Source organism: Micromonospora sp. DT44 (assembly GCF_049841635.1).
Lineage (GTDB): Bacteria > Actinomycetota > Actinomycetes > Mycobacteriales > Micromonosporaceae > Micromonospora.
This window is the reverse complement of record NZ_JBNCKS010000047.1, coordinates 1-56,325: the sequence shown is the minus strand read 5'-3', so window position 1 is coordinate 56,325 and position 56,325 is coordinate 1. Positions and strand designations below refer to the sequence as shown.

41 protein-coding genes are annotated in these 56,325 nt (G+C 72.9%); 20 read left to right on the top strand and 21 right to left on the bottom strand.

What is annotated here, in order from left to right; all coding sequences use genetic code 11:
- Positions 1–363 precede the first annotated feature (363 nt).
- On the top strand, positions 364–978 hold the full coding sequence (locus tag ACLQ25_RS24670) for a dihydrofolate reductase family protein (RefSeq protein WP_425733168.1): 615 nt from the start codon (positions 364–366) through the stop codon (positions 976–978).
- A gap of 67 nt (positions 979–1,045) precedes the next feature.
- On the opposite strand, the gene ACLQ25_RS24665 is transcribed toward ACLQ25_RS24670, so the two are convergent.
- Positions 1,046–2,455 (bottom strand): extracellular catalytic domain type 1 short-chain-length polyhydroxyalkanoate depolymerase, encoded by a 1,410-nt coding sequence (locus tag ACLQ25_RS24665; RefSeq protein ID WP_425733167.1) that lies wholly within the window; start codon positions 2,453–2,455, stop codon positions 1,046–1,048.
- Positions 2,456–2,731: 276 nt separating this feature from the next.
- Here ACLQ25_RS24665 and ACLQ25_RS24660 point away from each other — a divergent pair, with 276 nt between their 5' ends.
- Both ACLQ25_RS24660 and ACLQ25_RS24655 read left to right on the top strand, forming a co-directional pair.
- On the top strand, positions 2,732–3,724 hold the full coding sequence (locus tag ACLQ25_RS24660) for a PaaX family transcriptional regulator C-terminal domain-containing protein (protein ID WP_425733166.1): 993 nt from the start codon (positions 2,732–2,734) through the stop codon (positions 3,722–3,724).
- Between the two features lie 77 nt (positions 3,725–3,801).
- Positions 3,802–4,620: an SAM-dependent methyltransferase gene (locus tag ACLQ25_RS24655; RefSeq protein WP_425733165.1), complete on the top strand. Its 819-nt coding sequence runs from the start codon at positions 3,802–3,804 to the stop codon at positions 4,618–4,620.
- Between the two features lie 34 nt (positions 4,621–4,654).
- Here ACLQ25_RS24655 and ACLQ25_RS24650 read toward each other — a convergent pair whose 3' ends face one another.
- From ACLQ25_RS24650 to ACLQ25_RS24640, 3 genes are all read right to left on the bottom strand, one after another.
- Positions 4,655–5,026 carry an ArsR/SmtB family transcription factor gene (locus ACLQ25_RS24650; RefSeq protein WP_393220682.1) on the bottom strand — a complete coding sequence of 124 codons (372 nt, stop codon included), beginning with the start codon at positions 5,024–5,026 and terminating at the stop codon, positions 4,655–4,657.
- A gap of 96 nt (positions 5,027–5,122) precedes the next feature.
- Positions 5,123–6,580: a PepSY-associated TM helix domain-containing protein gene (locus ACLQ25_RS24645; protein WP_425733164.1), complete on the bottom strand. Its 1,458-nt coding sequence runs from the start codon at positions 6,578–6,580 to the stop codon at positions 5,123–5,125.
- Positions 6,581–6,719: 139 nt separating this feature from the next.
- On the bottom strand, positions 6,720–7,763 hold the full coding sequence (locus ACLQ25_RS24640; protein ID WP_425733163.1) for a polysaccharide deacetylase family protein: 1,044 nt from the start codon (positions 7,761–7,763) through the stop codon (positions 6,720–6,722).
- Positions 7,764–8,835: 1,072 nt separating this feature from the next.
- Between ACLQ25_RS24640 and ACLQ25_RS24635 the strand changes: the two genes are divergently transcribed.
- Both ACLQ25_RS24635 and ACLQ25_RS24630 read left to right on the top strand, forming a co-directional pair.
- Complete coding sequence (locus tag ACLQ25_RS24635; RefSeq protein WP_425733162.1) at positions 8,836–10,902, top strand: PQQ-dependent sugar dehydrogenase; 2,067 nt, start codon at positions 8,836–8,838, stop codon at positions 10,900–10,902.
- 174 nt (positions 10,903–11,076) lie between these two features.
- Positions 11,077–12,150, top strand: a complete 1,074-nt coding sequence (locus ACLQ25_RS24630; RefSeq protein ID WP_425733161.1) for a glycerophosphodiester phosphodiesterase family protein — start codon at positions 11,077–11,079, stop codon at positions 12,148–12,150.
- Between the two features lie 64 nt (positions 12,151–12,214).
- Here the strand turns inward: ACLQ25_RS24630 and ACLQ25_RS24625 are convergent, their stop codons facing one another.
- Positions 12,215–14,512 carry a BTAD domain-containing putative transcriptional regulator gene (locus tag ACLQ25_RS24625; RefSeq protein ID WP_425733160.1) on the bottom strand — a complete coding sequence of 766 codons (2,298 nt, stop codon included), beginning with the start codon at positions 14,510–14,512 and terminating at the stop codon, positions 12,215–12,217.
- 299 nt (positions 14,513–14,811) lie between these two features.
- Between ACLQ25_RS24625 and ACLQ25_RS24620 the strand changes: the two genes are divergently transcribed.
- From ACLQ25_RS24620 to ACLQ25_RS24590, 7 genes are all read left to right on the top strand, one after another.
- Positions 14,812–17,313, top strand: a complete 2,502-nt coding sequence (locus ACLQ25_RS24620; RefSeq protein ID WP_425733159.1) for a non-ribosomal peptide synthetase — start codon at positions 14,812–14,814, stop codon at positions 17,311–17,313.
- Entirely contained in the window at positions 17,310–20,618 is a 3,309-nt protein-coding gene (locus ACLQ25_RS24615; protein ID WP_425733158.1) for an amino acid adenylation domain-containing protein, read from the top strand. Before ACLQ25_RS24620 ends, ACLQ25_RS24615 begins: the two co-directional genes overlap by 4 nt.
- On the top strand, positions 20,615–23,707 hold the full coding sequence (locus tag ACLQ25_RS24610) for a type I polyketide synthase (RefSeq protein ID WP_425733157.1): 3,093 nt from the start codon (positions 20,615–20,617) through the stop codon (positions 23,705–23,707). The genes ACLQ25_RS24615 and ACLQ25_RS24610 overlap by 4 nt, the downstream gene beginning before the upstream one ends.
- Complete coding sequence (locus tag ACLQ25_RS24605) at positions 23,700–23,891, top strand: MbtH family protein (RefSeq protein WP_425733156.1); 192 nt, start codon at positions 23,700–23,702, stop codon at positions 23,889–23,891. The genes ACLQ25_RS24610 and ACLQ25_RS24605 overlap by 8 nt, the downstream gene beginning before the upstream one ends.
- 532 nt (positions 23,892–24,423) lie before the next feature.
- A complete protein-coding gene (locus tag ACLQ25_RS24600) occupies positions 24,424–24,903 on the top strand; it encodes a hypothetical protein (RefSeq protein ID WP_425733155.1) in 480 nt (159 codons plus the stop codon).
- 79 nt (positions 24,904–24,982) lie between these two features.
- The gene (locus ACLQ25_RS24595) at positions 24,983–26,209 is read left to right on the top strand and encodes an MFS transporter (protein ID WP_425733154.1); all 1,227 of its coding nucleotides are present in this window, start codon (positions 24,983–24,985) and stop codon (positions 26,207–26,209) included.
- 81 nt (positions 26,210–26,290) lie between these two features.
- Positions 26,291–26,761, top strand: coding sequence for a hypothetical protein (locus tag ACLQ25_RS24590; RefSeq protein WP_425733153.1), 471 nt, complete (start codon positions 26,291–26,293; stop codon positions 26,759–26,761).
- An 8-nt stretch (positions 26,762–26,769) separates the two neighbouring features.
- Here ACLQ25_RS24590 and ACLQ25_RS24585 read toward each other — a convergent pair whose 3' ends face one another.
- Genes ACLQ25_RS24585 through ACLQ25_RS24535 form a run of 11 tightly spaced genes read right to left on the bottom strand, consistent with a single transcriptional unit; the run spans position 26,770 to position 43,823 of the window.
- On the bottom strand, positions 26,770–27,972 hold the full coding sequence (locus ACLQ25_RS24585; RefSeq protein WP_425733152.1) for a 2-oxo acid dehydrogenase subunit E2: 1,203 nt from the start codon (positions 27,970–27,972) through the stop codon (positions 26,770–26,772).
- Positions 27,965–28,978: an alpha-ketoacid dehydrogenase subunit beta gene (locus ACLQ25_RS24580; RefSeq protein ID WP_425733151.1), complete on the bottom strand. Its 1,014-nt coding sequence runs from the start codon at positions 28,976–28,978 to the stop codon at positions 27,965–27,967. Before ACLQ25_RS24580 ends, ACLQ25_RS24585 begins: the two co-directional genes overlap by 8 nt.
- Positions 28,971–29,909, bottom strand: a complete 939-nt coding sequence (locus tag ACLQ25_RS24575; protein ID WP_425733150.1) for a thiamine pyrophosphate-dependent dehydrogenase E1 component subunit alpha — start codon at positions 29,907–29,909, stop codon at positions 28,971–28,973. Before ACLQ25_RS24575 ends, ACLQ25_RS24580 begins: the two co-directional genes overlap by 8 nt.
- On the bottom strand, positions 29,906–30,154 hold the full coding sequence (locus ACLQ25_RS24570; protein ID WP_357125631.1) for an acyl carrier protein: 249 nt from the start codon (positions 30,152–30,154) through the stop codon (positions 29,906–29,908). The genes ACLQ25_RS24575 and ACLQ25_RS24570 overlap by 4 nt, the downstream gene beginning before the upstream one ends.
- Positions 30,147–32,030, bottom strand: a complete 1,884-nt coding sequence (locus tag ACLQ25_RS24565) for an HAD-IIIC family phosphatase (RefSeq protein WP_425733149.1) — start codon at positions 32,028–32,030, stop codon at positions 30,147–30,149. The genes ACLQ25_RS24570 and ACLQ25_RS24565 overlap by 8 nt, the downstream gene beginning before the upstream one ends.
- Before the next feature lie 37 nt (positions 32,031–32,067).
- Complete coding sequence (locus ACLQ25_RS24560) at positions 32,068–33,096, bottom strand: 3-oxoacyl-ACP synthase III family protein (protein ID WP_425733148.1); 1,029 nt, start codon at positions 33,094–33,096, stop codon at positions 32,068–32,070.
- Complete coding sequence (locus ACLQ25_RS24555) at positions 33,093–34,760, bottom strand: hypothetical protein (RefSeq protein WP_425733147.1); 1,668 nt, start codon at positions 34,758–34,760, stop codon at positions 33,093–33,095. The genes ACLQ25_RS24560 and ACLQ25_RS24555 overlap by 4 nt, the downstream gene beginning before the upstream one ends.
- Entirely contained in the window at positions 34,757–34,987 is a 231-nt protein-coding gene (locus ACLQ25_RS24550) for an acyl carrier protein (protein ID WP_355048096.1), read from the bottom strand. Before ACLQ25_RS24550 ends, ACLQ25_RS24555 begins: the two co-directional genes overlap by 4 nt.
- Positions 34,984–36,372: an MFS transporter gene (locus ACLQ25_RS24545; protein ID WP_425733146.1), complete on the bottom strand. Its 1,389-nt coding sequence runs from the start codon at positions 36,370–36,372 to the stop codon at positions 34,984–34,986. Before ACLQ25_RS24545 ends, ACLQ25_RS24550 begins: the two co-directional genes overlap by 4 nt.
- Before the next feature lie 12 nt (positions 36,373–36,384).
- Positions 36,385–43,023, bottom strand: coding sequence for a condensation domain-containing protein (locus ACLQ25_RS24540; RefSeq protein WP_425733145.1), 6,639 nt, complete (start codon positions 43,021–43,023; stop codon positions 36,385–36,387).
- Positions 43,020–43,823 carry a thioesterase II family protein gene (locus ACLQ25_RS24535; RefSeq protein WP_425733144.1) on the bottom strand — a complete coding sequence of 268 codons (804 nt, stop codon included), beginning with the start codon at positions 43,821–43,823 and terminating at the stop codon, positions 43,020–43,022. Before ACLQ25_RS24535 ends, ACLQ25_RS24540 begins: the two co-directional genes overlap by 4 nt.
- Positions 43,824–43,970: 147 nt before the next feature.
- On the opposite strand from ACLQ25_RS24535, the gene ACLQ25_RS24530 reads away from it, so the two are divergent.
- On the top strand, positions 43,971–44,519 hold the full coding sequence (locus tag ACLQ25_RS24530) for a hypothetical protein (protein WP_425733143.1): 549 nt from the start codon (positions 43,971–43,973) through the stop codon (positions 44,517–44,519).
- Between the two features lie 42 nt (positions 44,520–44,561).
- On the opposite strand, the gene ACLQ25_RS24525 is transcribed toward ACLQ25_RS24530, so the two are convergent.
- On the bottom strand, positions 44,562–45,167 hold the full coding sequence (locus tag ACLQ25_RS24525) for a class I SAM-dependent methyltransferase (protein ID WP_425733142.1): 606 nt from the start codon (positions 45,165–45,167) through the stop codon (positions 44,562–44,564).
- A 125-nt stretch (positions 45,168–45,292) separates the two neighbouring features.
- Here ACLQ25_RS24525 and ACLQ25_RS24520 point away from each other — a divergent pair, with 125 nt between their 5' ends.
- The gene (locus tag ACLQ25_RS24520) at positions 45,293–45,886 is read left to right on the top strand and encodes a hypothetical protein (RefSeq protein WP_425733141.1); all 594 of its coding nucleotides are present in this window, start codon (positions 45,293–45,295) and stop codon (positions 45,884–45,886) included.
- 150 nt (positions 45,887–46,036) lie between these two features.
- Positions 46,037–49,972, top strand: coding sequence for a ThuA domain-containing protein (locus ACLQ25_RS24515; protein WP_425733140.1), 3,936 nt, complete (start codon positions 46,037–46,039; stop codon positions 49,970–49,972).
- Positions 49,973–50,028: 56 nt separating this feature from the next.
- Here the strand turns inward: ACLQ25_RS24515 and ACLQ25_RS24510 are convergent, their stop codons facing one another.
- From ACLQ25_RS24510 to ACLQ25_RS24500, 3 genes are all read right to left on the bottom strand, one after another.
- Positions 50,029–50,442: a hypothetical protein gene (locus ACLQ25_RS24510; RefSeq protein WP_425733139.1), complete on the bottom strand. Its 414-nt coding sequence runs from the start codon at positions 50,440–50,442 to the stop codon at positions 50,029–50,031.
- A gap of 9 nt (positions 50,443–50,451) precedes the next feature.
- Positions 50,452–50,856 carry a hypothetical protein gene (locus ACLQ25_RS24505; RefSeq protein ID WP_425733138.1) on the bottom strand — a complete coding sequence of 135 codons (405 nt, stop codon included), beginning with the start codon at positions 50,854–50,856 and terminating at the stop codon, positions 50,452–50,454.
- A 113-nt stretch (positions 50,857–50,969) separates the two neighbouring features.
- Positions 50,970–51,434 (bottom strand): septum formation initiator, encoded by a 465-nt coding sequence (locus ACLQ25_RS24500; RefSeq protein ID WP_425733137.1) that lies wholly within the window; start codon positions 51,432–51,434, stop codon positions 50,970–50,972.
- Between the two features lie 103 nt (positions 51,435–51,537).
- Here ACLQ25_RS24500 and ACLQ25_RS24495 point away from each other — a divergent pair, with 103 nt between their 5' ends.
- From ACLQ25_RS24495 to ACLQ25_RS24485, 3 genes are read left to right on the top strand one after another with little or no spacing between them, the layout of a single operon-like run.
- Complete coding sequence (locus ACLQ25_RS24495) at positions 51,538–52,233, top strand: response regulator transcription factor (RefSeq protein WP_425733136.1); 696 nt, start codon at positions 51,538–51,540, stop codon at positions 52,231–52,233.
- Positions 52,230–53,516 carry a HAMP domain-containing sensor histidine kinase gene (locus tag ACLQ25_RS24490; RefSeq protein WP_425733135.1) on the top strand — a complete coding sequence of 429 codons (1,287 nt, stop codon included), beginning with the start codon at positions 52,230–52,232 and terminating at the stop codon, positions 53,514–53,516. Before ACLQ25_RS24495 ends, ACLQ25_RS24490 begins: the two co-directional genes overlap by 4 nt.
- A gap of 28 nt (positions 53,517–53,544) precedes the next feature.
- Complete coding sequence (locus ACLQ25_RS24485) at positions 53,545–54,099, top strand: DUF5872 domain-containing protein (protein WP_425733134.1); 555 nt, start codon at positions 53,545–53,547, stop codon at positions 54,097–54,099.
- On the opposite strand, the gene ACLQ25_RS24480 is transcribed toward ACLQ25_RS24485, so the two are convergent.
- The gene (locus ACLQ25_RS24480) at positions 54,096–54,992 is read right to left on the bottom strand and encodes a LysR substrate-binding domain-containing protein (RefSeq protein WP_425733133.1); all 897 of its coding nucleotides are present in this window, start codon (positions 54,990–54,992) and stop codon (positions 54,096–54,098) included. The two genes, ACLQ25_RS24485 and ACLQ25_RS24480, sit on opposite strands and share 4 nt — an antisense overlap.
- Before the next feature lie 71 nt (positions 54,993–55,063).
- On the opposite strand from ACLQ25_RS24480, the gene ACLQ25_RS24475 reads away from it, so the two are divergent.
- Together ACLQ25_RS24475 and ACLQ25_RS24470 are read left to right on the top strand one after the other, a co-directional pair.
- The gene (locus tag ACLQ25_RS24475; protein WP_425733132.1) at positions 55,064–55,543 is read left to right on the top strand and encodes a GNAT family N-acetyltransferase; all 480 of its coding nucleotides are present in this window, start codon (positions 55,064–55,066) and stop codon (positions 55,541–55,543) included.
- Positions 55,544–55,640: 97 nt separating this feature from the next.
- Entirely contained in the window at positions 55,641–56,162 is a 522-nt protein-coding gene (locus tag ACLQ25_RS24470) for a PepSY domain-containing protein (RefSeq protein WP_425733131.1), read from the top strand.
- Positions 56,163–56,325 lie beyond the last annotated feature (163 nt).

Sequence of the window (56,325 nt, the reverse complement as noted above, 5' to 3'; positions counted from 1 at the left end):
CCGAGCCTGTCGATCTACCTGGCCGGGCTGCTGTACGAGGCGATGCGCGACCTGTACCACCTGAACCCGCACGACGGGCCGAGCCCGCGAGCCCTGTACGACCGGTTCGTGGGCTGGGGCCCGTTCCGTAAGCCCATCGTCGAGGCTCCCTGATAGCCGGACCGCCCGCCCTGGGATCTGCGTATCCCGTGGAGGATGTGACCCGGGGCGGGCCTTCTCTTGCCCTGACGGCCGGTGAACCCTGGGACCGATGTCCGGGGCTCGTCCGCGTTTCCGGCCGCAGCGGGCGGTAACCGTCGTACGAGTTTGCGATGCTGTGCCCGTCTATGAGCCCGACAGCACCTCACGTGAAGGAGCACCGCGATGGCGAAGGTCATCTCCACGCTGTTCATCTCGGCCGACGGCGTGGCCGAGATCGACCCGGACTGGCACTTCCCGTACTTCGACGAGAACATGGGCCGCGCCGTCACCGAGGACTACGACACGTCCGACGTGCTGCTGATCGGCCGGGTGACCTACGACAGCTTCGCCGGTGCCTGGCCCGACCGGGAGGCCGCCGGTGGCGAGGACGCCGGGTTCGCCAAGCAGCTCGGTGACATCCGTAAGGTCGTCGTCTCCCGCCAGCCCCTGGACTTCTCGTGGCGCAACTCGGAGCTCGTCGCCGGCGATCTCCCCGAGGCCGTCGCCGCGCTCAAGGCCGACCCCGGGATCAAGGGCATCCTCATCCCCGGGTCGATCTCGGTCGTCCAGCAGCTCCTCGCCGCCGGGCTGGTCGACGAGCTGCGTCTGCTGGTACACCCGGTGGCGGCCCGCAAGGGGCGCCGGCTCTTCGACGATGGCGACACGCCGTACCACCTGCGGGTCACCGCGACCGAGGTGTTCCCGACGGGCGTGCTCCGCGTGATCTACGCGCCGACGGCGGCGCCCGGCGCGGTCGGCTACGACGAGGTCGTCGACCAGGTGCCGGCCGGGAACTGAGTCGGACCGGCCCCGCCGCCGTGGGCGACGGGGCCGGCTCGATCTGGTCGGAACGGCTCGCTGTCGGTCAGGCGATCGCGCAGGTCGCGCCGTTGAGGGTGAACGCACCTGGCCGGGCGGTGTTGCCGGTGTGCGTGGCCTGGAAGCCGATGGTCACCGATCCGTTCGGCGGGATGCTGGCGTTGTAGGCGGCGTTGCGGGCGGTCACCTGGCCGGACGTGGGCGAGTAGGTTGCGTTCCAGCCCGAGGTGATGCTCTGGCCGCCGGGCAGGGTGAAGACGAGCGACCAGCCGTTGACGGCGCTGGTTCCGGTGTTGGTGATGGTGATGTTCTCGGTCAGCCCGTTGTTCCAGGCGTTGATCGCGACGCCCACCCGGCACGCGCCCGAACTCGGTGGCGGCGTGGTCGGGTTCGGCGGCGGGGTCGTCGGGTTGGGCGGCGGCGTGGTCGGGTTGGGCGGCGGGGTCGTCGGGTTCGGCGGCGGCGTCGTGGGGTTCGGCGGTGGGGTCGTCGGGTTCGGCGGTGGGGTCGTCGGGTTCGGCGGGGCGGTCAGGCCGAAGAACGCGACGGCGGCGGCGGCCATGCCACCGGCCGGCAGGCTGTGCCCCGCGCCCTGGATGCTGTACGCCTCGACCTGGACGGTCCCGCTGGAGTCGGCGTACCGGCGGCGGTTCCAGTTGGTCTGCGGCGTGTCGGTGGAGGTGGGTGTCTGGCTGAGCCCGAACACGTTGGTCCACTGCTCGATCGTCTCCTGCAACAGCGAGAACGGGACGAGCGTGTCGCTGGTGCCGTGCCACAACTGCACCCGTGGGCGGGGGCCGGTGTAGCCGGGGTACGCCCCGCGCACCGCGTCACCCCACTGCTGCGGGGTCCGGTTCATATTGCCGCCGGTGCACTGGCTGCTGCCCGGCGGGTAGTCGGCCGCGTTGGCGAAGCAGTTGTAGGGGACACCCATGAACGCCGCGCCGGCCTTGAAGACGTCGGGGTAGAGAGCCAGCATGTGGTTGGTCATCATGCCGCCGGACGAGCTGCCGGTGGCGTACACCCGGTCGGGGTCGCCGCCGTACTGCTGCTGCGCGTAGCGGATCATCGAGATGATCGACACGGGGTCGCTGCCACCGCCACGGCGCTTGGCGGCGTCCGACCAGGTGTCGAAGCAGTTGCCGAAGCCGGCCTGCTGGGTCGCCGACGGGTAGATCACGATGAACCCGTACCGGTCGGCCTGCGCGGCGAATTCGCTCCCGGAGTAGAAGCCGGGGCCCGACCCGCCGCAGCCGTGCATGGCCACAACGATCGCCGGCCTGGTCGGGCGGGTGTCCGGAACATAGACGTGCATGCGCATCCGGCCCGGGTTGTCGCCGAACGTGGTCACCTCGGTGAGGGAGGCGGCGTACGCGGGTTGGAGCGCGGGGGCCACCAGGCCGGCCGCCACCAGTGACGTGACCAGGCCGAGCAGCAGTTTCCTTCGGATTTTCACGGGGATGGCTCCTTCGATCACCTGTGCGGGGTGGGTGTGGGGTCGCGCGCTGTGCGGTCACGGGTGCGCCCGACTCCCGTGGTTATCGCGCCTCGCCCACTACGTGTGCTCGCCCTGTGCCCGGCTGCGTACGGCGTCGCGTAGCAGATAGTGTTCCTCGCGGTCGCTGAAGTGTCAATCGATGCATCTCGATCGGAAGCCGTTGGTGCCGACGCCGCCGCCCGGGCGGTCCGTCTACAGTCGGTGCACCGTCCCTGAGCCGAGCCGGGAGCGCCTGTGGCAAACCCCTTCCCGATCGAGGAGATCTATCCCGACGACGGGGACGAGCCGCCGCGACTGCCCCGGCGGCAGGCCGGCAGTTCCCCGCAGGACCTCGCGGTGACCCTGCTGGCCGACTACACGCTGCGAACCCGTGCGCGGGTCCCGTCCGCGGCCCTCGTCGCGCTGCTCGCCGAGTCCGGCGTGAGTACGGCCGGCGCGCGTGCCGCGATCAGCCGGTTGGCCCGGCGCGGTGTGCTGGAGGGCAGCCGGGAGGGTCGACGCAGCTTCTACCGGCTCAGCCGCGCCGCCGCCGCGAACCTGTCCAGCGGCGGGAGTTGGATCCTGGCCGCGACCACCGAGGTGGTCGCGTGGGACGGCTGCTGGACCATCGTCGCCTTCTCCCTGCCCCAGGACCGTGGCGCGCAGCGGCGGGCCCTGCGCGGCCAACTCCGCTGGCTCGGGTACGCGCCCCTGTACGACGGGCTGTGGATCTCGCCGTACGAGCTGAGCCCACCGGGCAGAGCCCAGATCGCCCGGTTCACCCGGGGCGCCGTCACGGTGTTCCGTGGACGGCAGGCCGACCTCGACGCCATCGCCCAGCGCTCTCCGATCGACGCCTGGGACATCGAGGCGATCGGCCGGCACTACGAGGAGTTCCTTCGGCGGTGGACGCCCCTGGTGCCGCAGGCGCGGTCGGAGCGCGTCGACGGCGCGGCAGCCGTCCGAACGCGTACCGAGGTCATGGACACCTTCCGCCGCTTTCCCACCCTCGACCCGCGGCTGCCCCTGGACCTCCTGCCCGTCGGATGGCTCCGGCGGCCGGCGCGGGAACTCTTCGAGGCCATCTACGACGGCCTCGCCGCGCCGGCCGAGCGGCACGTCCGAGCGGTCGTCGCCCAGTTCGCCGAGGAGGCGCAGTCCGGCATCCGGGCGCACACCGCCGCCGACATCCTCGCCGGGGTACGCGGCGTCGAGGCGGCCGAGGCGGGCGAGGGCTGCGCCTCCTGAGCGCGGCGTCGGCGGGCACCCGCCTCGCCGCCGAGGTGTGTACCTTGTGGAGGACGCGCAGCGATGGGGGAGGCCGGATGACGTCGTACGGCGGACACCCTGCGACCACCGACCGGATCGACACCTCGGTCGCGCACCCGGCGCGCAGGTACAACTACCTGCTGGGCGGCAAGGACAACTTCGCCGCCGACCGGGCGTCCGGTGACGCCCTCGCGGCGGCGATGCCCACCATCCGGCTCGCCGCGATCGAGAATCGGATGTTCCTGCAACGCGCGGTGCGCTTCCTGGCCCAGCGCGGGGTCCGGCAGTTCCTGGACATCGGGACCGGCATCCCGACCGCCGACAACACCCACGAGGTCGCGCAGGCCGTCGACCCGTCGGCCCGTGTCGTCTACGTCGACAACGACCCGATCGTCCTCGCCCACGCCCGCGCGCTGTTGTCCAGCACGCCCGAGGGGCGGACGACGTACCTCGACGCCGACCTGCGCGCGCCGGCCGAGATCCTCGCCCATCCCGACCTGCGCGCGACGTTGGACCTGACCCAGCCCGTCGCGTTGATGCTGGTGGCCATCCTGCACTTCGTCCGGGACGACGAGGACCCCAAGGGCATCCTCGATCGGCTCGTCGGCGCGCTGCCGTCCGGCAGCTACGTGGTCGCCTCGCACGTGACCTGGGAACATCTGCCGCCTGCGGTCACCGCCGGGTTGGCCGCCAACAACCGTGACGGCCGCTTCCAGGCGCGCAGCACCGAGCAGTTCGCGGCCCTGTTGGACGGGCTGGAACTCGTCGAGCCGGGCATCGTCTCGGTGGCGCGGTGGCACGCCGACGACGCGCCGCAGCCGCGTCCGTCCGTGCAGGACGTGTCGTTCAACGGCGCGGTCGCCCGCGTCCGCTGACGACCAGCGTCACCGTCGCCGAAGAGGCGACCGCTCAGCGGGTCTTTTTCGTCGGCCTCTTGCGGGGCGGGGTCAGCAGGTCGGCGATCGCCGCGATCGCCGAGGGCACGATGCGGTAGTAGGCCCAGACCCCACGCTTCTCCCGCTCGATCAGGCCAGCCTCGGTGAGGATCCGCAGGTGATGGCTCACGGTCGGCTGAGAGAGATTGAGCGGCGCGGTGAGGTCAGTGACCGAGGCTTCGCCCTCCGGGGCGGCCTGGATCAGGCTGAGCAGGCGCAGTCGGGCCGGATCGGCGAACGCCTTCAGCACCCCCGCAAGCCGTTCGGCGTCGGCGCGCTTGATCGGCTCACCGGCGAGGGGCGAGATGGCAGGCATGGCGGTATTGGCAGTTCCCACGACAGTCATCGTTCCACCAATTTGTCGATTCGAGCGGTTGAACCGGACAAATCGCCGAACCGATGATGTGCTTCGCGCGACATCGACCCACTCGGGTCCGACGGGTCAGCTCCCGGCCGGCGCCGGGGAGACGGGCATGGCGCCGGGACGCCGACGCCGGGACACCACGCCCGCGACGACGTCGACGGCCAGGAAGGCGAGCAGGCTGAGGCCGAACAGGGGTAGGGCCCAACCCACCGCCACGGTCACCGCCGCGCCGAGCAGCACCGCCCACCGGGGCAGCCGACGTACGCCTCCACGGGCCGGCGGTACGCCGACGAGCGCGCGACGGTCGACGCGGGTCGGCCGGCGCTGCCACCACATGCGGTAACCCCAGACGACGACGCAGAGCAGCCCGAGCGCGAGCGCGGCGAGCAGGATCTGGTTGACCGGACCGAAGAGCACCCCCATGTGGGCCTGGGTGCCGAGGCCGCTCAGTTTCGCCAGGAGGGGCCAGTCGCCGAAGTCGCTGCGGGCGGTGATCGTCGCGCTGGTGGGGTCGACGGCGACCCGGTCCTTCGCGACCGGCCAGGTGTTGTCGATCTGCGTGACGGTCCACGCGGTGCCCGGCTCCTGTGCCGGGGTCATCTCGACCGGACCGGAGAGGCCGGCCGTACGAGCAGCCGCCAGGACCCGGTCGAAGGCCGCCGGGTCGACGACCCCTTCCGCCGGGGCGTCCCCGTGGTGGTGGCCGCCGCCGCTCTCGGCGGGGACGGCGGTGAGGCTGGTGGAGATCTCGGGGGAGCGCGCGTCGAGGGCGTCGAGGCCGGCGCCGAAGTTGGCTCCGGCGTAGCGGGACCAGGTCAGGCCGGTCACCGAGAGGAACAGCAGACCGACGACCAGCCAGACGCCGGTCGTGGCGTGCCATCCCCGGGTACGGCGGACACCCCTGCCGGTGGACAGGTTCGGCACGAACAGGTGCCGGGCGGCGGACCGGGAGGCCCTGCATCGTCGCCACCACAGGAGCAGGCCGCCGAGGGCCAGCACCCAGAGCCAACTCGCCGCCAGCTCCGAGTAGTGCCGGCCCACCACGCCGAGGTGCAGGTTGCGGTGCAGGTCGTCCAGCCAGGTGGTGGCCGGCGTGGACCCGAACCAGGTGGTGAGCTGACCTCGGACCTCGGCGGTGTCCGGGTCGACGTAGACGGTGTGCACCTTCTCGCCGAGCTCGGGCAGGGAGAACGCCACCCGGGTGGTCCGGTCGCCGTCCCCGGGCTGGACGGTGGCGATGGCGCCGGTGGGGTGCGCGGCGCGGGCGGCGGCGATCTGGTCGGCGAGGGGGAGTGGACGGTCACCGCGCGCGGCCACGGTCAACTGGTCGCCGTAGAGCGCGCCGTCCAGTTGCGGCGCGACCGTGTAGGCGAGCCCGGTCAGCGCGGCGACCACGAGGAACGGCGCGACGAGGATGCCGGCGTAGAAGTGCAGCCGGACCAGCAGCGCGCCGAGCGGCGAGGTGCGCCGGGTCGGGAGTTCCGCCGGGGTGGACTCCTCCGGCGTCGGCGTGTCGGACAGCTCGGTCAGTGACATGTCTGGTAGTCGCGACATCGGCCGGTGTGGTTCCCGGCACTTCCGAATCGGATCGGGGGCGCGGCGGCGGCGTGGGCCGTGGTCAGGGGGTGTCCCGCGTGGCGTTGCCGTGGTCGCCACGCGGGACTCGTCCGAGGTGTCAGCCGGCGCTACAGGAGCGGATCTGTGGCCGGGCGCTGCTGTTGCCGTTGAACATCGTGGTGAAGCCGAAGGTGTTGCCACTGCCGTTGGACCGTACGGTCATCACCGTGCCGCTGCTGTCCCAGCTGGCGTTGCCGTTCCAGACGCTGGAGACCCGCTGCGGCGAGGTGAGGGCCACGACCACGGTCCAGGTGTTGCTGCCGCTGACCGTCACCGAGGTGTTGTACCGGTCGCCCCACACGTTGGGGGTCGACGCGGTGGCGGTGCAGGATCCGCCGCTGGGCGGTGGGGTCGTCGCGCTGGGGGGCGGCGTGGTGCCGCTCGGCGGCGGGGTGGCCCCGTCGGGCGCGACCGCCCGGCCGGTGGACGGCGAGATCATGCCCGGGCAGAGGTTGCGGCTGGTCAGGTTGGCCATGATCTGCCCGATGGCGTCCCGGGTGTTCTGGATGCCGTCGTGCATGAGGATGACCTGACCGGCCTGGAGGCGACTGGCGTTCGACACGATCTGGCTGACGCTGGCGCCGTTCCAGTCCTGGGAGTCGACGTCCCAGATCACCTGCCGCATCCCGAGTGAGGAGGCGACCGACTGGAGGGTGGAGTTGGTCTCCCCGTACGGAGGCCGGAACAGCTGGGGTCGGACGCCGGTCGCCGACTGGATGGCCGAACTCGTCTGGGACAGGTCGGACTGCATCTGGGACTGACTCATCGACGTCATGTGGGAGTGGTTCCAGCTGTGGTTACCGACCCACATGCCGGCGGACACCTGCGCCTGCGCCGCCGACCGGTTGTTCTGCACGTTCTGCCCGACGTTGAACATGGTGGCCCGTACGCCGTTGGTGCGCAGCACGTTCAACAGAGCGCTGGTGCTGCCGGTCGGGCCGTCGTCGAAGGTGAGGCCGACGTAGCCGTTGCAGGTGGCGGCGTTCGACGGGGTGGCGGTGGCCGCGACGACGGCGCACGCCGCGGCGGCGGTGACGAGGATGGACAGCGCCGCCCGTAGTGGCCTGGACCGTACGAGCGTGCCAGCGGAGACAGTGTTCATCTGTGCCCCTTCTACCGGCCCGGTCCCGTCCCGGTGTGGAAGGAGAGCACGGTCCGGACGTGGTGGGTGGTGGGTGGGGAGATCGACGCGACCTCGCGGACACCGGGTGCATCGATCACGGTAGATCGGAGTATTGCAGCGTAAATTCGAGGCAGTCAATAAGTTCCGGAAGTCCTCCGGGAGTGCTGCGGGGTCGTCGCAGCGCGGTCATCCGGGTGCGGAGCAGTGGCGATCCACCTGCGACGACGCACGGACCGCAGGCACGTCGGCCGCCGAAGGCCCAGCGTCGATCGCGGTGATCCGGAAATTCATCGGAACTATCGGCGTCAATCCGGTCGCCTGGCGAGGTTCTTCAACGCCGGTTGCGCGTTCAATCTCCTGGCCAGTGTCAGGGCCAGCGAAGACGACTATTGGTTGGCGCGCCTGTGCCGTCTGACCTTTCGCAAAGTTCCCGAGAAACGTTGACATCGCAGTTCCGCCGTACCAATACTTTCGCCACCGACGGACCTCGATGAGCGTCGATCAGGGTCGTCCACGGCGACCCGAACGCCGGCCGCCGATGGCGGGGCTGGCCGGCCGACGCCATCGCGGTGCACGACGTCGGTGCGCGCAGGGATCCATCCGCCGGGAGGCCCGCCCGGCCGGGTGGAGACTGCGCTGCGGGGCCGCCCGGAGCGGCGGACCGGGCGGTCCGGCTCGGCGCCGACAGGCGCTGGTGGCGCGGCGGTTGCTGGGCCGCCGCGCCACACCGCGCCGCCGGGCAGGCCCACCACGCCGCGCCGCCGCGAGCAGGCCCCGCCACGCCACGTCGCCGCCCCGCCGGCCCCACCACGCCGCGCCGCCGCGAGCAGGCCCCGCCGCCACACTGTGTCGCCACACCATTACGCCGCATCAAGGCCGATCCGTGGAGAGCCGGCTTTGTTGACGTGGTTTGTCCTCGATCGAACGAGATCGTTGACATGTGCCCGGAATCCATCTTTGATGGTCGATGTTGCCTTCTCGTCGGTCTGGTCGGGCGCTGGGTCGCCCGGCGTCGGGTCGGGCCGGTCGATGCCCCGACCTTGGAGGACGGATGAGCATTTTCGCGCGGCTCAGACCACGACGGCTCCTGCCGCCGGTGACCGTGGCAGTGCTGGTGGCCGTGACGCTCGGAGTGCCGGCGTCGGCGGCCGGTCCGTCGACGATCGTCGGCGCGGCGTCCGGCCGGTGCCTGGACGTGGTGGGCGGCGGCCCGACCGCCGGCACCGGGGTCAATATCTATGACTGCGGCGGACAGGCCAACCAGGCGTGGACCCTCACCGCGGCCGGCGAGTTGCGGGTTTACGACGCGACGATGTGCCTGGACGTCGTCGGGCAGGACACCACGGCGCCGGCCGCCGTCCAGATCTACGGCTGCACCGGCGGGTCGAACCAGCGCTGGCAGATCAACACCAACGGGACCATCGTTGGCGTCCAGTCGGGACTCTGCCTCGACGTGACCGGTGGCGGCACCGCCAACAGCACGACGGTCGGTCTCTGGACCTGCAACGGGCAGGCCAACCAGCGCTGGACGTCGTCGTTCGGCAGCGCCGACAGCCAGCCACCCACGCCGCCCGGCAACGCCCGGGTGAGCGGACTGACCTGCAACTCGGTGACGTTCGCCTGGAACGCCTCGACGGACAACGTGGCGGTGGCGTACTACGACATCTACCACGACGGCCAGCTGATGACGTCGGTGAGCGGAAGCACCCTGTCCGCCAACCTCACCGTCGTGCCCGGTGCGACCTGGGGCCTCTACGTCAACGCGCGGGACGCCGCCGGCAACGTGTCGCAGGCCAGCTCCACTGTGACGATCACCCCGCCGCAGTGCCAGGCCGACACGGTGCCGCCGAGCACGCCGACGCAGCTCACGGGCAGCGTCTCGGGCACCACCGTCACACTGCGCTGGACCGCGTCCAGCGACAACGTCGGGGTCCGGGCGTACGACGTCTACCGCGGTGGCGTGAAGATCGGCGCCGTCACGGGCGCACCGCCGGTGACCACCTTCACCGACAGCGGCCTGGTGGCGAGCACCACCTACCAGTACCAGGTGGCGGCCCGCGACGGGCAGGACAACGTCTCGGCGCGCAGCGCCTCGGTCGCGGTGAGCACCGGCGCCACCTGCGCCAATCCGGTGTGCACGGTGCGGCAGGTCACCACCGACACCGACGTCCCGTGGGGGCTGGTGACGCTGCCGGACGGGACCGTCCTGTACAACCGTCGCGACGCGCACGACATCATCCAGCTCAACCCCGCCACGGGGGCGAAGACCAATGTCGGCACCGTGCCGAACGTGCAGAGCACCGACGGCGAGGGTGGCCTGATGGGCCTCGCGATCTCGTCGAGCTTCGCCAGCGACCGGTGGCTCTACATCATGCACACCTCGCCGACTGACAACCGGATCGTGCGGATCAAGCTGGAGAACGGCAGGCTCACCACCGCCAGTGAACAGGTCCTGCTCACCGGGATCCGGCGCAACAAGTACCACAACGGCGGCCGGCTGCGCTTCGGTCCGGACGGCAAGCTCTACGCCAGCACCGGCGACGCGCAGAACGGCGCGTACGCCCAGGACCGTGCCGCTCTGGAGGGCAAGATCCTGCGACTCAACCCGGACGGCAGCGTGCCGAGCGACAACCCGTTCGGCAACTACGTGTGGAGCTACGGGCACCGCAATCCGCAGGGGCTCGCGTTCGACTCGCAGGGCCGCCTGTGGGAGCAGGAGTTCGGCAACTCGATCATGGACGAGACGAACCTGATCACCAAGGGTGGGAACTACGGCTGGCCGGCCTGCGAGGGCACCAGCGGCACCTGCGGCACCGCCGGTTACATCGCTCCGGCGCGCACCTACCCGACCGCCGAGGGCTCCTGCTCCGGCATCACGATCGTGCGCGACGCCCTCTACGTCGCCTGCGCTCGCGGCGCGCGGATGTACCGGGCCGTGATCAGCGGCAGCAGCCTGACGAACGTGCAGACGTACTTCAGCGGCACGTACGGTCGGCTGCGTACGGTCGAGCCGGCGCCCGACGGCGGGCTGTGGCTGACCACCACGACCACCGGTGACAAGGACAGCATCCCGAACAACAGCAACGAGCGCGTCCTGCACGTCACCCTCGGCGGCTAGCCGGGGCGTTCGCCGACGGTCACCGCATCGACCGGGTGACCGTCGGCGGACGGCAGGTGCTTCTGAGGTTCGGCGAGCGTTCACGTTCCGCTCGCGGCGAGGTCATCGGGGCCGACCGACTCCCACCTAGCGTGGCCAGGGCATCTGCACCTGAAGAGCGGAGGTTCTCGCACCATGTCCCTGCGTCACATTCTGGCGGGCCTCGTCGTCCTGCCCGCGCTCGCCGTTCCGGTGGCCGCGCACGCGTCGACCGTCGACAGTGCCCAATCGCTGCTCCCGCAGAAGACCCACTTCGACCTCCAGGCGCACCGCGGTGGCATCGGCATGACCACCGAGGAGTCGCTGGAGGGCTTCGCCAAGGCCCTGCGCCTCGGTGTCACCACCTTGGAGATGGATACCCAGATCACCAAGGACCAGAAGGTCGTCGTCAACCACGACCGTCAGGTCAGCGCGCAGAAGTGCGCCGACACCGCGCCGGTCACGCCCGGCGACCCGATGTACCCGTACGTCGGCAAGTACCTCAAGGACCTCACCCTCGCGCAGGTCAAGACCATGGACTGCGGCTACCAGCAGCTCCCGGGCTTTCCCGAGCAGGAGCAGGTCAAGGGCTTCCGCATGGTCGAGTTGAAGGACGTCCTCGACCTCGTCAAGAGCTACCAGGCGAAGCAGGTCACCCTCAACATCGAGACGAAGGTCGAGGCGGGAGCGCCCGAGCAGACCGCGCCCCGCGAGCTGTTCGTCCGGCGCGTCTTCGAGGAGATCCACGCCTCCGGCATCGAGAAGCAGGTCACCATCCAGTCGTTCGACTGGGGGGCGCTCAGCCAGATGCACCGGCTCGCGCCGAAGTGGCCGCTGGTGGCCCTGACGAACTACGACTTCCTCCAGGTCGGCAAGCCCGGCGCGTCCCCCTGGCTCGGTGGGATCGACGCGGACGACTACGACGGTGACTTCGTCAAGGCGGCCGCCGCCATCCCCGGCGTCACCGCTCTGTCGCCGAACTACGGTTTTCCGCAGAACGGCACCGTCGCCGACCCGAACTTCCGCTTCTACCCGGACGCCACCATGATCGCGGAGGCGCACGCCCGCGGCCTGAAGGTCATCCCGTGGACCTGCGACGACCCGGCCACCGTGTCCGCGTTGATGGACATGGGTGTCGACGGAATCATCACCAACTATCCCAACCGGGTACGGGCGATCATGGCCGAGCGCGGCATGCGGTTGCCGAAGAGCTACCAGCCCCGCCACTGATCTCGGGTCGCCCCAATCCGTGTTGGGGGAGCGGTGAGCCCGCCGGGTCACCCACGAGCGCCGGTCAGGCTGGATGCTCGATCAGCCTCCTCGACGTCCGCTGGGCCGGGACACCGGCCGGACGGCCCGCGTCCACCTCCGCCGTCCACGGGGGCTGCGCGTCCGGAGTCCGCCACCGGGCGACCCGCGCCTCCGGCGCAGCCGCCGAATCCGCGTGCTGCCCGGTGTCGGCGCCGGTCGTCGGGCCGCCCGCCGGGGCGATGCCCAGCTCCCGCATCCGCTCGACGTACGTGCGGTAGCGGCGTTGCGCCTCGCCGTGCCGCCCGGCCGAGCGCAGCACCTGCACCAACTCCAGATGGGCGTCCTCGTCGTACGGGTCGCGGTGCACCAGCCGCATCAGGTAGACGAGCTTCTGGTCGGTGTCCAGGGTGTGCTGGGCCAGGGCCCGCAGCACGCTGGTGTGGGCAGCCTGCGCCTCTTCCCGCAGCGGCTGGGCCCAGTCCTCGTACGGGTCGTCGGAGAGGAAGTCCCCGCCGTACAACTCGTCGGCGCGGACCAGCGCGCGGGACGTGTCGGGGTGCCCGGCCCGCAGGGCGACCTGTGCCTCCTCGGCCGCGGTGAGGAACGTCTCGACGTCCACGTCGATCACGTCGAGGTCGATCGCCACCGAGCCCCGGTCGGCCAGCACCGCCCCCCGACCGCTGCTGCGGTGCCCGGTGCTGAGCACCCGACGCAGCGTGGACAGCAGCACCGACAGTCGGTTCGCGGTGCGCGACGGTGACTCGTCCGGCCAGAGCAGCTCCATCAGCCGGGCCCGGGGCACGGCGCGACCCCGGTGCGCGACGAGGATCTTCAGCAGGTCCCGGGCCTTCTTGGACTGCCACTCGCCGTACGGGACGACGGCGCCGGCCCGGAACACCCGGAAGTCCCCGAGGGTGTGGATGACCACCGCCGGTACGCGCAGTGTGATCGCGCTGAGCCCGTCGGCGACGCCCGGGTCGAGGCGTACCCCGCAGCGGCGCAGTTTCTGCTCGGCGCCCTCGGCGCCGCGACGGGCCTGCCGACCCTGCAGGCGTGCGGCGATCAGCCGGACGGTGGCCTCCTCGGCCGGGTCGCCCAACTCCCGGCAGAGCGCCGCCGCGTCGTCGAGCAGCCCGGCGGACGCGCGTGGATCGTCCGCCGCGAGCACGGTGAGCTGAAGCGCCTCGATGAGGGTGGCGCGTCGCCGTCCGACGGTGGCCCCGGTGCGGGCCTCGGCGGCGTCGAAGTGGGCGGCGGCGGTGTCGCCGCGCAGCAGCGCCACCCAGCCGCGCGCCAGCAGGGCGTACGGCCGTTCGAGCTCCCGGGCCACGGAGACCGCCCGGTCGGCGAGCTCCTGCGCGGCGGCCAGGTCGTCGGCGGCGCGGATCCGCGCCAGCTCGGCAAGCACCCAGGCCGGCGAGGTGGGGCGTGATGGAGACGTGGCCAGGGCGCTCAGGGCGCCCTCCAAGGCCTGCCGGGCCTGGCGTGGCTCGCGCCGCCGGCGGTGCACCATCCCGAGGGCGGCCAGCGAGAACGCCTCGTCGGCGGTGACGCCCGCCAGCTCCCGCAGGCGAAGCCCTGCGGCGCCGTCGGCGAGCGCCTCCTCCAACCGCCCGAGCTGGCACTTCGCCACAGCGGCCAGGGTCAGCGCGTACGGCTCGTGGCCGGAGTCACCCGCCACCTCGGTCAGTCGTACGGCCGCCTCGGCCTGCCGCAGCGCGTCGGCGGCGTCGCCGGCCCGCAGCAGGTGGCCGGCCAGGTCCAGGTGGATCATCAGCCGGAACAGATTGGCGTCGGCACGGCGCAGCCCGTCGGTCGCCTCCGCCCGCCCGAGGGTCGCCGTCGGGTCGCCGGTGGCGGCGGCGAGCAGCACGACCACCCGGGCGTACGCCTGGTGGGCGGTCGGTACGCCGCACGCGTAGGCGGCGCGGGCCGCCTCCTCGACGTCGGCGCTGGCCCGCTCGATGTCGTCGTCGAGCAGGTGGTGCACCGCGGCGTGGCAGTACATCTGCACGGCGTGCGGCCCGGTCGCGCCGATCGGCGCGGTCGCCAGGAGAGCTGTCGCCAGGTGTGGTTCCCCGGCGAGGTGGTGCCGCAGCGCCGTGCGCCAGATCTGGGCGACCGGGCCGTCGGCCTCGTCGGGGCGCGCGGCGAGCAGGTCGGTCTGGGTGGCGAGCCACAGGTGCGCCGCCCGGCGGTCACCGGCGGCGGCGAGGTGGCGCAGCGCCCGCCCCGGATCACCGCTCGGGGGTTGTCGTTCTGCTCTCGACGCGTCGCCTCCACCTTCGCTGCGAGCCGGCGGCGACGCGCGCCAGGCATGGTTGACAAGGTCTCCGGACATGCACCGCTCCTGTGTTCTCTCGTGGAGGCTCAGGCGAGCGAAGAGACAACCGGGCCCCTGCGAGTCGTCACCCGGCGTGGCTTCCCCCCGGCACGATCATTGCCTTCATCGAGCGGCATCGCCATAACCAAAAGAGTCGGTGTACTTACTGACTGCAATGCGCTATCGGCATAAAGCCGCGCTCAGGTTTCCCTCAGGTCGCCGCAACGGCACGCGAACTGTCCGTACAAGCAACTGGCACGGGCGCGGGCCAGACTCTCGGGCATTGCGTGTCACCCGCCGATCGGAGCTGAGATCCGATGACCGAACAGACAATTCTTCCTGTCCTTTCCGCCTTCTGGGAGCGGCAGCTCGCCGCCCTCCCGGACCCGCCGGACCTGCCCTTCGCGCCGACGGCAGACCCGCCCGGCGACGCCCGAGTTGACCTGAGCGAGGAGGTCGAGCCGCAGGTCAGCGTGTTGGCTGGCTTGTTCGCGCTGCTGCACCGCTGGGTCGGTGGTCGCGATCTGCTCGCCGCGACGCCGGCCGCCCCGGCCGGCGCTGGACGTTGGCTGCCGGTCCGGGTTCGGCTGCCCGAGGATCCCACCTGGACCGAGCTGCGGGACCTGGTCCGAACGGCGGTACGTGAAGCCCGGGCGCATGACAGGGAATTGCCCGAAACTCCTCTCGGCTATCGGCCGGTGGTATCGATCGGCTCCGATCAACTGCCGCCCGGTAATCGTGGTGTGTTTCGGCTGCTGATCGACGACGCCGACGAACGGCCGACGGCCACGGTGGCCGGGCATCCGCACGTCGCGTCGATCGCGGCGGCCCTTGCCGTCCTGCTCGACGGGGCGCGGGAACGCCCCGGGGCGCGGCTGTCCGACCTGCCGCTGCTGGACCCGGCGACGGAACGGCGGGTGGTGCGGGACTGGAACGCCACCGACACCGCCTATCCGCGCGAGTCGTCGGTGCCCGCACTGTTCGCCGAGTGGGCCCGGCGGGCCCCGGACGCGCCCGCGCTGCGCGACGACGACCAGACCCTGGACTACCGCGAGGTGGACCGGCGCGCCAACCACCTGGCCGGGCGTCTGCTCCGGCTCGGCATCGGCGCCGAGACGATCGTCGGGATCTGCCTCGCCGACACCACGACCTGGGTGGTCGCCGCACTGGCGACACTCAAGGTGGGCGCCGCGTACCTGCCGCTGGACCCGGGCTACCCGCCGGAGCGGCTCGCGCTGATGTGCCAGGACGCCGCGCCGGGCGTCATCCTGCACGTCGCCGCGCTGGCCGACCGGCTTCCCGACGACGGCACGCCGCGGATCGCCGTGGACCGGCTGCCCGCCGACGACGGCCCGGCGTGGCCCCCGGCGGTGACGGTCCACCCCGACCAACTCGCGTACGTCATGTACACGTCCGGGTCGACCGGCCGTCCCAAGGGCACCGGTGTCAGCCACCGCAACCTCGTCCGGCTGGTCCGCGACACCACCTTCATCGACGTACGTCCCGACGACGTGATGGGGCAGGCCGCCACGATGTCGTTCGACGCGGCCACGCTGGAGGTGTGGGGCGCGCTGCTCAACGGCGCCTGCCTCGCGGACCTGGACATCAACGACGTGATCGTGCCGGACCGGCTCCGCGCCCGGCTGCGCGACACCGGCGTGACGATGATGTTCCTGGCCACCTCCGTGGCCCGGCAGGTGGCGACCGAGGCGCCGGACGCCCTGGCCGCGCTTCGCTACCTGACCTTCGGTGGCGAACAGGCCGACCGGACCGCCGTGCAGCGGCTGCGGGCGGCGTGCCCGGACACGACGCTCGTCAACGGGTACGGTCCGACCGAGGCGACCACCTACAGCACCACGTACGACTGCGCCCGGCTCACCGCCGCGGACCCGGTCGTGCCGATCGGCGGTCCGATCGCCAACACCCAGGTGTACGTGCTGGACCGTCTCCTGCGCCCGGTACCGCCCGGCGTGCTGGGCGAGCTGTTCATCGGCGGGGACGGCGTGGCCCGTGGCTACCTCGGCCGCCCCGACGCGACGGCCGAGGCGTTCGTGCCCGATCCGTTCGGGCCCCGCGCCGGGAGCCGGCTCTACCGCACCGGGGACGTGGTCCGGCAGCGCCCGGACGGGTTGATCGAGTTCGTCGGCCGGTCCGACCACCAGGTGAAGATCCGCGGGTACCGGGTCGAGCCGGGGGAGGTGACCGAGGCGCTGCGCCGTGGCGGGCTGGTTCGCGACGCGATCGTGCGCGCCGACCGCGACGCCGCCGGTGACGCCCGGCTGGTCGCGTACGTCGTGCCGGACGAGGGGGTGGGCGTCGAGGCGATCCGGGAGCGGGCCCGCGAGCAACTGCCCGACCACCTGGTGCCGGCCGTGTTCGTGGTGCTGCCCCGGCTGCCGCTCAACCGCAACGGCAAGGTGGACGTCGCGGCGCTGCCCGCCCCCGACGCCACTCCGACAGCCGACGATGACGCTCCCCGTACGCCCACCGAGCGGGCGGTGACCGAGATCTGGCAGGACGTCCTCGGCGTGCCGGTGCGTCGCCGCGCCGACGACTTCTTCGACCTGGGTGGACGGTCCCTCAAGGCGACCCGGGTCCGCTCCCGGCTCGCCGCCGCGATCGGCGCGGAGGTGCCGTTGCGGCTGATCTTCGACCACCCGACGGTTGCCGGGCTGGCCGCCGCGCTGGACGAGATCGGTGGCACGCCCGCCGAGTCCGCCGAACCGGTCGCGCCGGTCGCGCCGGTCGTGCTGGACGGGGCGCCCCCCGCCGATCTCGCGGGCCTGCTCGACCAGCTCGAACAGGGCGTAGCCCGATGATCGGCGCGCTCACCCCCGCGCAGTTGCGCCAGCGCGTGGAGGCCCTGCCACCCGAGCGGCGGCGGACGTTCCTCGCGGCGATCCGCGCGGACGGCGACCGGTACGGCGTCCACCCGCTCACCGCCGCCCAGGAGTGGATGCTCCTGCTGGCCCAGCTCCGACCGGACAGCCCCGCCTACCACGTGCCGTACCGGGTGGACCTGCGCGGTGACCTGGACGTGGCCGCGTTGCGCGGCGCGCTCGACGAGATCGTGGCGCGGCACGAGGCGCTGCGCACGGTCTTCGTGCCGCTGGACGGCCAGTCGTACCAGATGGTCCTGCCGGCGACCGGTCTGCCGCTGACGGTGGTGGACGTCGCGCCGGAGCGGATCGACGGGTACGCCGCTGCCGAGGCGGTACGCCCGTTCGATCTGGCCCGGGGGCCACTGGTACGCGCCACCCTGTGCCGCACCGGCCCGGACGATTTCTCGCTGCTGCTCAGCCTGCACCACGTGGTCTGTGACGGCTGGAGCATGGGTCTGCTCTTCGAGAGGTTGTCGGCGGCGTACGCGGCCCTGCGGGAGGGCCGTGCCGTGGCGTTGCCGACGGTTCCCCGGGACGTGCCGGCGGCGCTGGCCCAGGACCGGCTGCTCGGCCCGACCGAGGTGGCCCGGCGGCTCGACTGGTGGCGGGACGCGCTGGCCGGCGCGCCGTCCGGCCTCGACCTGCCCACCGACCGGCCCCGTCCGGTGGAGCTGGAGGACGCCGGCCACGAGATCGAGTTCTCCTGGCCTCCCGCGTTGGCCGACCGGGTCGCCGAGGCGCAACGACGAACCGGCGCGACCCCGTACATGATCTTCGCGGCGGCCTGGGCGGCGTTGCTGCACCGGCGCAGCCAGCAACCGGACCTGCTCATCGCCACGCCGGTGGCGAACCGGCAGACGCTCGACAGCGAGACCGCCGTGGGCTTCTTCGTCAACACCCTGGTGCTGCGCAGTCGGGTCGACGGTGGACTGACCTTCGCCGCGCTGCTGGACCGGCTCCGCGACTCGGCGCTGACCGCGCTGACCGATCCGGTGCCCTTCGACGCCCTGGTGCAGGAGCTGCGCCCGGTCCGCGATCCCGGCCGTCATCCGCTGGCCCAGGTCATGTTCGCCGTCGAGGACGGCTGGGAACAGCGGCTGACGTTGCCCGGGGTGGCCGTGCTAACCAGCGGCGAGACGCACACCGGCACGTCCATGTTCGACCTGACGCTGACCGTCGTCGCGTACGAGGGGCGGATCGACGGGCGGATCGAGTACCGGACACGACTCTTCGACGAGTCCACCGCCCACGCGCTCGCCGACCAGCTCGACACCCTGCTCATGGCCGCCCTCGCCGCCCCGGACACCCCGGTGGACCGGCTGCCGCTGCTCGACCCGGCCGCCGGTCGGGACCTGGTCGACCGCTGGGCCGCCACCGCGCCCGCGTCACCCGAGCAGCCGACCCTGGGCGAACTGGTCGCCCGCCAGGCCCGGACGAACCCGGACGCGGTGGCTGTGGCGTACCGCGATCAGGCTGTCACCTACCGGGACCTGGACGCCCGGGTCGCCCGCCTGGCCCGGGCCCTCGCCGCCCGGGGTGTGCGGGCCGAGACAACCGTCGGCGTCTGCCTGCCGGCCGGTCCCGACTGGGTGGTCACCTTCCTCGCCGTACTCTCCGCGGGTGGGGTCTATCTGCCCCTGGACCCGCAGCTACCGGCGGCCCGGCTGGCGCACCTGCTCGCCGACTCGGCCGCCGCGCTGGTGGTCACCACCGCCGACGCGCAGCTCGCGCTCCCCGCCACCGACCTGCCGCTGCTGCACCTCGGCGACGCCGCCGCGCACGATGCCGCCGTCCCGCACGACGACGACGCCGCGCCGCTGGTGGCCGTCCATCCGGACGCCGCCGCCTACCTGATCTACACGTCCGGCTCGACCGGGCTGCCCAAGGGCGTCATCGGCACCCACCGGGGGCTGGCCAACCTCGTCGAGGCGCAGGCCCGGCTGGTCGGCGTCCAGGCCGGCGACCGGGTCCTGCAGTTCCACTCGATCGGGTTCGACGTCGCGCTGTCCGACGTGGTCAGCACGCTCACCGTCGGCGCGACCCTGCGCCTGCTCGGCCCGGACGAGCGCACGCCCGGCCCCGACCTGGCCGCCGCGCTCGTCCGGCACCGCGTCACGGTCGCCGACCTGCCGCCGGTGGTCCTCGACGCGTTGGACCCCACCGCACTGCCCGACCTGCGGGTACTCACCGTGGGTGGGGAACCCTGCGCGCCGGACGTCGCCGCCGCCTGGTCGCGCGGCCGGCTCCTGATCAACGGGTACGGCCCCACCGAGGCCACCGTCACCGCCACGGCCGCCCACTGCGCGCCCACCGACAGCGAGCTGCCGATCGGTCGCCCGCTGACCGGGGTACGCGCCTACGTCCTCGACACCGAGCTGCGGCCGGTGCCGACCGGGGTTCCCGGCGAGCTGCATCTCGGCGGGCTCGGCGTGGCCCGCGGCTACCACGGCGACGCCGCGCTCACGGCCGGCCGCTTCCTGCCCGACCCGTACGCGCCGACGCCGGGGTCGCGCATGTACGCCACCGGTGACCTGGTCCGCTGGCGTGCCGACGGGCAACTCGTCTTCCTCGGCCGGGCGGACAACCAAGTCAAGATCAATGGTTTCCGGATCGAACTGGGTGAGGTCGAAGCCCACCTGCGGCAGCACCCGGGCGTACGCCGGGCCGCCGCCGTGGTGCGGACCGACTCGCCCGGTGGTCGACGACTCGTCGGCTACCTCGTGGGCGACGGATTGGCGGTGGACGAGCTACGCCAGAGCCTGCTCCGGCGGCTGCCCCGCTACCTCGTGCCGAGCGCCTTCGTGGTGGTGCCCGACCTGCCGTTCACGTCCAGCGGCAAACTCGACGCGTCCCGCCTGCCGGCCCCCGCCGTGGCCCGCGCCGATCTCGGCGCCGCTTACGTGGCGCCCGACGGGGCCGTCGAGCGGGCCATCGCCGACACCTGGCGACAGGTGCTCGGGCTGGACGACGTCGGTGCGGACGACAACTTCTTCGACCTCGGGGGAACGTCCCTGCTGCTGGCCCGGGTGCAGACCCGACTCGCCGACCGGCTGGGCCGACCGGTTCCGGCGGTGGAGCTGTTCCGCTACCCGACCGTCGCGCAGCTGGCCCGCTTCCTCGACGGCGGGCCCGCGCCCACAGCGACGCCGACCGGCGGCCGCCGACGAGACGAACGCAAGCAGGCGCTGGCCGACCGGGCCCGCCGGGCCCGCCCGGTGCCGGCGGGGGAGGGACGAGCGTGAGCGACCAGGAAACCGGACTGGAGATCGCCATCGTCGGGATGGCCGGCCGCTTTCCGGGCGCGGCCGACGTCGACGAACTGTGGCGCCGGGTCCTCGCCGGACAGGAGACCATCACCCGGTTCACGGACGCGGAGTTGGCCGCCAACGGGCTGAGCGAACAGGAACGGCGGCACCCCGACCACGTGCCGGCGCACGGCGCGCTGCCGGACGTCGACCGCTTCGACGCCGGCTTCTTCGGCTACTCGCCCCGCGACGCCCGGCTGCTCGACCCGCAACAGCGGCTCTTCCTCCAGACCGCCTGGACCGCCCTGGAACGCGCCGGTCACCTCGCCGGGGATCCCGACCGGCTGGTCGGCGTGTACGCCGCCGCGGCGGCCAGCGGCTACCTCCTGCACCACCTGTTCCGCAATCCACGGCTCGACTCGGTCTCCGAGTACGAGCTGATGCTCGCCAACGACAAGGACTCGCTGCCCACCCGGGTCGCGTACCACCTGGACCTGCGGGGACCCGCCGTGGCCGTGCAGACGGCCTGCTCGTCGTCGCTGGTCGCCGTACACCTCGCCGCGCAGGCGCTGCTCGCCCGCGAATGCGACGTCGCGCTCGCCGGCGCCGCGCACATCCTGCTGCCCACCGGCACCGGCTACCGCCACGAGGTCGGCGGCATCATGTCCCGCGACGGGCACTGCCGGCCCTTCGACGTACGCGCCACCGGAACCGTGGGAGGTGACGGCGCCGCCGTGGTCGTCCTGCGCCGGCTGGCGGACGCCCGCGACGACGGCGACACGGTGTACGCCGTCATCCGGGGCTCCGTCATCAACAACGACGGCCGGGTGAAGGTCGGGTTCACCGCGCCCGGGGTGGACGGTCAGGTGGCCGCGATCCGGGCCGCCCAGGAGGTGGCCGAGGTCGACCCCGCCACCATCGGCTACGTCGAGGCGCACGGCACCGGCACCGAGCTGGGCGACCAGATCGAGCTACGCGCCCTGACCGAGGCGTTCCAGAACGCGGCCGGGGATCGGGGCGCCGGGGGTCGGGGCGCCGGTGGCGGTCGGTGTGCGCTCGGCTCGGTCAAGTCGATCGTCGGTCACCTCGACGTCGCTGCCGGCGTCACCGGGCTGATCAAGGCCGCCTTGGCGCTGCACCACCGGGTGGTACCACCGAGCCCGTACTGCACCGAGCCGCACCCCGAGCTGGCCGGCGGCCCGTTCCGGGTGCCCACCGCGCCGCAGCCCTGGCCCGACCTGGGCGGGCCGCCCCGCGCGGCGGTCAGCTCCTTCGGCATCGGGGGCACCAACGCCCACGTCGTGCTCCAGGCCGCCGAACCGGCGCGGCAACTCCCCGACGACGAGCGGTCCTCCGCGCACGTGCTGGTCCTCTCCGCCCGCAACGCCGACGGGCTCGATGAGGCCCGTACCCAGCTCGCCAACCACCTGGAGGCGAACCCGGACCTGCCGCTGGCCGACGCCGCGTACACCCTGGCCCACACGCGACGGGCGTTCGGCCACCGCCTGGTCGCCGTCGCTCCGGACGCCCGCACCGCCGCCGCCCGGCTCGCCGACCGCGACTCGTCGCTGGTCCGCACCGGCGTCGCCACCGGTGCGCCGGCCGGTGTGGCGCTGCTCTTTCCCGGCCAGGGCGCGCAGTACGCGGGGATGGGCCGCACCCTGTACCGCGCCGAGCCGGTCTACCGGGCGGCCTTCGACCGCTGCGCCGAACTGCTGCGTCCGCACCTCGACGTGGACCTGCGCACGCTGCTCTGCCCACCCGGCGAAACGGTCCCGCCCGTACCGGAGCTGGACGAGACCCGACTCACCCAGCCGGCCCTGTTCGCCGTCGAGTACGCCCTCGCCGAGTTGCTGCGGCACCGTGGCGTACGTCCGGTCGCGATGGCGGGACACAGCCTCGGCGAGTACGTGGCCGCCTGCCTGGCCGGCGTCTTCACACTGCCCGACGCGCTCGCCACCGTCGCCGTACGCGGCCGGCTCATGCAGGCGCGGGCCCCCGGCTCGATGCTGTCGGTGGCGCTCGGCGTCGACGAGGTCACGGCGCTGCTGCCCGACGGCGTGGAGGTGGCCGCCGCCAACGCGCCGCGCCTCGTCACCGTCTCCGGCGCGACGGCCGCCGTCGCCGCGTTCGCCGCCGACCTGCGGGGGCGCGCAGTGGCCTGCCGCGAGGTGCGTACCTCGCACGCGTTCCACTCGGCCATGATGGAGCCCGCCCTGGCCGGCTTCGCCGCGCACCTGCGCGAGGTGCCGCTCAGCCCGCCCGCCGTGCCGATCGTGTCGAACGTGACCGGACGCTGGCTCACCGACGACGAGGCCACCGACCCCGCCTACTGGGTACGGCAGCTCCGCCGCCCGGTCAACTTCGCCGCCACCGCCGATCTGCTGCTGGGCGAGCGGTACGCGCTGCTGGAGGCCGGCCCGGGGCGCACCCTGGCCACCCTCGTCCGTCAGCACCCGGCGGCCCGCGGTGCGACGGTGCTGACCAGCCTGCCCGCCAATCGCACCCCGGCCGGGGAGGACGACGCGGTCGCGCTGGCCGTCGGTCGGCTCTGGCTCGCCGGGGCGCCCGTCGACTGGCCCACCGGACGACGGCGGGTGCCCCTGCCCACGTACCCGTTCGCCCGCGAGCGGCACTGGGTCGAGGCGTACCGGCCCGGCCCGGTCCCGCTCGACGAGAGCGCGCCGGTCACCGCCGCCCCACCACCGACCGCCCCGGACACTGCCGTCGCGCCGACCGACGAGCCGTACGAGGTGGTGCGGCGGATCTGGGTGGACCTGCTCGGGGTGGACGAGATCGGTCCCGACGACGATTTCTTCGAGCTGGGCGGCCACTCGCTGCTCGGCACCCGGGTGGTGGCGCGGCTGCGCGACGCGTTCGGCGTCGACCTGCCGCCCGCCGCGATCTTCGAGTCACCCACCCCCGCCGCGCTGGCGCGTACCGTCGCCGACCTGGCCCGGCCGGCTCCCGCCGTATCGGACGGGGACCTCACCGACCTGCTCGCGGAGATCCGGGCGCTCTCGCCTGAGAGTCTCGCCCGCGAGCTGCACCTGGCCCGACACGAGGAAGGCAATCCTGATGGCTGACGAACACCGCGTGGTGGTCAACGACGAGGAGCAGTACGCCCTGTGGCCCCGGCACCGGGAGGCGCCGGACGGGTGGCGCGACGCGGGCTGCGCCGGCAGCCGCCAGGAGTGCCTGGACTTCGTCACGCGTACCTGGACCGACATGCGCCCCCGCACCGTCCGCGAACACCTCGCCGCCAGCTGACGGCCGGTCACCGCCTCGCCGCGCGAAGCCGTCCGCCAGCCAGACGGCGGCCCGGTCTCGGCGGTGGCGCGGTCTCGGCGGTGGCGCGGTCTCGGCGGTGGCGCGGTCTGGGCGGTGGCCCGGCCTCGGTCCTGGTCCGGCCCCGGCGGTGTCCCCGGTCGACGCAGGTAGGTGTCTGCGCTGCCTGTCGAGCTGCCCCAAAAGTGGGGCAGCCCCACAGCCCCATGTGGGACCAGAAGTGAGGCAGCTCGGCACCGTTCGGTCGTCCCGGAAGTGGGGCAGCTCGACGGCGTTCGGCCGTGCCGAAAGTGGGGCAAGCTCGACATGTTCGGCCGTCCCAGAAGTGGGGCAGCTCGACAGCGTCGTCGGATACTGGCCACCCGTCCCGCCGGCACACCGTGGCGCAGGCAGCCGTCCGGTCGGAACGAAGATCGCCAGTCGTCCGTGCGGTTGGGACCGCAGACCGCGACGTCGGCCGGACCCTCGAGCGGCCGGACTCGCCACATCGAGCTGTCAATGTAATGTTGACACGGTGACGACACCGCTGGCCGGTCTGGCTGAGGTCCGTGCCGCTCGTACCCGCCTGGACGAGCGGGAGGCCGAGCTGATCGACCGGGCCCGCCACGATGGCGTGACCTGGGCCCAGATCGCGACGGCGCTGGGCCTCGGCAGCCGGCAGGCGGCCGAGCAGCGCCGGCAGCGCCTGGCCGGGGCGCGGCGTGCGCGGCGGCAGGACCTGGACCGGGGCTACTCGCCGCAGATTGTGGCGTTGCGGGCCGCGGTGGCCGAGTTGGGGCGGTGGATCGCGACGGACCGACGGTGGGACTCCCGCTTCCGTCGGGCGACACTCGTGCGGAGCACGGTCGACGCGGCTCTGGACGCCGACCCGGGGTCGCTCTACGCGCTGGCCCTGCACCTGCGCGGCGACCTCGACCACGCGGGCGACCGACTGCCGCCGCCGGTGCGAACGGTGGCGGGTGACATCGAGACCTCCTTGTCAATGCTGCAATGACACCACACTGGTGGCATTGCCCGATCGAGGCTCAACCCGACAGGATGTGAGTGAACTCGGCTCAACCTGGAGGGTTTGGATGCGGCGTAACGCCTACCTGTTCGTGGCGATCTCCATGCTGTCCGGCTTCGGCAGCAGCGCCATGTCGCTGGTGGCTGGCCTCTGGGTCCTCGACCTCACCGGCTCGACCGCCGTCGCCGCGCTCACCGGGCTCTGCGTGTACGCCCCGGTCCTCGCCGGCCCGTGGCTCGGTGGCCTACTCGACCGGGTGTCCCGGCGACCACTGGTGATCGCCGTCAACCTCGCGCTGGCCGCCGCCCTGTTCTCGCTCCTCGCCGTCCGTGGGCCGGGGCAGACCTGGCTCGTCTTCGCCGTATCGTGTGCCTACGGTGTCAGCTACGTACTCATCGACGCGGGCGAGACGGCGCTGCTGCCGTCCGCGTTGTCGGCAGCGGAACTCGGCGATGTCAACGGGTGGCGCTCCAGCGCCCAGGAGGGCATGAAGCTCGTGGCGCCGCTGGTCGGCGCGGGCCTCTACGCCTGGCAGGGCGGGCACGCGGTGGCCGGGCTGAGCGGGGTGATGCCGATTCTGGTCGCCCTCCTCTACCTGCTGGTCCGCCTGAACCGGCCGTCATCCGGGCGACCGACGAGGCGGGCTCACGGGCTGCGTACCGGACTGGCAGTCCTGACCGGACAGCGGACCATCCGCGTGCCGGTCCTGCTCGCCGGAGTGTCGATCGCCATGTCCGGCTTCGTGACCGCCGCTCTCTACGCGATCGTCGTCACGGACCTGCGCCTGCCAACGAGCTTTCTGGGGGTGCTTGCCAGCGCCCAGGGCGCCGGCTCCATCCTGGGTGGACTCGTCGTCGGCCGACTCCTCACCCGACGAGGTCCCGTGGCGGTCGGGGTCGCCGGAACGCTGCTGTTCGCAACGGGTTGTCTGGGACGGTGTCTGCCCTGGTGGCCGGTCACGGTGGCGGGCGCGGTGACCGTCGGCGTCGGACTGCCGTGGACCTTGGTCGCGGCGGTCACCGCCGTGCAGACGCATACCCCTGCGGCGCTGCTCGGCCGGGTCGCCGCGACGGCCAACACCGCGATGTTCGGGCCGCTCGTCCTGGCGATCCCGCTCGGCTCGGCAGCCGTCCACCTGGGCGGACGTCCACCTCTGCTCGTCGCCGCCGCGCTGTGCGTGCTTGCCACGACCGCCGCCGCTCGTGATCGTTGGCGGCTCAGCAACACGACACGCCGTCCGCACCGCTGCTCAGCAGCCAACGATCACGACCGACAGAGCTGCCTGACCGGCTGACGAGCGGGCGTCACGGACAGCGAGATCGATTCGTGGCCGTACCGCCGTCGGTCAGGTACCCGCCGTGATTAGCCTTTCGCCATGCGCCCAGCCCTGTCACCGCACCCTCCGTCGGTTGACCCACCGCCCCGGGCCTCGCGCACGGGGCGGATCGTCGCGAGCGCCATCATCTTCGGGTGCCTGGCTGCGCTCGCCGTGCCGGTCGGCGGCTTTCTCCTGTGGATGTACGCCGGACCGGACGTGGACGAGCCGCGCGCGGCGGCCGACCAGTTCGTCCATCGGCTGGAGAGCAACGAGGACGCCGCCGCCCACGGGTCCCTGTGCCAGGAGATCAGGGCGCGGACCGACCTGGCGGCGTTCACCTCGGCGGTGGAGCGCCTCGGCCGGCCCGTGGCGCACACCATGGGCCGGGCCGTCTTCACCGACGAGGCCGGCAACAGCGCCTCGGTGACCATCGAACTGGCCGGCCGGAACGGTCAGACCTTGCGGCTCGACCTGTGGCTGGAGTCCGAGGTCGGCTGGCAGGTGTGCGACGAGAAGCTCTTCGGCTGACCGGCGCGTCACTCCTCGGCGAGGTGGTCGGGGGACTCCAGGGCGGCCTTCACGGCCTGGAGGAAGGCGACCGCCTCCCGTCCGTTGACGACCCGATGGTCGTAGACGGCGCTCAGGTTGACGAACCGGCGGGTCACCACCTGAGCGTCCGCGTCGAGCGCCAGCTCGTCCTGGGTCCCACCGATCGCCACCACGCAGGTCTGACCGGGAAAGACGATCGGCCCGGCGAGCACCACGTCGGGGTCGGTGTGCAGGGACACGACGATGGTCCCGCCGGCCAGCTCGCCGGCCCGGAAGCCCTCGCCGCCGGCCCGGCTGCGGAAGTCCATCAGCGTCTCGGCGATCTCCGCGCAGGTCAGCTCCTCGACGTCGCGGACCACCGGGATGAACAGGCCCGTGCCGACGTCGATGGTGACGCCGACGTGGGCCGCCTCGGCCAGCCGTACGCTGCTGCCGTCGCCGGGGGAGGCGAAGAGCAACGGGTGGTCCTCGCGCAGCCCACCGATCACCTTGACCAGCAGTTCCGGCAGGCCGACCAGGGTGCGGGTGGCGCGGGTGAGCTGCCGGGCGACCGCGAGGGCGGCGTCGGCCCGTACCTTGATCACCGCGAGCGCCGCCGGCACCTCGCGGTGCGACTCGGTGACCACGGCGGCCACCGCGCGCTGGGCGCGGGAGAGCGTGTGCACCGGGCGCGGGTCGTCCGGCTCCGGGCCGTCGCCGGCCGCCAGCGCGGCGGCCGCGGCCACCACCACCGGCTCGGTCGCGGCCGTGGGCGCCGCCGACCGGTCGGCCAGCAGGCGTTCCACGTCGGTACGCCGCACGACCGCCTTACCGATCTCGCGCAGCTCGTGGTCGCCGAGGCCGTGCGCGGTGGCGAGTTCCCGGGCCGAGTCGGTGAGTACGGGCCCAACCGGTCGCGCCTCGGGCGTCGGGGCGGCCGGGGTGACCGCCGAGGCGAGGAACCGCTGCCGCGCCTCCTCGTCGTCGAAGACGTGCCCGATGACGTCGCCCGGGGCGCACTCCTGGTTGACCTCGACGAGCCGGTGCAGCACGCCGTCGCCGTCGCTGAGCAGCTCCTCGGCCGCCTTGGACGTCTCCACCTCGGCGATCGGCTCGCCGGCGCGTATCCGCTCGCCGTCCTCGGCCAGCCAGTCGAGCAGGACGTACGTCGTGTCGTTGTTGTTGAGCTTGGGGACGACCAGGTCAGTCACCACTGACGACCTCCTTCACGGCCTGGTGGATGTCGGCGTCCTGCACCAGCACGGTGCGTTCGAGGTGCGCGGCGGTCGGGATGACGCTGTCCGCGGAGTGCACGAGACGTACGGGCGCGCGCAGCGATCCCCAGAGCCGCCGGTGCACGACCTGCGCCAGCTCCGCGCCCCAGGTGCCGCCGGCGGTGCTCTCCTCGGCCACCACGACCCGTCCGGCCCGCGCGATCGGCGGCAGCAGGGCGTCCACGTCCAGCGGCCAGAGCCGCGAGGGCACCAGCACCTGGCAGACGACGTCGTCGCGCAGCAGCAGCTCCCGGGCCACCGCCACGGCCCGGGTGGCCAACCCGCCGGGCACGACCAGCACGCAGTCGGCCTGCTCCTCCTCGTCCACCCGGATCCGGGCGACGTCGGCGTCCGGGCCGATGAGGTCGTAGCGGAACAGCTCGTCCACCACGCCGTCGGCGTACATGCGGGTGGTGTAGAGGACCTTGTCCTCGAAGAGCAGTCCCGGCCGGCCGGTGGCGAGCATCCCGGCGAGCACGGCCCGGTTGTCCTGGAACGGCGACACCTCGTGCACGCTCAGGCCGGGGATGCCGATGAAGTGCTTCAGCGGGCTCTGGCTGTGCGTCGGGCCGTACCCGCGGTTGCCACCGCTGGGGCAGCGCACCACGAGCCGCATCGGCACCCGCCGGCCGTACATGGCGGTGGACTTGCTGGCGAAGTTGAGGATCTGGTCGAACGCCAGCGCCACGAAGTCACTGAACATGATCTCGACGATGGCGCTCTGCCCGGCCAGGGCCAGCCCACCGGCCACGCCGACGATCCCGCCCTCGCTCAGCGGGGTGGACAGCACCCGATCCGGCCAGCGCGCCGACAGCCCTCGGGTCACCTTGAACGCCCCGCCGTACGGGTCGACGAGGTCCTCGCCGAGCACGCTCAGCGTGGGGTCGTCGGCCAGCAGCGCGTGCAGGGCCTGGTTGAGGTTCTCCACCACCCGCTCAGCCACGGTTCTCCTCCGTCCAGCGGCTCGCCGGGCGGCCGGCGACGTCGGCGACCACCTGGGCCACGTACGCCCGTTGGTGTTCGTCGCGCGCGTCGAACTGCTCCGGGTACGCCCGCGCGTAACGCGCGTACCAGTCGTGCGCCCGCGCGTGCGCGATCTCCTCGGGGCGACGGCTGTCGTCCCCCTTGCTGTGCGGCCCCACCCGGTGGGTGAGCAGCTCCACCACGTACGGCGTGGACCGCTCGCGGACCCGGCGCAGCGCCGGTGTCAGCGCGGCGCGGACGACCTCGGTGTCGGTGGAGGTGATTCGGAGGTGGTCCACCCCGAAGGCCCGTGCCCGGCCGCCGATGCTGCCGGCGAGCTGCGCGGTGGTCGGCGTGGACTGCGCGATGCCGTTGTTCTCCACGACCAGCACCAGCGGCAGGCCCCACAGCGCGGCCATGTTCAGCGCCTCGTAGACGGCGCCCTCGCCCCACGTGCCGTCGCCCAGGTAGACCAGCGCCAGGCGGCCGGGTTCGGTGCGCTTGAGGTGCAGCGCGACCCCGGCGGCCACCGGCGCGCTCTCGCCCTGCACCCCGGTCGACAGGTAGCGGTCGCGCAGGATGTGCTGGCTGCCGCCGACCCCGTGGCACACCGCGCCCTCACGGCCCATCACCTCGGCGAGCAGGCCGTGCGGGTCGTCGAACCGGGCCAGGTAGTGGCCGTGGCCCCGGTGGTTGCTGAACACGAAGTCGTCGTCGTCCAGCAGCGGGCGCAGCGCCACCGGCACGTACTCCTGGCCCAGGCAGGTGTGCGTGGTGCCGTGCAGCTCGCCCCGCCCGAACATGTCCAGCAGCGCCAGCTCGAAGTGCCGGATGAGCAGCAGCAGGTCCAGGTCGGCGTCGGTGAGCCGGGTCGGCGCGGTGGGCGCCGCCTCGGTGCGGGTGGCGGTCACCGTACGACCCCGTCCCGCTCGGCGGCGACCAGGTCGACCAGCTCGCCGACGGCGGTCACCGCCAGGTACGCCCGCAGGTCCAGCCGTACGCCGAGGTCGTCCTCCAGCGCGGAGAGCAGTCGCAGCGCCTCCAGGCTGGTCCAGTGGGCCAACGACGCGAACCGGACGTCGGGCGTGATCTCCTCGGCCGGTACGTCCGCGACCTGCTCGATGAGGCCCGCGACGGTGGTGAACAGGTCAGGCACGGATGTCTCCCTCCTTCAGGGCGATCCACGCCGGCAGCAGCCGGGGCGGGGGGTGCAGTGGCAGCACGTGCCGGGTGGTGCCGTCCTCGACGGAGGCCACGGTGAAGCCGACGGACGGCCAGACGGCCCCGCCGGGCTTGTTGCGGGCGGTGGGCCGGAACAGCGCCTCCAGGCGGGTCGCACCGGCCGAGCGGGCCAGCTCCGTCACCCGGTGCAGGGCCGCCTGCTCGACGCCCCGGGAGAACACCCGGCAGCTCAGCACGAAGTTCTCGATCACCCAGGCGTCCGGATCGCTCCGGTCGAGCCACAGGCCGCCGACCAGCCCCTCCGCGCCGAACCGGTCGGCCACCTCGACGGTGAGCACCAGGTGGTCGGGGGAGTCGGCGCGGGCCCGGGTCTGCGCCTCGGTGTGCGCTCGTTCGGCCATGGTGAACTGGTTGGTGCGCAGCCCGAGCTGCGCGACCCGGGGCAGGCTGTGCGCGTCCACGTCCCGGACGCTGACCCGCAACTTCAGCTCGTGCAGGTAGTCGGCCGCCGAGTCGAACGTGGCGGCGAAGCGTTCCCGACCGGCCCGGGCCCGGTACAGCTCGGTGCGTTCCCGGTCGGTGACGCCGGTGGCCAGTACGGTGAAGTGCCCCTCGGTGAGCAGCCGCGTGGAGAAACCGGCCGGATCGCCGGCCAGCTCCACCACTCGAACGCTCGGCAGCTCGTGGCGTACCAGCTCGCACTCGAACGGGCTGTCGTCGGCGAACACGACGGCGTCCAGACCCAGGTTGAGGCCGGTGGCGAGCTGGCGCAGGTTCTCGTCCTTACGCCCCCAGTTGACCGCCTGCGCGACGAAGTCGTCGGCGCGCAGCAGCAGGTCCGGATGCTGCGCGAACGCCTCGGTCACCAGGTCCGGGTCGTTCTTGCTGCACACGGCGAGCAGCACGCCCTGCCGGCGCAGCGCCAGGGCGCGACGTTGCACGTCCCGGTGGCAGTTGCCCGGGTAGTCGGCGCCGAGTTGAATGCCGGTGAGCCCGTCGTCGCCGAGCACGCCCGCCCAGAGCGTGTTGTCCAGGTCCAGCGCGAGCACCTTCGCCGTCCGGCCGAGGACCGCCCGGCAGAACGTGGCCGCCTCGTGGGCGTACCGGCGCTCCACTGTGGGCGTCCACGCCATGCTGGCGAAGCGGTACAGGCGCTCGTCGCGCACCGGACCGTCGTGGTCCACCAGCAGCGCCTCCAGGTCCAGGGTGTACGTCGTTTCCCGTCCGCCCAGCTCCAGAAGTTGGGCGTTCAGCTCCCGCCAGAGCAGGCCCAGCTCGGCCCGCCCCCGGAAGCTGACCAGACTGCGGTGCTCCAACGGCGACAGCGGCACGGTGTGCAGTAGCACCGCGCCGTCGGTGCGGGCGGCGTACCCGCGCAGCGCGGCGGTGAGCACGCCGGCCCGTTCGCGCAGCACGTCGGCGAGGCCGGCCAGGTCGCCGGGGTCCCACTCGGCCGGCAGGAACCAGCCGTCGTGCAGCAGGCAGAGCGTGACGTCCGGCCGGAACTCGGCGAGCGCCGAGCCGGGGTCGCTGAGGTCGAGCACGAGCTGGTCGAAGCCGGAGACGTGGATCTCGGCGGCGATGCCGATCCGCAGCAGCGCCACCCGCAGCAGCGGTTCCAGCGTGCCGGGCGTGAACGTGCCGGTGACCGCGACCCGCAGCGGGCGCAGCGCGAAGTCGGGGCTGGCCAGCTTCTCGACGGGTACGTCGGCGAGCAGCCGACCGGCGGACGCGACGGTGGTGACCGCCGCGTCGTCCAGGTGGACCAGGCCGGGCGCCAGCTCCGGGTCGGCGGCCGCGTCTCCTCGGCGCAGCCGGCGGATCCGGTGCAGGACCTCCTCGACTCTCATATTCGGTGTTCCTTCCGTGGGTGGGTGCGGCGGCCGGTCAGACCCGCAGCAGGGTGCAGACCCAGTGCATGCCGCTGCCGGTGCTGGTCAGGGCGACCAGGTCGCCGGTGGCCACCTCGCCGCTGTCGAGGTGGCGCTCCAGGCTGATGAGCTGGTCGGCGCAGCCGATGTGACCGTGCGCGAGGGCCAGCTCGACGTTCGTGCGTTCCAGGTCCACGCCGAGGTCCTTGGTCAGCTCGGCGAACTGCCGCGCGTTGTCGTGGAAGTGCACGAAGCGGCGGACGTCGGCGAGCGTGACGCCGGCCCGGTCGCAGGCCGCCTGGACCACCTGCCGGTTGCGTTCACGGATGGTCGCGACGAACCGGAACATCCGCCGTACGTCCCCGGCGAAGAACTCGTTGAGCCGGTCCGCCGGGTCACCGACGCGGGGGGTGCCGGCGTCCGGCGTGAACGGCTGGGCGGCGCCGCCGACGGGCATCCGCATGAAGCCCGCGTACCGGCCGTCGGAGATGGTCTCGGTGGCCAGCCAGCGGCACCGGTCGTGGTCACGGACCAGCACGGCCGCCGCCGCGCCGTCGGAGAAGACGCTGGTGTTCACCTCCATCCGGTTCCAGTACGGCTCGCACACCCGGTTCGCGCCGATCACCAGCGCCGTGCGGTAGCCGGGGTGGGTGGCGAACCGCCCGGCCACCGTGTCGAACGCGGCCACCCCGCCGCCGCACGCCTGGTTGAGCAGCACCGCCTCGGCCCGGTGCGCGCCGAGGCGGGCCTGGGTGTGCGCGGCGGGGTCCCAGTAGAGGTATTCGGCCAGGTCGGGGATGGCGAGCACCACGAGGTCCACGTCGGCGGCGGACAACCCGGCCCGGTCCAGGGCCGTGCCGCCGGCCACCACCGCCAGGTCGGTCACCCCGACGGCCGGACCGGCCCGGTGGAAGGTCCGGTACTCCCAGGACCGCAGACGATCAAGATCCTTGGTGTACGTGGCCGCGGCCGCCGCCACGTCGACCGGCTCGCCGAGGACGTGGGCCAGGGCGGCCACCCCGACGCCGACCGGTGGCGCGCTCATGGCCGTACCGCCGTCGCTGCCGTCCCGGCGTCGGCCGTCGCGGACACCGTCGTCGGGTCCGCCGAGGCGCGCGCGGCGCGTAGCCGGACCCGTGGATCGGCGGGCGCGAGACCGTCCACCTCGGACAGGAAGCGCCGGGCGGTGCCGTTGCGGCCCGTGTCGGTCCACTTGACGACCACCTCGTCCGCGCCGGCCGCGCCGGCCCGGCGGGTCACCTCCCGCAGCACGGCCGCCTCGACGCCCTTGCCGAGCACGGGACAGGAGAGCGAGAAGACGTCGACGGTCCAGCGTTCGGCGCTGCGGTCCAGCGCGACGAGGCCCGAAGTGCCGTAGTCGCCCAGCCGGTCGCGGACCCGGATCGCCAACAGGTCGGCGGCCCGCTCGGCCAACGCGGCGGCCGGTAAGGCCGACGTCAGCGCGAAGTCGTAGGCCCGGGCCACCACCTCGGCGACCTCGCCGACGCCGTCCGCGACCACGGGCAGGTAGTCGACCTGGACGTCCAGGCCGGCCACGAAGTCGTCCAGGGACAGCGCGGCGTGCGGCGCGGCGGCCGACCGGGCCGGGCCGCCGCTCCACCGCCGCTCCGGCAGCCGGTTCGTCAGCCCGGCCGCCCGCAGCTCGTCCGACCAGGCCGCCGGGTCGGCCCCGAGCGGCACGCGCCGCGGTGGCCCCTCGACCGCCGGCTCTTCGCCGGGCGGCCTTTCGCCGGTCGGCCTTTCGCCGGTCGGCTCGAACTGGGCCGCGCTGACGCCGGTCAGCACGATCTGGGCCGGGGCCACGTCCAGCTCCGCGGCGATCTCCGCGAGCTGTTCGCCCAGCGGCCGGTCGTCGGTGACCCAACCGTCGAGCACGCTCAGCAGGTCGACGGCGTCGCCGTCCGACCAGCACCCCTCGCCGGTGGCCCGCAGCGCCACCCGTACGCCGGCGGCGCGCAGTTCGCGCAGCGCCGGCAGCAGGTGCGCCGCGCCGGTCAGCCCGTCTCCGTCGACGACGAGCGCCCGGCAGCCCGCGCCGAACCAGGACGCCACCAGCGTGGCGGCGGTCGCCCCGAGCCGGGCGAAGACCTCCTCGGTGTACGGCACCTTGGCGAGGCGGAACAGCACCGGGTGGTGCGCCCGCTCGTCGCCGACGGCGCGTACCGCCTCGTCGGCGTCGACGAGCAGCACCCACGGGTCGCCGGCCAGCCGGTCGCGCAGGCGTTGCCGTACGACGGTGGCGCTGGCGGCCACCCCGTCGGCGTGCATCGCGTCGGCCGGCCCGGACGGGCGGGCGGCGGGAACGGCCGGCAGCACGTACACCAGCAGGGCGCCGTGCCGACGCGCGGCGGTGACGGCCGCCTCGGCCCCGGCCAACAGCTCCGTCGCCCAGGCGTCGCCGGCCGGACCGGGTTCGCCCGCTTCCTCGAGGCGTTGCGCCACCACCAGCACGTCCGGCCGGACCTCGGCGAGGAAGCCGTCGGTGGCCAGGCACTGCTGCACGACCTGCTGGAACGGGCCGACGGTGAGCGTGGCGGCAAGACCGCGCTCGTGCAGGTCCAGGCCCAGGTACGGCACCAACGGGTCCGCCGTGTAGCTGGCCAGCAGGGCGACGCGCAGCGCCGGGACCGGCCGCTGGCGGGTGAGCGCCTGCCAGCGGGTGCGTCGGGTGAACAGGACGGTGCTCATCGTGTCTCCGTGCCCTTGGCGCGCAGCACGGTCCGCAGCTCGCCGACGCTGCGCACGTCGCGGATCTCGTCGAAGGCGAAGGAGAGCCCGTAGACCTCCTCCAGGGTCACCACCAGTTGCAGGTGGCGCAGGCTGGTCCAGGTGCCGATGGTCTCCGGCCCGGACTCGTCGGTCACCTCGGCCGGGTCGACCTCCAGGACCCCGGCCACCACCTCGGTCAGCGTCACTTCGCCACCACCGCGCGGTCGTCGGTCAGCTCCTCGGTGCCGGTCGGCGAGGGCAGCGGGGCCGGTGGGTCGGTCGGCTCGTCGTAGTCGGGTAGGTCGACCTCCATCCGGCGGATGCTCGGTGAGGCGAACCCGGCGGCCGCCACGCCGATGCCGAACAAACCGACGATCACGAAGATCAGGCCCATCCCGGCGCCCGGTCCGCTGCCGACCAGCCACCCGAAGTACGGCACGCCCGGGCCGCCCTCGCGCATCATCGGCTCGAACCAGCGGTCCGCGGCGATACCGGCCAGGGCGGTGCCGCCGGGGTACGCCAGGTCCTCGATGAACTGCCGGGCGGCGAAGACCCGGCCCTGGTGGGACGGCTCGACCTTCTCCTGCCACACCGACTGGGCGTACCCGTCGATGAAGGGGATGGACAGGTGCAGGAAGAGCAGGGCGACGGACCAGACGATGATGCTGTCCCCGACGCCGTAGACGATCCGGCCGAGGACGCTGAAGACCAGGATGGCGACGAGCATCCGGCGGATCTTGTGGCGGGTGTTGGGCAGCAGCCCGAGCAGGAGCGCGCCGGCCACGCCGCCCACCGCGCCGATGGTCTGGACCAGACCGACCGCGTTGGTGCTGCTGTCGGTGCGGGCCAGGATCTGCGGCACCAGCAGGGCGAAGCCGACGGCGGCGAGCACGTTGATGGCGAACATGATCGCCTCCAGCCCGGTGAACGCCCGGCTGGCCAGGATGTAGCGGAAGCCGTAGAACGTGTCGTACCAGAAGCCGCCCTCGTCCGGCTGGGTCGAGCGGGGCCGGGGTGGGAGCTGCACCAGCAGCACCGCCCCGATCGCCACCACATAGGAGAGCGCGTCGACCAGCAGGATGACCTTGATGTCCATGAAACCCAGCAGGGCGGCGGCGAAGCCGGGAGCGAAGATCACCGGAATGGTCCGGACCGCGAACATCATCGCGTTGGCCCTCGGGTACTGGCCCTTCTCCATCATCACCGTGATGGTCGCCTGGTACGCCGGGAGCTGGAACGCGAGGAACGCGCCGGTCACCAGGTTGACCAGGTAGAGGTGCCACACCTCGACCGAGCCGCTGAGGAACAACAGCAGCACGACGGCGGTGGTGAGCGCCGAGCCGACGTCACTGAGCACGATGGTCAGTCGTCGTCCCCACCGGTCGACGAGCGCGCCGGCGATCGGGCTGAAGATGACTGTCGCGCCGAACGCGAACGCCATCAGCATCGTCAGGTCGAAGGCCCGGCCGGTCGCGTCCCACACCCAGATGCTCAGGGCGAAGTTCGTCATCCGGGTGCCGAGCGCCGACAGCAGCTGGCCGAACCAGATCGTGGTGAACCCGGCGAACCGGGACGGGCGTCGGAACGCCATGGGGGTCTCCTCCTACTGCCGTGGCGGTAGCCCGGGGCGTCCGGCCAGGCGCAACAGGCCTCGCCGGATGCCGTCGAGCAGGTTCTGGGCGGTCTCCGGCCGGAAGGCCGGAGTGGCATAACTCAGATCGACGCGCAGCGTGGGGCCGGTGAGCGACCCCGTCACGTCGAAGGGGAAGGGCCAGTGCCCGTCGGGGTCCTCGGTCGGCCCGAACGGCGCCGCGCAGACGTCGAGGAGGTGGTTGGCCGGGGCGACGTCGTCGAAGCCGTACCCGCCCATGTAGTTGACCGCCACCATCGGCGCGGCGGTGGCGGCCAGCCGGGCGCGCACCTCGTCGTCCGGGCAGAGGTGACGCAGCAGCGCGTAGCCAATGCCGTTGTCCGGCACCCGGCCGAGCTGGCGGATCACCGAGCGGACCGATCGGGTCGCGTCGGTGGTGGTGGGCAGCTCCAGGCGCAGCGGGTAGAGCACCTGGAACCAGCCGGTCGTACGGCTGACGTCGACGTCGTCGAAGAGCGGTTCCCGGCCGTGGCCGGTCGTGGCGACGGTGACCGCGCCACCGGTACGCCCCGCGACGGTGTCCACCACCGCCCACACGAGCAGGTCCCGCACGCTGGCGCGCAGTCGACGGGCGGTGGCGTGCAGTCCCCGGGTCGCGGCCTCGTCCAGGGTCACGGTGGCCAGGCCCAGGTCACCGAGGCGGAACGGCGTGGCGGACGGCTCGTCGGCCAACCGGGACAGCACCCCCTCGTCGGCCTGCGCCAGCCAGAACGGCACCTGCGCGCGTAGCTCCGGCGAACCCGCGTACCCGGCCAGTCGCCGCGCCCAGTCCCGGTACGACGTGGTCTTGGCCGGCAGCGTCGGCTCGACACCACGTTCGAGTTGGTCGCAGAGCGTCTCCAGATCGGCCAGCAGGACACCCCGGGAGACCGCGTCGACGACGAGATGGTGGTTGACGAGCAGCAGCCGGTCGGGCAGTTCCGGGCCGAGCCGGAAGTGCGCCACCCGGGCCAGCGGGCCGGCTTCGAGGTCCAGGCCGGTCTGCGCCTCGGCGCAGTGGGCCTCGACCGCCGCCTTCCGCTCGTCGACACCGAGCCCGGTCAGGTCGTGGCTGACGAACGGCACGGCGTCGGCCGGGTCGCCGTGGTGCTGACGCCAGCTCCCGTCCGCGCGCCGGGTCAGGCGCAGCCGCAGCGCGTCGTGCTGGGCCACCAGCCGACGTACCGCCTCGCGGATCAGGTCGGCCGGGAGCGGCCGGGCCAGCTCGAGGTAGTAGGGGTGGTTGAACAGGGCGGGCCGACCCATAAAGGGGGCGATGACGTCGGTGAACCAGCGCTGCGCGCCGGTCAGCGGGGCGTCGCCGTGCACCTCGCCCTGCTCGGCGTTCGGCGTCGCCGTGGCCTCCCCGAGGCTGGCGGCCAGCTCGGCCACCGTGGGGTGGCGGACGAGCTGTCGGGGGGTGATGTGGATGTCGGCCGCCGCGCAGCGGGCCACGAGCTGCATCGCGAGCAGCGAGTCGCCGCCGGAGGCGAAGAAGTCGTCGGTGATCCCGAGCTGGTTGGTCCGCAGCAGCTCCGACCAGATCGCCACGAGCTGGCGTTCCCGGTCCGTGCGCGGCGCGGCGGCGGCCCGGTCGGCCGAGCGCCGGTACCCGTCGGTGACCGCGCCGCGTACCGCCGCCGCGTCACTCAACTCGGTGGCCACCTCGGCCAGCAGGCCGACGGGGATCCGGTCGACGGGCGCGTCGCCGTCCACGGTGGCGCCGGCGTCGAGCGACCAGAGACCCCGCAACAGCTCCACCGGCCCGACCCGCTCGTCGACGGGCAGCGCCGGGACGTCGGGCGGCGCGGGTGTGGTGGCCGGATGCAGGAGCAGGGTGGCCGCGTCGGTGGTGGGCGTCGGGGCGTACCCGATGATCCCGGCGGTGACCAGCGCGGACAGCTCCGCGCGCTGCGGCGTCGTGGTGAGAAGCACCTCGCGCCCGGCGTGGGCCTGGGCCGCGAGCAGCCGTGCCAGCTCCGCCTGCCGGTGCGCCGGCCCGGCCGGCACGACCAGCCGGCGCAGCGCGGGATGCCGCACCGCCCGCCGCGCCAGCAGCGTCGCGGTGACCGCCGCCAGCTCCGGCGACCAGGCGTCGCCGGGCAGCTCCGGCACCCGGTAGCGCCGCGCCCACGCCGCCACGGAGACGACGTCGACGTCCGGCCGGGCCTGGGCCAGCCGCGTGGTCAGCTCCGCGAAGACGGCGGTGTACGGCGACGTCCGGTACGGCGGCGACGGCGGGCAGATGGCGATCGTCAGCGCCGCCGCACTGTGCGTTCGGTGGACGTCCAGCGCCGCCAGCAGCTCGGCGTAAAAGTCGCGCAGCCCGACGATGCCGGCCGCGAGCGGGCCGGGTGTGAGCCGGTCCTCCCAGCGCAGGACCAGCGCGTTGCGGTCGCGCCGGCCGGTCGCCAGTCCGGCGGCGGGGTCGCGCAGCAGCCGCAGCAGCGCGCCGGGCGCGAGTTGTTCGAGGGTGTGCGGCAGGTTGAGCAGCCCGGCCCAGAAGCGGACGGTCTCGGCGAGCCGCGGAACCTCGACGGTGCCGCCGACCACCAGCCGGGGCGCGGGCGGCGTCGGCCGCCGGGCGACGGGCGTACGTCGACCCGCGCCGATCGGCGCGTCCGGTCGACGCACCCCGTCGTCGAGCACCTTCGCCAGCCCGGTCAACAGCCGGACCATCCGCTCCGGGTTGAACAGGTCGGCCCGGTACGCCAGGTCGGCGTGCAGGTCGGCGCCCTGCCAGGTGACGCTGAGGAAGAGGTCGAAGTCGACACCGACGCTCGGCACCTCGACCGGCGTGGCGGTCAGCCCGGCGAACTCCGGCAGCTCGTCAGCCCCGTCGAGGACGTTGAGCACGCACTGGAACAGCGGGTGGTACGCGGCCTGCCGGGGCAGCCGCAGCGCCTCCACGATGGTCGCGAACGGCAGCCCCTGGTGCCGGTACGCCTCCCGGGCCGTGCGGTGCGCCCGGGCCACGAGCTGCCGGAACGTGGGCCGTCCCGCCACGTCCATCCGCAACGGCAACAGGTCGGCGAAGCACCCGATGAGCGGGGCGAGTTCGGCGCGTTCCCGGCCGGCGGTGGGCGTGCCGAGCACCAGGTCCGGTTGCCCGCTCTCGGTGTGCAGCAGGGCGGCGAAGCCGGCCAGCAGGACGGCGAACGGGGTCACCCCCTCCGCCCGGGCCAGCTCCCGCACGGCCGCCCCGAGCCCGGCGCCCAGCCGCTGGGCCTGGTACCCGGCGACGTCCGAGCGCTCGTCGGGGCGTGGCTGGTCGGTGGGCAGGTCCAGCAGCGGCGGCGCGTCGGCCAGCCGCTTGCGCCAGTACGCCAGGTGCGGCTCGACGGCGGCCGACGCCAGCCAGTCGCGCTGGTGTCGGGCGTAGTCGGTGAACTGCACCGGCAGCGGCGGCAGCGGCCGGTCGACGCCGGTGGCGTGGTGGGCGTACCGGGCGGCGAGTTCGTCGAGCAGGATGCTCCACGAGGTGTTGTCACAGACGATGTGGTGCATGCCGAGCAGCAGGTGCCAGCGCTGGTCGGGCAGCCGGACCAGGCGGGCCCGCACCAGCGGCCCGGCGGCCAGGTCGTACCGGTGCGCGGCCAGCTCGGCGGCCGCCCGGCGCAGCGTACGGGTGTGCTTCGCCGCCGGCACCCCGGTCAGGTCCAGCGTCTCCAGCCACACCTCGACGTGCGGGTGCACGACGGGTTTGGGCTCGCCGTCACGGCCCCGGAAGGTGGTCCGCAGCACCTCGTGCCGGGCCAGCACGTCGTCGAACGCCCGGCGCAGCGAGGTCTTGTCGAGGTCGCCGCGCAGCTCGACGGCGGCCGTGGTGTTGTGCCGGACCACGTCGTCGCCGAGCTGGTCGAGCGCCCAGAGCCGTTCCTGCGCCGAGGACGCCACCGCCGGCGTACCCGCCGGGGCGGAAGTGAGCGGGGCGAGCGCGGCGGCGTCCTCAACGGCGTCCAGCACGGCGGCGAGCCCGGCCACCGTCGGGTTGGTGAACAGGGTGTAGAGCGACACCTCCCGGCCGAACTCGGCCTGCACCTGCGAGAGCAGTCGGGTGGCGAGCAGCGAGTGTCCACCGAGTCCGAAGAAGTCGCTCGTCACGCCGACCTGTTCGACGCCGAGCGCGGCGGCCCAGAGACCCGCGAGCCGCTCTTCGGTGGGGGTGCGCGGCGCGACGACCTCCTCGTCGCTGGCGACGCGGACGGGGGCCGGCCGGCTGCGCTCGGCGACCGCCGCGGCGCTGTTCAGCTCCTCGACGACGTACGCGGCCCGCTCCGCCCCGATCGTCGTGAGCAGCCCGCTCGGGTGGGTGACCGGGGTCGGTGCGGGCGGGTCCAGCGCCCAGACGTGGGCGAGCTGCCGGCGCAGGTCCTCCGCGCCGGTGGGCACGGCCAGCGCCAGCACGCCCGGGTACGCGCCGCGCAGCGCCGCCACGGCCTGCGGGTCGGTGTCGAGGACCACTGTGGTGCCCGGGTCGGCGGCGGCGAGTGCTTCCGCCGTGTACGCCCGCACCTCGTGACCGGGCAGCGCGTCGGCGAGCCGGTCGACCGGTAGCCGCTCGCTGTCGACGAGCACGAGACGGCGTGGCTGACCGGCGAGCCGCCGCAGCTCGCGCAGCACGATCGTGCCCAACGCCGCGAAGTACTCCCCGGTGTACGGCACGTGGCCCAACTCGTCCGCGCGCTCGTCGTCCACCTCGGCGACCGGGTACGCGCCGGCGTGGTCGGCGGCCCACACCGCGTGGACCCCCGGGGTACGCGCCGCCACCGCCGCCAGCCGGTCGTCGAGCCGGCCGTACTCCTGGCCTTCGGCGCGCGGCGAGGCGGGACAGACCACCAGCAGCAGCGGCGCGTCGGTCCGTCGCCGGTACGCCGCCACCGCCGCGTCGAGGTCGTCCATCGCCGCGTCGAGGGCCCCGGCGGTGTTCTCCTGCCGGCGCAGCCAGTCCTCGAACCGCAGCAGGCACACCGTGGCGTCGACCGTCGGCCCGGCCAGCAGGTGGGCCACCAGCTGGCCGTACCCGACCAGCTCCACCGACGCGGGTACGCGCAGGAAGCGCAGCCAGAACTCCACCGGGTCGCGCAGCGGGTCCACGGTGAAGGTGGCCGCCAGGGCGATCCGGTGCCGACGCAGGCCGGGCACCTCCGACAACGGGCGGTCCGGGTCGTCCGCCATGGCGCGCAGCAGTTCCGGCAACCGGCCCACGGTCGCGACGATCGTCTCGTCGAGGTACAGGTCGGCGTTGAAGTCGACCGCGCCGTCGATCCGGTCACCCTCGACGGTCAGGCTGACGAACAGGTCGAAGTCGGTGAGCCCGCTCTCCGCCGGCACCGCACGGAACGTCGCACCGGCCGCCTGCCGCTGCCGTACGCCGCCGTCGGTCATGGTCGCCAACACCTGGAAGAGCGGGTTCACGCTGGGGTCGCGGACCGGACGGACCTCCTCCACCACCCGCGCGTACGGGGCCTCCTGGTGGGCGTACGCCTCGCTGACCGTCCGGTGCACCCGGCGGACGAGGTCGCGGACGCTCGGGTCACCGGTGGTGTCCACGCGCAGCACCAGCATGGTGGCGAAGCAGCCGATCAGCGGCTCCAGATCGGTGCTCGCCCGGCCGGCGGCGGGCATCCCGAGCAGCAGGTCGTCCTGGCCGGTGGCCTGGCGCAGCAGGGCGGTCAGCCCGGCGAGGACCACCGCGTTGACGGTTGCTCCGGCGCGGCGGGCCAACCCGCCGAGGGCGTCGGTCAGCTCGGCGTCGACGGTGAACGGCAGGCTCCGGCCCCGGTGGGTCTGCACCGGCGGCCGGTGCCGGTCCGGCGGCAGCGTGGACCGGGCCGGCGCCGAGGCGAGTCGTTCCCGCCAGTGCGCCAGGTGACCCGCCAGCTCCCGCTCGGCCTCCGGCCGGCGGCGGGCGGCGACGTGCGCGACGAACCGGGTGGGCAGCGCGGGCAACCCGGCCGGGGCGTCCCCGGCGAACTCGCCGTACCAGCGCAGCAGCTCCTCGACGAACACGCCCGCCGACCAGGCGTCGAAGACGATGTGGTGCGCGGTCACCAGCAGCAGGTGCTCGTGGTCCGCGAGGGCGACCAGCCGGGCCGCGAGCAGGGGCCCGCTGGTCAGGTCGAAGCGGACCGCCGCGTGCGCCACGATCTCCCGCTCGGCCGCCGCCTCCCGCTCCGACGCGGGGAGCCCGGTCAGGTCGAGCAGCGGCAGCGGCACCTCCAGCGCGTCCGACACCCGCTGGGTGACGACGCCGTCGACGGTCGCGAAGACGACCCGCAGCGCGTCGTGCCGGGCCACCACCGCGTTGACCGCCCGGTGCAGCGCCGCGACGTCGAGCGGACCGGTGATCCGCTCGGCGAAGGGCACGTTGTAGACGGGCGTGCCGGGCTCCAGCCGGTCGAGGAACCAGAGCTGCTCCTGGGTGAAGGAGAGCGGGAAGGCCGCCGTCGCGGGCGTGGGTGTCGGATCGGCGCGGCCGGCGCGGCTCTGGCCGGCCTGTCCCTGGCTGGCTTGGCCCTGGCCAGCGCGGCTCTGGCGCAGCCGCAGGGCCAGCAGCTCCCGCTGCTCGGGGGTGAGATCGGCGAGGTCGGGGTGCAGGTCCTGGGTCATCGGGTGGCCCCTTCGACGTACGCGCGGTCGGCGGCCGGCCCGCCGTCGAGCAGGCGGGACAGCGGGGGAGGCGTGTCGTGCAGGTAGAGGTGGCCTCCGGGGACGACGGTCAGCGAGAAACCGGCCGCGGTGTAGGCCGCCCAGCCGGCCACCTCGTCCGGGCTGACCAGGGGATCGTCGGCGGCCGCCACCGCGTCCACCGGCAGCGGCAGCGGCGGCACGGTCGTCGGGCGGTAGGACGCGACCACGCTCAGGTCGGCCCGCACGGTCGGCAGGATCAGTTCCAGCAGACCGGGGTCGGCGAGCACCTCGTCGGGAATGCCGCCGAGGTCGTGCAGCCAGCGGGTCAGGGCCGCATCGTCGAGGCGGTGCGCCGTGCCGAGCGGCGCGGCGTCGCGCGGCGGACGGGCCGCCGAGACCACCAGCCGCTGCGGTACCGGACCGCCCCGGGCGACCAGGCGGGCCGCCACCTCGTACCCGACGAGGCCACCCATGCTGTGCCCGAAGATCGCGAACGGCGCCGGCACCCGCGCGGCGATCGCGTCGACAAGCGGCGGCACCAGTTCGTCCATCGTGCTCAGGGGCGGGTCGGCCAGCCGACGCTCACGGCCGGGCAACTGCGCGGCCCACACCTCCACGTCGTCGCCAAGCAGGGCGGCCCACGGCCGGTACGCGCCGCCGCCGGCACCCGCGTACGGGAGGCACACGAGCCGCAGCCGGGCCGCTGGACGAGGCGCGACGCAGGTCAGCCAGGCGGTGCGGGCGCCGGTCGTCGGCGGGGATACGGGTGGTGTCGCCATGCCCGCACACGCTAGGAACGGGCCGTGAGCGCGGTCTTAGCGTCGGCTGAGCGATCCTCGTGGTGTCCGCTTCGCGCCGCGCGTGACCAGGCCTCGTTGGCGGGGCATGCCGATGCCGCGGCGGTCCAAGGTCCTAGAGTGGCCGGCGTGCAGAGCAAAGCCGTCGTCGTGACGACCGCGCTGACGTTCCTCTTGGCCGCTGCGGTCGGCTGTGCGCCCCCGGCCCCTTCGCCGCAGCCCACGAACGCCGATCTGACGGGAGTGTGGTGCGGTTCCTCGGGCGACCAGATCGACCTGCGCCGGGACGGGTCGGCGCGGCTGGACGCGATGTCGGACGCCTACCTCTTCCACGTCCTTGCGGACCTCCGGGTCACGTGGACCGACGAGTACATCTGGCGTACCTACTTCGACGGCCGTCGGCCGACCTCGGCTCAGGGCACGTGGGTCTTCAGCGAGTACGAGGACGAGGACGACGACGACCAGGACGACGGCGACCGGTGGTTGCGCCTCGACCTGGGGGAACGCGGGGCAGCGCCCAGGCATGACCTCGAATCCCCCGAGCGCTACACCTTCGACGACGCGCTGCTGGTCAGCCATGACGGCAACGGGTTCGAGTTGCTGGCCCTCGACGGAATGTCGGACGAGGGATGGTCGAGCCGCTTCACCCGCTGCCCGGAGCGGCCGGTCGGACGATAGGCCGCCCGGTGGTGGCCGTCGCGGGGGTGCCTCGTCGCCCGGCTACCCGGTGGCGGTCGCCGCGATGGCGTAGTGCGGCCGGTGCGGGCCGCCGTCGGGGCGCTCCAGGCGCTCGACCTCGGTGAAGCCGGCCCTCGTCAGCCGCTCCGAGATCTCGTCGACGGGCCAGCGGTAGGCGGTCGTGACCTTGTGGTCGAAGGCGTCGACCTCGTCGCCGGCGAAGAGGCCCAGCACCAACGCTCCGGACGAGGTCAGGGCACGTCGGAATGTCGTCAGTACACCGTCGAGGCGCTCCGGGGGCAGATGGATCAGCGAGTACCAGGCCAGGATGCCGGCGACCGAGTGGTCGGCCACGTCGAGGTCGTCCAACGACCCGAGGCGGTAGTCGCCGCCCGGATACGTCGCACGGGCATGGGCGACGAACTCGGGGACCACGTCGATGCCCGTGGCGTCGACGCCCAGCGACCGCAGGTGGTCGGTGAGGTGGCCGGGACCGCAACCCAGATCGAGCACCGGCCCGGGGCGACCCGTCAGGTGCCGCCCGACGAAAGCGACGTCGTCGGGGTGCACCTGCTCACGGGTGCCGAACAGTTCGATGTAGAGATCCGCGACCGCGCCGTACGCCTGCTGTACCTGATCCGTGCTCACCGACCGACTATAGGAGATCATGGTGCTCAGGGTCGCTCGGTGGAACACCTGAGGCGAAAACCCGGGCCGTACCGGGGGTAGCGCCCGGAGGTCTGGCGGGTGCGGGCGGCCCGATGATGGCCCGCATGAGACGCGCCGCATTCTTCGTGATCGCCGGGCCGGCCTGCATCGTGGGCTACGGGCTCGTCCGCCTCTGGGGTAGGTCCGACGGGACGTACGGCCCCGGGTTCGACTGGCAGGCCGCGCACCTGGTCGGCCTCGCGGGCATGGTGGCGTTCGTACCGGTGGTGCTGGCGTTGGCCGGCCTGCTGCGCCCCGGCCCGTGGCGTACATCGGTCGTGGCCGTCACGCTGGTCGGGCTCGCCGCCACGATGGTGCAGTTCGGCGCCGACATCGTCGAGGGACTGCTGGCCGCCGACCGGGCGGAGATGTCGGCTCTCGGCCGGGATTTCAAGAACGTGCCCGGCGTCGAGGTGCTGTTCTACGACGTCGTACCGCAGTTGTTCTTCCTCGGTCTGCTCGTCCTCGCGGGCATGCTCGCGGCGCACCGGCGGCTGCCCTGGTGGAGCGTGGCCCTGCTGCTCGTCGGCATCGTCCTACCGGCCGTCACGCTCGATCTGCTGCCGCTCGGCGGCCTGTGCATGGCGGTGGCGCTCGCGCCGACGCTGCCGGCCCTGCGCCGGAACGACGCGCGGGACCACGCGGGAACCGTAATCTGATCTCACTTACCACAGTCGCCCTGACCTGCCGAGATAACGCTCTCTCGGATAGTGCGGAAGTCCTTGACGAGGTGGTAGTCGACCCGTAACGATGCATGCACACCACCACCGGCGTGATCGGCGCACGTCGTCCCGCGAAAGGACCTACCCGTGCGCAGATCCCTGAGAGCGTGGCTCGGCGCTGTGTTGAGCGCGATCCTCGTGCTGGGCGGCGTCGTCGCCACCCCACCCGCAGCCAGCGCCGCCCCGTTCACCGTCCTGGTCTTCAGCAAGACCGCCGGATTCCGGCACGGCTCGATCACCCCCGGCATCACGGCGATCCAGCAACTCGGCGCGGCCAACGGCTTCACCGTCGAGGCCACTGAGGACGCCGGCCAGTTCACCGACGCCAACCTGGCCCGGTTCGCGGCGGTGATCTGGCTGTCCACCACCGGCGACGTGCTCAACGCCGCCCAGCAGGCGGCCTTCGAGCGCTACATCACGGCCGGCGGCGGGTACGTGGGCGTGCACTCCGCCTCCGACACCGAGTACGACTGGCCCTGGTACGGCGGGCTCGTCGGCGCGTACTTCGCCTCGCACCCGGCCGAGCAGACCGCCACCGTGACGGTCGCCGACCAGGTGCACCCGTCCACCCGGGGACTGCCGCAGCGGTGGAGCCGCTTCGACGAGCTGTACAACTACCGCGCCAACCCCCGGGGCACCGTGCACGTGCTGGCCACCCTCGACGAGAGCACCTACACCGGCGGCAGCATGGGGTACGACCACCCGATCTCCTGGTGCCAGAACTACTCCGGCGGCCGGGCCTGGTACACCGGCCTCGGCCACACCGACGCCTCGTACACCGACGCGGCCTTCCGGCAGCACCTGCTCGGCGGGATCCAGACCGCGGCCGGAGCGGTCACCGCCGACTGCGGCCCGACGGTCACCACGGGATTCCAGCAGGTGGCGCTGGCCAAGGGCGCGGCCGAGACCGGCGAGCCGATGAGCCTGACCGTCCTGCCCGACCGGGGTGTGCTGCACACCTCCCGCGACGGCGTGATCCGGCACACCGACGCCGCCGGCAACACCAAGATCGCCGGCACCCTGGCCGTCTACACCGGCGACGAGGAGGGCCTCCAGGGCATCAAGGCCGACCCCAACTTCGCCACCAACCGCTGGGTGTACGCGTACTACGCGCCCCCGCTCAGCACACCCGGCGGTGGCGCGCCGGCCGAGGGCACCCCGGCCCAGTTCGCCGTCTGGGACGGCGTCAACCGACTGGCCCGCTTCACCGTGAACGCCGACAACACCATCAACCTGGCCAGCGAGACCCTGATCCTCAACGTGCCCACCAGCCGGGGCATGTGCTGCCACGTCGGCGGCGACATGGACTTCGACGCGGCCGGCAACCTCTACCTGTCCACCGGGGACGACACCAACCCGTTCGACTCGGCCGGTTTCACCCCGATCGACGAGCGGTCCGGCCGCAACCCGGCCTTCGACGCGCAGCGCACCTCGGCGAACAGCAACGACCTGCGCGGCAAGATGCTGCGCATCAAGCCGAGCGCGGCGGGCGGCTACACCATCCCGGCGGGCAACATGTTCGCGCCCGGCACGGCCCGGACGCGCCCGGAGATCTACGCCATGGGCTTCCGCAACCCGTTCCGGATGAGCGTGGACAAGGCCACCGGCATCGTCTACCTCGGTGACTATGGACCCGACGCGGGCACCGCCGACCCGAACCGCGGTCCGGCGGGCAACGTCGAGTTCGCCCGCATCGACCGGCCCGGCTTCTACGGCTGGCCGTACTGCACCGCCCGCAACGACGCGTACAACGACTACACGTTCCCGTCCGGGCCGTCCGGGGCGAAGTTCAACTGCGCCGGCGGACCCGTCAACAACTCGCCCAACAACACCGGCATCACCCAGCTTCCGCCGGCGATCCCGGCCTGGCTGCCGTACGGCGGCTCCGGCTCGCCGCCCGAGTTCACCGGTGGCGGCCTGTCGCCGATGGCCGGCCCGGTCTACCGGTACGACCCGAACAACACCTCGCCCGTGGCGTTCCCGCAGTACTACGACGGCACCTTCTTCGCGGGCGAGTTCGGCCGCCGCTGGATCAAGAACGTCAAGCTCGACTCCACCGGCCAACCGTTGAAGATCAACCCATTCCCGTGGACCGGCACCCAGGTCATGGACATGGAGTTCGGCCCGGACGGCGCGCTCTACGTGCTCGACTACGGCACCGGCTGGTTCAACGGCGACGCCAACTCGGCGCTCTACCGCATCGAGTACGCCCGCGGCGGCCGCGCGCCCGTGCCGAAGGTCACCGCCACCCCCACCAGCGGCACCGCGCCGCTGACCGTGGCCTTCTCCTCGGCCGGCACCCTCGACCCGGACGGTGACCCGTTCACCTACGCCTGGGACTTCGACAACAACGGCACCACCGACTCGACCGCCGCGAACCCGAGCTTCACGTACACCACCAACGGCACCCGCAGCCCGACGCTGACCGTGCGGGACACCACCGGCAAGACCGCCACGGCGAGCGTGGTCGTCACCGTCGGCAACAGCGCCCCGGTGGTCACCGTGAACACCCCGTTGAACGGGCAGACCTTCAACTTCGGGGACGCAATCCCGTTCTCCGTCACGGTCACCGACGCCCAGGACGGCACCATCAACTGCGCCCGGGTCAAGGTGAACTACGTCCTCGGCCACGACTCGCACGGCCACCAGCTCGCCAGCGCGCAGGGCTGCACCGGGGTCATCCAGACCTCGGCCGACGGCGAGCACGACACCGCGGCGAACATCTTCGGCATCATCGACGCCGAGTACACCGACCTGGGCGGGGGCGGCCAGCCGGCGCTGACCACGCACACCCAGGCGGTGCTGCAACCGCGCGTACGCCAGGCCGAGCACTTCGGTGACTCGTCCGGTGTGCAGATCGTCGCCGGGGCGGCCGGGCACGGCGGTGCCGCCGTCGGCTACATCGACAACAACGACTGGATCTCGTTCCGTCCGTACAACCTGACCGGCATCCAGTCGTTCAGCGCCCGCGTCGGCGCGCCGGCCGGCGGCGGCGGGACGCTGGAGCTGCGCGTCGACTCACCCACCGGGCAGTTGGTCGGCGCGGCGACCGTCACCTCGACCGGCGGGTACGCCACCTTCGCCACGGTCACCGGCGGAGTGACCGCGCCGACCGGCACCCGGACGCTGTACCTGGTGTTCAAGGGCACCGGCCCGTGGTTCGACATCGACGAGTTCACCCTCTCCACCAGCCCCGGTGGGCCCGGACCGGACCCGGACCCGGATCCCGGGACGGGCACCAACCTGGCCAAGGGCAAGCCGGCTCGGGCATCCAGCTACGAGGGCGCGTTCGTCGCGGCCAACGCGTTCGACGGGGTGGCCGGCACCCGCTGGGGCAGTGCCTTCGGCGACCCACAGTGGATCGACGTGGACCTGGGCGCGACGTACGCCCTCAGCCGGGTCAAGCTGACCTGGGAGGCCGCGTACGGCAACGCGTACCAGATCCAGACCTCGACCGACGGCGTCACCTTCACCACGATCCGCACGGTGACCGGCGGCGACGGCGGGGTGGACGACCTGACCGGGCTCACCGGCTCCGGCCGGTACGTCCGGCTCCTCGGCACCGGTCGCGGCACGGCGTGGGGCTACTCGCTCTACGAGTTCGAGGTGTACGGCGGCACCGGCACCCCGACCGGCGGCAACCTGCTGCTCAACAAGCCGACGACGACGTCCAGCACCGAGGGAGCCGACGTGACCGGCGCGCAGGCCGTCGACGGCAACCTCGCCACCCGCTGGTCGAGCACGTTCTCCGACCCGCAGTGGATCCGTGTCGACCTGGGCAGCCCGACCGCGATCGGACGGGTCAAGCTGGCCTGGGAGGCGGCGTACAGCAGCGCGTACCAGATCCAGACCTCCAACGACGGCACCACCTGGACCACCGTGAAGACGGTGACCGGCGCCGACGGTGGCGTGGACGAGCACAGCGGCCTCGGCGCGAACGGCCGCTACCTGCGCATCTACGGCACGGCCCGGGGGACCGGCTACGGCCACTCCCTCTGGGAGGTGGAGGCCTACACGAGCTGAACCACCACCACCACGACGTGGCCGGCACGAGCCTTCGTGCCGGCCACGCCCGTCAATCAGCTGCTGGGTGTGGGAGTGGGCTCCTGGGCGAACTCCCACGGGGGCTCGCCGAACACCTTGGTGCACGCCGCGAGCATGCCCTGCCGCGCCTCAGCCAGGCGGAGGTCGGCGGGCCCGGTGTCGATGGCGGGGTCCTTCCGGAAATAGATGTCGCCGACCTCCTTGGCGGCCGGTCCCAGCCGCTCACCCGCCGCCCGGATATCCGGGTCGGTCGAGTAGGCGGCGTGATTCGCGGCGCCCGCGTCCTTGAACGGGGGCAGGACGTTCTCTTTCAGGGCATCTGCCAGGTAGCGGCAGGCGGACACGGCGCGCAGGTCCGAGGCTTTGGTCGGGCTGGCCACGGGCTCGGGCTTATCGGCGGGCGAGCAACCCGCCAGCAGCAGGGAGGCGAGAACGATGGTGCGGATCATGGCGGGATCCTAGCGATCTCCAGGACCGGGCGCCCCTGCCATTTCGATGTCGCGCACCCACTGCCGCGTCAGCTTCATGGCGGCGACGCGGCCCGCCACCCTTCGACGATGTGGCAGGTCACCGCCCCGGTCCGTCGCGACCAGGGACGGATCAAGCGGGTAAGCTTCGACCGGCCAGCGGCCGGAAAGCGCTCGATATGGCCAGACGACCGAGGTGGCCAACAGGGCGGCGAGCCAGTTGAGCAGATGGCCGAGGCCCAGCACGGCCAGGATCACGACCACGACGATCTCGAACGGGCCGCCGTCCGCGCCCTCAAGCCGCGGCCGGGCGATACGGGGACGCCAGGCGAGGCGTCGGCGACCCACCCGCCACGCGCGCAGCTGACCCGACTCGTCCCGCCCCTGCGCCAGCACGCTGCGATGGTGGCTCACCAATGCTCGGACCGTCAACCGGCCAGCCGATCGCCTCCACCCGGTCGAGCCCTCGCCTCGGCTGCGGGCACCTGCCCGACCGGGACGTATCCGGGTCAGTCGTCGGCGACGGCCACCGGTTCGGTGCCGATGCAGCGGACCTTCAACTCGTGTCGTCCGGCCGAACCCTCGAACGTGACCTCGACGTCGTCGTCCGGGCCCCGGTCCACCTCGTGCACCCGGTAGCCCTGCGCGGGCGCCCACGACACCAGGCGTACCCCGTCGGCGCCGCACTCGGCCACGGCCGTGCCGCCGCCGGTGGCGAAACTCCGGCGGACCCCGGCGCTGGCGCTCGGTGCGGCGCTCGCCGTGGACGGCCCACCCGGCGCGGCGCCCACGGTGCCACTCGGCCCCGGCTCGGGCGAGGCGAGCGCCCGTTCGATCTCCGCCTCGCTGCGCACCCCGCCCGGCGTGCCGGTGATGCTCTCACCCACCAGCCGGATCGCGCCCAACCCGATCAGGGTCGCCACGGCGACGGTGGCCACCCACCCGGCGGCGACGAGGACCGAACGACGGCTCATGCCACCGACTATCCCCGATCCATGGTTGTTCCAGGCATATCCGGAGGCTAAGGCACGGTTAACGTGCGCCGCGCCGGCAGTGACAGCGGCTAGCCTGCCTGCTGTGGCCCGCCTGCTGCTCATCGAGGATGACCTGACCATCCGTACCCCGCTGCTGCGCGGGCTGCGCGAACGCGGCCACGCGGTCGCCGCGGCCTCGACCGCGATGGCGGGCCTGCGCGACGCCCTCGACGACCGGCCCGACCTGGTGGTGCTCGACCTGGGACTGCCCGACCTGGACGGACGCGAGCTGCTGCGGATGTTGCGCGCGGTCAGCTCCGTGCCGGTCATCGTGGCCACCGCCCGCGACGACGAGTCGGAGATCGTCCGGGTCCTCGACGCCGGTGCCGACGACTACGTGGTCAAGCCGTTCACCGCCGCGCAGCTCGACGCGCGCGTCCGCGCGGTCCTGCGACGAGGTCCCGCCGGCGTCGACGCGCAGGATCCGTCCCTCGTGGTGGGTGGCCTGCGCGTCGATCCCCGGTCCCGACAGGTGACCCTGGACGGCACGCTGGTGGAGCTGACGCCGCGCGAGTTCGACCTGCTGCACCACCTGGCCGGGCGGCCCGGTCAGGTGGTCACCAAACGCGAGCTGCTCACCGAGGTCTGGCAGATCCCGTACGGCGGGGCCGACAAGACCGTCGACGTGCACCTGTCCTGGCTGCGCCGCAAGCTGGGGGAGACCGCCCAGCAACCCCGCTACCTGTACACCGTGCGTGGCGTCGGCGTACGCCTCGAAGCGCCCGCGGTCCGCCCGTGAGGGCGCGTCTGGCGCTGCTGGTCGCCGCGGTCAGCGTCCTCACGCTCGTCGCGTTCCTGGTGCCGCTGGCGTTGCTCGTGCGGACCGTCGCCCAGGACCGGGCGACCGTGCGGGCCACCGCCGACGCGCAGAGCCTCGTGCCGGTGGTCGGCACGGCCGACGCGCCCACCATCCGGCTCACCGTCGAGCAGCTCGCCGCGGAGTCCGGCCGACCGGTGAGTGTCTTCCTGCCCGACGGCACGGTGCTCGGCGCCCAGGCGCCCCGTACGCCCGCGGTGGCCCTGGCCGCACGCGGGCAGAGCCTCACCGGCGAGTCGGCTGCCGGCCGCGAGGTGGTCATCGCCGTGCAGGGCCGGGCGGACGGCACGGGGGTCATCCGGATCGTGGTGCCCCGTGAGGAGTTGACCGCCGGGGTGACCCGGGCCTGGCTGGTGCTCGCGCTGCTCGGCGTGGTGCTGGTGCTGATCGGGCTGGCGGTCGCCGACCGGCTGGCGCGCACGCTGGTCCGGCCGATCAGCGACCTGTCCGCCGTGTCGCACCGACTGGCGAACGCCGAGCTGGACGCCCGGGTCGTACCCGCCGGCCCGGCCGAGCTGCGCGAGGTCGCCGGGGCGCTCAACCACCTGGCCGGCCGGATCCAGGTCCTCCTGCTCCAGGAGCGCGAGCAGGTCGCGGACCTGTCCCACCGGCTGCGGACACCACTGACGGCGCTGCGGTTGGAGGCGGAGTCACTGCGCGACCCGGACGACGCGGTCCGGATCGCGGCCGCCGCCGACGGGCTCGAACGAGCGGTCACCGGGTTCATCCAGCAGGCCCGCTGGCGTCGCGCTCCGGTGCCGGGCGCGATCGCGTCCGACGCCGCGGCGATCGTCGCCGACCGTGTCGCGTTCTGGTCGGTGCTCGCCGAGGACACCGGCCGGGCCGTCCACCTCGACCTGGCCCCCGGCCCGCTGACCGTCGGGGTAGCCGCCGACGACCTGACGGCCGCCGTGGACGCCCTGCTCGGCAATGTCTTCGCGCACACCCCCGACGGCACGCCGTTCACGGTCCGCCTCGTGCGGGACGCCGGCGAGGTGCTGCTCACCGTCGCCGACGAGGGCCCCGGGCTGCCGCCGGGCGCCGTCCAGCGGGGTGCCAGCGCGGCCGGCTCGACGGGGCTCGGTCTGGACATCGCCCGCCGCGCCGCCCAGTCCGGTGGCGGCCGGCTGGAGCTGCGCTCGGGCCCGAAAGGTGGGGCGCAGGTGCTGCTGCGGCTCGGCCCGCCGCCGCAGCGCCAGGCATAGCCGCTGCGCTGCCGGGTAGCTGCCACCCATGGCGCGGTATACGAAACCCGAGCTCAGAGAGCAGATCAAGGAAGAGATCAAGGCGTCCGACAAGGGCGGGAAGCCCGGTCAGTGGTCGGCGCGCAAGTCACAGCTGGTGACGCAGGAGTACAAGCGGCGCGGCGGCGGATTCCTGGGCGAAAAGGACGAGCGGCAGAAGGCGTTGCAGCGCTGGGGCAACGAGAAGTGGCAGACGAAAGAGGGCGACGCCCGGGCCCGCAAGGACGGCGCGACGAGCCGTTACCTGCCCAAGAAGGCCTGGGACGAGATGTCCGAGAGCCAGAAGCGCGCGACCGACACCAAGAAGCGGGAAGCGTCCCGGACCGGCCGGCAGTACGTCGCGAACACCGGCCCGGCCAAGAAGGCACGACGTGACGCCACCACCGCCGGCCGGATGTCGGAGATGTCGGTGGCCGAGGCCAGCAAACTCGTCCGTGGCCTCGACACGCGACAGCTCCGGACCGCCCTGCGCAACGAGCACGCCGGCAAGGACCGCAAGACCCTCGTCCAGCGGCTGGAGGCGGAACTCAACCGGCGTGGCTAGCCCGCGAGCAGGTCCGGAGATCGGCCTGCGGTCCCGAAGCCGGTCGAGGTGACCCGGTCGTCATCCCGGCGACGCAGGATCCGCACCTCGGTGGTGGCCTCGGTGCCGGTCAACGGCAGCACCGCCACCGGGGGAGGCGACACGGCGGTGATGCTCGCCGGTGCGATCGTCACTCCGAGGCCGGCCGCGACCAGGTGCACCACCGTGGTCCAATTGCCGGCGTCCTGGACGATGCTCGGCGTGTAGCCGGCTTCCAGGCACGGCCGGAGATTGCGCTGGTAGGCCCGCTCGCCGGCCACCCGCGGGATGAAGACGAACGGGTCGTCCCGCAGCACCGCAGCGTCGATCGCGCGGCTTCCCGCGTGCGGGTGGTCGGCCGGCAGGACGGCGACGAAGGACTCGGTGGCGAAGGTGACGCCGACCAGGTCGTCGTGGTCGTCCGCGTCCCGAACCACGCCGAGATCGACCTCGCCGCTCAACAGCCGGTCGACGATCTGCGCCGTGTACGCCTCGTGCAGACGTAGGCGGACGGCCGGATGGCGCTCACGGAAACGACGGATCGGCCCGGCCAGCCCGAGCTGGATCGCCGAACTGACGAAGCCGATGTCGAAGCGTCCCTGCTCCCCGCGCCCGATGCGGCTCGCCTCGTGCACGTCGTCGGACACGGCGGCCAGCACCCGCCGGCATCGAACGAGATACGCCTCACCGGCGGGCGTCAGCGCCACCGACCGGGAGGTGCGGACGAACAGCGGCGTACCGATCATCGCCTCGAGCTGTCGGATCTGCTGCGACAGCGGCGGCTGGGCCATCCGCAGTCGCACCGCGGCCCGACCGAAGTGCAGCTCCTCGGCGACCGCGACGAAGTACCGCAGGTGGCGTAACTCGGGATCCATACGTCGAGGATACGAATCAGTCCGAACAAGATATTGGACGTTCGAATAAGGGCGGCCGGAGAATCGGGGTCATGAATCCGAGCACGCTGACGGTCACGTCCATGACGACCCCCGAGGAGGCCGAGGCCTTCCGGACGCTGAACGAAGAGTGGATCTCCCACCGCTTCACCATCGAGGAGTCGGACCGGAAGACGCTCGGCGACCCGTTCGCTGCCATCGTCGAGCCGGGCGGCGACGTGCTCGTCCTGCGCGACGGCGGGGAGATCGTCGGTTGTGTCGCCCTGGTACGCAGCTCGGCGGACGTCTTCGAGTTGTCGAAGATGGCGGTGACTCCGGCGCTGCGCGGCAGGGGCCTCGGCCGGCAACTCATCGAGGCCGCGATCGAGCGTGCCCGCGAGCTCGGCGCGGCCACCCTGTTCCTCGGCAGCAGCACCAAGCTCCCGAACGCCGTACACCTCTACGAAACGGCCGGCTTCCAGCACGTCGATGCGGAACAGATCCCGCTGGCGCCGTACGCCCGGGCCGACGTCTTCATGCGGTTGGCGCTCTGACCGCCGGCTTAACCCGGCCTTAGCGTTGGGACAGCGCGCTGCTATCCCGGTTCCGCCGATCCTCGTAGTCGACAACCGAGGAAAGGTGGACACCACAATGAAGCGGACCAATCTGCTCCTGGCGTCGGCCGGCGGGGCGGCGGTGCTGGCGGTGGCCGGGGCCGCGTTCGGCGTCACCGCCGCGAAGGACTCGCGCACCGACACGACGCTCGCCGCCGCGACCGTCGCGCCGACGGCCGACAGCACCACCGCAGCGCCGGCGACCAGCGATCCGTCGTCGACCGGCACACCGTCGGGTACGCCGACGAGCGGTGCCCCGTCGTCCAGTGAAGCCCCGGCTTCGGGCGGGGCGCCGGCCGGCGCCGCTGTCGACGAGAAGCGAGCCGGGGAGATCGCGCTCGCCAAGGCTGGCGGCGGTCAGATCGTCGAGATCGAGGCCGAGCAGGAGCACGGCCGCCCGGTCTGGAGCGTCGAGGTCGTCGTCGGCGACACCGAGCACGAGGTGGACGTCGACCGTGAGAACGGCTCGGTGGTCAAGGCCGAGCAGGAACCGGTCGACGCCGATGACGACGCCGATGACCAGAACGACGACGCGGACGACGACGGCGACGACGACTGATCGTCGAATCTCGCCGCCCGCCCCGGGGTCGACCCGAGGCGGGCGGCGACGTCGTGGAGCAGATGCCCCGGCGCGGTGGTCTAGATCCAACGCCGTTCAGTTAGGCGGTGGGTGTGGTCGTCAAGGGTCCGGGCTGATGATGTTGATACTGGTGGTGGTCTGG

What these genes read in the sequence shown, in the direction of transcription:
- ACLQ25_RS24555 (WP_425733147.1), bottom strand. Translation starts at nt 34,760, where the DNA reads ATGAGCACCGTCCTGTTCACCCGACGCACCCGCTGGCAGGCGCTCACC.
- ACLQ25_RS24630 (WP_425733161.1), top strand. Translation starts at nt 11,077, where the DNA reads ATGTCCCTGCGTCACATTCTGGCGGGCCTCGTCGTCCTGCCCGCGCTC.
- ACLQ25_RS24615 (WP_425733158.1), top strand. Translation starts at nt 17,310, where the DNA reads ATGATCGGCGCGCTCACCCCCGCGCAGTTGCGCCAGCGCGTGGAGGCC.
- ACLQ25_RS24510 (WP_425733139.1), bottom strand. Translation starts at nt 50,442, where the DNA reads ATGATCCGCACCATCGTTCTCGCCTCCCTGCTGCTGGCGGGTTGCTCG.
- ACLQ25_RS24635 (WP_425733162.1), top strand. Translation starts at nt 8,836, where the DNA reads ATGAGCATTTTCGCGCGGCTCAGACCACGACGGCTCCTGCCGCCGGTG.
- ACLQ25_RS24625 (WP_425733160.1), bottom strand. Translation starts at nt 14,512, where the DNA reads ATGTCCGGAGACCTTGTCAACCATGCCTGGCGCGCGTCGCCGCCGGCT.
- ACLQ25_RS24475 (WP_425733132.1), top strand. Translation starts at nt 55,064, where the DNA reads ATGAATCCGAGCACGCTGACGGTCACGTCCATGACGACCCCCGAGGAG.
- ACLQ25_RS24640 (WP_425733163.1), bottom strand. Translation starts at nt 7,763, where the DNA reads ATGAACACTGTCTCCGCTGGCACGCTCGTACGGTCCAGGCCACTACGG.
- ACLQ25_RS24545 (WP_425733146.1), bottom strand. Translation starts at nt 36,372, where the DNA reads ATGGCGTTCCGACGCCCGTCCCGGTTCGCCGGGTTCACCACGATCTGG.
- ACLQ25_RS24655 (WP_425733165.1), top strand. Translation starts at nt 3,802, where the DNA reads ATGACGTCGTACGGCGGACACCCTGCGACCACCGACCGGATCGACACC.
- ACLQ25_RS24540 (WP_425733145.1), bottom strand. Translation starts at nt 43,023, where the DNA reads ATGACCCAGGACCTGCACCCCGACCTCGCCGATCTCACCCCCGAGCAG.
- ACLQ25_RS24480 (WP_425733133.1), bottom strand. Translation starts at nt 54,992, where the DNA reads ATGGATCCCGAGTTACGCCACCTGCGGTACTTCGTCGCGGTCGCCGAG.
- ACLQ25_RS24470 (WP_425733131.1), top strand. Translation starts at nt 55,641, where the DNA reads ATGAAGCGGACCAATCTGCTCCTGGCGTCGGCCGGCGGGGCGGCGGTG.
- ACLQ25_RS24485 (WP_425733134.1), top strand. Translation starts at nt 53,545, where the DNA reads ATGGCGCGGTATACGAAACCCGAGCTCAGAGAGCAGATCAAGGAAGAG.
- ACLQ25_RS24645 (WP_425733164.1), bottom strand. Translation starts at nt 6,580, where the DNA reads ATGTCACTGACCGAGCTGTCCGACACGCCGACGCCGGAGGAGTCCACC.
- ACLQ25_RS24560 (WP_425733148.1), bottom strand. Translation starts at nt 33,096, where the DNA reads ATGAGCGCGCCACCGGTCGGCGTCGGGGTGGCCGCCCTGGCCCACGTC.
- ACLQ25_RS24520 (WP_425733141.1), top strand. Translation starts at nt 45,293, where the DNA reads ATGAGACGCGCCGCATTCTTCGTGATCGCCGGGCCGGCCTGCATCGTG.
- ACLQ25_RS24565 (WP_425733149.1), bottom strand. Translation starts at nt 32,030, where the DNA reads ATGAGAGTCGAGGAGGTCCTGCACCGGATCCGCCGGCTGCGCCGAGGA.
- ACLQ25_RS24535 (WP_425733144.1), bottom strand. Translation starts at nt 43,823, where the DNA reads ATGGCGACACCACCCGTATCCCCGCCGACGACCGGCGCCCGCACCGCC.
- ACLQ25_RS24670 (WP_425733168.1), top strand. Translation starts at nt 364, where the DNA reads ATGGCGAAGGTCATCTCCACGCTGTTCATCTCGGCCGACGGCGTGGCC.
- ACLQ25_RS24500 (WP_425733137.1), bottom strand. Translation starts at nt 51,434, where the DNA reads ATGAGCCGTCGTTCGGTCCTCGTCGCCGCCGGGTGGGTGGCCACCGTC.
- ACLQ25_RS24620 (WP_425733159.1), top strand. Translation starts at nt 14,812, where the DNA reads ATGACCGAACAGACAATTCTTCCTGTCCTTTCCGCCTTCTGGGAGCGG.
- ACLQ25_RS24595 (WP_425733154.1), top strand. Translation starts at nt 24,983, where the DNA reads ATGCGGCGTAACGCCTACCTGTTCGTGGCGATCTCCATGCTGTCCGGC.
- ACLQ25_RS24650 (WP_393220682.1), bottom strand. Translation starts at nt 5,026, where the DNA reads ATGACTGTCGTGGGAACTGCCAATACCGCCATGCCTGCCATCTCGCCC.
- ACLQ25_RS24605 (WP_425733156.1), top strand. Translation starts at nt 23,700, where the DNA reads ATGGCTGACGAACACCGCGTGGTGGTCAACGACGAGGAGCAGTACGCC.
- ACLQ25_RS24590 (WP_425733153.1), top strand. Translation starts at nt 26,291, where the DNA reads ATGCGCCCAGCCCTGTCACCGCACCCTCCGTCGGTTGACCCACCGCCC.